Genomic DNA, 56,977 nt, shown 5'->3' on the forward strand with positions numbered 1-56,977 from the left:
TGCTGATAACGCGAATATTGTCGCTGATGCCTTCCAGTTCCGGAATAAGCGAGCACATGCCGCGGATCAGCAGGTTAACCGGCACGCCGGAGCTGGACGCCGCGTACAGCCTGTCCACCAGCCCTTTATCGACCAGGTTGTTAAGCTTCAGCGTGATGCCGGACGACAAGCCTTTCTGGGCATTGGCGATCTCTTTATCGATCATATCGTACAGCAGGCGGCGTGAGTTCTGCGGTGAGACCAGCAGATAGTCGAAGCTCACCGGGCGGTACGGGTTTTCGATGAAGTTAAACACCCGGCGCACTTCGTTGGTAATGCGGGCGTCAGCGGTTAAAAGCGAGTAGTCGGTATAAATCCGCGCAGTTTTTTCGTTAAAGTTCCCGGTGCCGATGTGGGCATAGCGCACCACGTCATCACCCTCTTTACGCGAGATCAGGAACAGTTTGGCGTGAATTTTCAGACCCGGCGCGGAGAAGATCACGTGCACGCCCGCTTCCGTCAGGCGGCGCGCCCAGTGAATGTTCGCCTCTTCGTCGAAGCGCGCCTGCAGCTCAACCACCACGGTGACTTTTTTGCCGTTGTGTGCCGCGTGGATCATCGCGTCGATGATGCGGGAATCTTTTGCCACGCGGTAGATGTTGATTTTGATCGCCAGCACGTTCGGGTCGAACGAGGCCTGACGCAGCAGCTCCAGCACGTGTTCAAAGGTGTGGTACGGGTAGTAGAGCAGCACGTCGCGCTCGCGGATGGCGTCGAATCCGTTGCGGAACTTATCGAACCAGATATGACGCAGGCGCGGCAGCGGTTTGTTCACCAGATTGGCTTTGCCAACGTTCGGGAAGCCAATGAAGTCTTTAAAGTTGTGGTAACGGCCACCCGGCACGATGGAGTCATAGCGCGAAATGGTCAGCTTCTCGCGCAGCATTTCCACCATGGCGTCCGGCATATCGCGCTGATAGACAAAGCGCACCGGCTCGGCCGTCAGGCGCTGTTTCAGGCTGGAGGACATCAGCTCCATCAGGCTGGCCTCCATCTCGTGCACCAGGTCATATTCGGCGTCACGGGTCATCTTCATCGAGTAGGCGTTTAACGCATCGTAATCGAAGAAGCCTTTGAAGATGTCGTCCAGACAGTAGCGCAGGATGTTATCCAGCAGGATCATCGGCTTACGTCTGCGCGGGGTTTCCGGCGGCAGGTTCACAAAGCGCGGCACCTTGTCGGACGGGATCTCCAGCAGGGCATAACGGATGGATTCACCGCGAATAATTTCCACCGCCAGGTAGGTGTAGTCATCCTTCAGGAACTGCACCAGATCGGTTTCGCGGTTGATGAGAATCGGGGTAATGTGCTGGCGCAGGTACTGTTTAAAGTAGTGGCGCAGCCAGTTTTGTTGGTTAACGGAAAGCTGACGTTCGTTAATCAGGAAGATTTGATTGCGCGCCATCTCCAGCAGCAGTTCGTTATACAGGCCGTCAAATTCCTGATCGGCTTTCAGCACGCGGGACTGGATTTTGCCCAGCAGATGCCGCGAGTGCGAGTTTAAGCCCTGTTCTTCGCTGATGATGATGCGTCTTTTCAGCTCGGCAAAGCGAACCTTGTAGAACTCATCCAGGTTGTTGGAATAGATGCCCAAAAAACGCATGCGTTCGATCAGCGGGTTACTTTTGTCAGCCGCTTCCTGGAGTACACGTTCGTTAAATGCTAACCAGCTTAGCTCTTTCTCGATATATAACTTTTCCTGACCCATTACAGCTCACACTCCAGTTCAATCACAGGACGTGGTAAATCCGTCTCGTCCTTATTATGGCGAGCATTTCCACGATATGTCCAACAGTGCCAGAAAAGTATGACAGTTATTTTTTTTGTTGGGGAATTTAGCGGGTTGGGGGAGGGAATATCGGGTAAGCGAAGCGCCACCCGACATAGCAAACTACTCTTCGGCCGCATAACCCTGCGGGGGCAACTTCACGCCGTCCAGCCAGGCTGCGCCGTCGCGCATTTCGAGACGCCCGTCGACAAACCAGCTTACCACCAGCGGGTAAATGGCGTGCTCCTGCGTCTGCACGCGTTCGGTCACGTCGTCTTCGTTGTCGCCGTCAAAGACCGGGACTTTCGCCTGCAGGATCACCGGGCCACCGTCCAGCTCGTCGGTCACGAAATGGACGGAGGTACCGTGCTCCTCGTCACCGTTTTCCAGCACCTGACGATGGGTATGCAGGCCGGGATATTTTGGCAGCAGGGAAGGGTGAATATTCAGCAGTCGACCGGCGTAGTGTTCGACGAAGGCCGGGCTCAGAATACGCATATAGCCCGCCAGCACCACGAGGTCGGGCGCGTAGGCGTCAATCTCCTGCACCAGCTCGCGGTCAAAGGCTTCACGTCCGGCGAACTGGCTGGCTTCCAGCGCGTGAGCGGGAATGTTCGCTTCCCGCGCGCGCTCAAGGCCGAACGCGTCGGCCTTGTTGCTGAAAACTGCCCGAATGGTGCCGTTGATTTTCTTCTGTTTGCAGGCGTCTATGATGGCCTGCAAATTGCTTCCGTTGCCGGAAATGAGCACCACGATGTTTTTCATTCAATGACCACACGCTGTTCGGAATCGGAGGCTTTAATCGTACCGATTTTCCACGCGTTTTCACCTTTCTCGGTCAGCAGCTTAACCGCTTTATCCGCTTCGCTTGCCGGCAGGGCGATAACCATGCCCACGCCGCAGTTAAAGGTGCGGTACATTTCGTGAGAGCTCACGTTGCCTGCAGTTTGCAGCCAGTTAAAGACCGCCGGCCACTGCCATGAGGATTCGTCGATCACCGCCTGGGTGTTGTCCGGCAGCACGCGCGGGATGTTTTCCCAGAAGCCGCCGCCGGTCAGGTGAGCAATAGCGTGAACGTCAACGTTCTCGATAAGCTCCAGCACGTTTTTCACGTAGATGCGGGTTGGGGCCAGCAGGTGGTCGGCCAGCGGTTTGCCGTCCAGCTCGGTGGTCAGCGGATCGCAGCCGCTTACTTCGAGGATTTTACGCACCAGAGAGTAGCCGTTAGAGTGCGGGCCGCTGGAGGCCAGCGCGATCAGCACATCGCCATCGGCCACTTTGCTGCCGTCGATAATTTCTGATTTTTCTACTACGCCGACGCAGAAGCCCGCGACGTCATAATCTTCGCCGTGGTACATGCCCGGCATTTCAGCGGTTTCACCGCCCACCAGCGCACAGCCGGACTGCAGACAGCCTTCGGCGATACCGTTAATGACGCTGGCTGCGGTATCCACATCCAGTTTGCCGGTCGCGTAGTAATCGAGGAAGAACAGCGGCTCTGCGCCCTGAACCACCAGGTCGTTCACACACATCGCAACCAGATCGATACCGATCGTGTCGTGACGTTTTAAATCCATCGCCAGGCGCAGCTTGGTGCCTACGCCGTCAGTACCCGAGACCAGAACAGGTTCACGATATTTTTGCGGCAGCGCGCACAGTGCGCCGAATCCACCCAGACCACCCATCACTTCCGGGCGGCGGGTTTTCTTCACCACACCTTTGATTCGGTCAACCAGCGCATTACCTGCGTCAATATCAACACCGGCATCTTTGTAGCTGAGAGAAGTTTTGTTGGTCACGGCTTAAATCCCCACGCGATTGCATAGCTAGTAAGAAAAATCGGCGCAATTCTAACAGTCCAGGCAAACGTTTGCGAGCCTATTCTGGACGTGGGGATCTTTTTTTCTGTATAGCCCGTAAATGCAGCCAAACTTGACTCCGTTCACGAAAATGAAACCGGTTTCGGCGATCTGCTTGCAACGAATATCCCCTTTGCACATCATCGAACTGAAACCGGTTTCTGTAATTGTTTTTGCAGAAAATAACGCAGAATGAGGGAAAGAGAATGTCAGGATTCAAAGCAGATTTTCTGTGGGGTGGGGCCGTTGCGGCGCACCAGCTTGAGGGCGGCTGGAAAGAGGGCGGTAAGGGCGTAAGCGTTGCCGACGTCATGACCGCGGGCGCCCACGGCGTGCCGCGTGAAATTACCAACGGCGTGCAGGAGGGGAAAAACTACCCTAACCATGAGGCTATCGATTTCTACCACCGTTATAAAGAAGACATCAAACTCTTTGCCGAGATGGGGTTCAAATGCTTTCGTACCTCCATCGCCTGGACGCGTATCTTCCCGAAAGGCGACGAGCTGGAGCCGAACGAGGCAGGCCTGAAATTCTATGACGATCTGTTCGACGAATGCCTGAAGTACGGCATTGAACCGGTTATCACGCTTTCCCACTTTGAGATGCCGTTCCACCTTGTGACGGAATACGGCGGCTGGCGCAACCGTAAGCTGATCGACTTCTTTGTCCGCTTCGCGAAGGTCGTTTTTGAGCGCTACCAGCATAAAGTGAAGTACTGGATGACCTTTAACGAGATCAACAACCAGGCCAACTTCCACGAAGACTTTGCGCCATTTACCAACTCCGGGCTGAAGTACGCGCCGGGTGAAGACCGCGAGCCGGTGATGTTCCAGGCGGCGCACTACGAACTGGTGGCCAGCGCCCTGGCGGTGAAGGCGGGCCGCGAGATTAACCCGTCGCTGCAGATCGGCTGCATGATTGCCATGTGCCCCATCTACCCGCTGACCTGTGCGCCGGACGACATGATGATGGCAATGAACGCCATGCACCGTCGCTACTGGTTTACCGACGTTCACGTGCGCGGCAAATATCCGCAGCATCTGCTCAACTACTTCGAGCGTCGCGGCTTCGCGCTGGATATCACCGAAGAAGATAAAGCCGCGCTGAAGCAGGGCTGCGTGGATTACATTGGGTTCAGCTACTACATGTCTTTCGCCACCAAAGCGACGGCAGATAACCCGGCGCTGGACTACGACGAGAGCAAGAGCCTGGTCTCCAACCCGTACGTGCAGAAATCCGACTGGGGCTGGCAGATTGATCCGGTCGGGCTGCGCTACTCTCTGAACTGGTTCTGGGATCACTATCAGCTGCCGCTGTTTATCGTTGAGAACGGCTTTGGCGCGATCGACGTGCAGGAGAGCGACGGCACGGTGAACGACCAGTACCGCATCGATTACCTTTCCGCACACATCCGCGAGATGAAAAAAGCGGTGGTGGAGGATGGCGTGGATCTGATGGGCTATACCCCGTGGGGCTGTATCGACCTGGTGTCTGCCGGAACGGGCGAAATGAAAAAACGCTACGGCTTTATCTTTGTCGATAAAGATAACGAAGGTAACGGCACCCTGAACCGCAGCAAGAAGAAATCGTTCGACTGGTATAAGCAGGTGATTGCGAGCAACGGCGATAACCTCTAATTGTCGGGTGGCGCTGACGCTACTCGACCTACAATACACGTAGGCCCGCGTAAGCGCCACCGGGCAAGACCCCGCACCCAAGCCGGAGCCCAGCCTCCGGTTTTTTGTTTTTGATTGATGTACGTCAAGCAAGTTGGGTATGGCGCAATCCGAAAAAAGCGGTATAATCCCGCGATTTTTTTGCGGATGCCACCTCAGAGGAGAAAGAGAATGAAGATTGTGGAAGTGAAACACCCACTCGTTAAACACAAGTTGGGCCTGATGCGTGAGCATGACATCAGCACGAAGCGTTTTCGCGAACTGGCTTCTGAAGTGGGCAGCCTGCTGACCTACGAAGCAACCTCCGATCTGGAAACAGAAAAAGTGACCATCGAAGGCTGGAACGGCCCGGTGCAGGTTGAGCAGATCAAAGGTAAGAAAATTACCGTAGTGCCTATCCTGCGTGCCGGTCTTGGCATGATGGAAGGCGTGCTGGAGCACGTACCGAGCGCGCGCATCAGCGTGGTCGGTATCTACCGTAACGAAGAGACGCTGGAGCCGGTACCTTACTTCCAGAAGCTGGTCTCTAACATCGACGAGCGCATGGCGCTGGTGGTTGACCCAATGCTGGCGACCGGCGGTTCAATGATCGCCACCATCGATCTGCTGAAAAAAGCGGGCTGCAGCAGCATTAAGGTGCTGGTTCTGGTTGCTGCTCCGGAAGGGATCGCGGCGCTGGAAAAAGCCCACCCGGACGTTGAGCTGTACACCGCCTCTATCGACCAGGGGCTGAACGAGCACGGGTACATCATCCCGGGGCTCGGCGATGCCGGCGATAAGATCTTTGGTACGAAATAATCGAATAACGATAAATAAGCCGACTTTGATAGTCGGCTTTTTTTTGAATAAAAACCAACAATACTACACAGAGGAAAACGCTATGACGCGCCGTGCTATCGGGGTGAGTGAAAGACCGCCGCTTTTACAGACTATCCCGCTTAGTTTGCAGCACCTGTTCGCCATGTTTGGCGCAACCGTGCTGGTGCCAATCCTGTTTCACATTAACCCGGCTACCGTGCTGCTGTTCAACGGCATCGGGACGCTGCTGTACCTCTTTATCTGTAAAGGCAAAATCCCGGCGTATCTGGGGTCGAGCTTTGCTTTTATCTCGCCGGTGCTGTTGCTGCTGCCCCTGGGTTATGAGGTCGCGCTGGGCGGCTTTATCATGTGTGGCGTGCTGTTCTGCCTGGTTTCCTTCATTGTGAAGAAAGCCGGTACCGGCTGGCTGGACGTGATGTTCCCGCCTGCGGCGATGGGCGCCATCGTTGCCGTCATCGGCCTGGAGCTGGCAGGCGTGGCGGCGAATATGGCCGGCCTGCTGCCTGCGGACGGCCAGTCACCGGACTCTAAAACCATTATCATCTCGCTGGTGACGCTGGGCGTGACGGTATTTGGCTCCGTGCTGTTCCGCGGTTTTATGGCGATTATCCCGATCCTGATTGGCGTGCTGGCGGGCTACGCGCTCTCCTTCGTCATGGGCGTTGTGGATACCACCCCGATTGCCGAGGCGCACTGGTTCGCGCTGCCAACTTTCTACACCCCACGCTTTGAATGGTTCGCCATTTTCACCATTCTGCCTGCCGCGCTGGTGGTAATTGCGGAGCACGTTGGCCACCTGGTGGTGACGGCGAACATCGTGAAGCGCGACCTGATCCGCGACCCGGGTCTGCACCGCTCCATGTTTGCCAACGGTTTCTCCACCATCATCTCCGGTTTCTTCGGCTCCACGCCAAACACCACCTACGGTGAAAACATCGGCGTGATGGCGATTACCCGCGTCTACAGTACCTGGGTTATCGGCGGCGCGGCGATCATCGCCATTCTGCTCTCCTGCGTGGGCAAGCTGGCGGCAGCGATCCAGATTATCCCGGTCCCGGTAATGGGCGGCGTTTCCCTGCTGCTGTACGGCGTGATCGGTGCCTCCGGTATTCGCGTGCTAATTGAATCCAAAGTGGATTACAGTAAGGCGCAAAACCTGATCCTGACCTCGGTGATCCTGATTATCGGCGTGAGCGGCGCGAAGGTGCACATCGGTGCGGCCGAGCTGAAGGGCATGGCGCTGGCGACCATCGTGGGCGTGGGCCTGAGCCTGATTTTCAAGCTGATCTCGGTGATCCGCCCGGAAGAGGTGGTGCTGGACGCTGACGAAAGCGAAAAAGCGCCTCATTGATCGTCATACCGGGCGACGGATCGCCCGGTTCTCTCCTGGCGGGTTCCGTGTTAAACTCATCGCCGATTTTATGTAAGATCTCTGGTTGAGGTATTTCTGAACGGACCGGCACAGCTCTCTCTGCCACTCTATCTCCCTGACGACGAAACTTTTGCGAGTTTCTGGCCGGGTGATAACCCCTCTTTACTGGCTGCACTGCAAAACGTGCTGCGTCAGGATCACAGCGGATACATCTATATCTGGTCACGCGAAGGCGCGGGGCGCAGTCACCTGCTGCATGCCGCCTGCGCCGAGCTTTCGGCGCGCGGCGATGCGGTCGGCTACGTGCCGCTGGATAAACGTACCTGGTTTGTGCCTGAAGTGCTTGAGGGCATGGAACATCTCTCGCTGGTCTGCATCGATAATATCGAATGCGTGGCGGGGGACGAGCCGTGGGAAATGGCGATCTTTAACCTCTACAACCGCATTCTGGAGTCGGGCAAAACCCGGCTGCTGATCACCGGCGATCGTCCGCCGCGCCAGCTTAACCTTGGGCTGCCGGATCTGGCGTCTCGTCTGGACTGGGGGCAAATCTACAAGCTCCAGCCGCTATCAGATGAAGATAAGCTGCAGGCGTTACAGCTGCGAGCAAAGCAGCGCGGCTTTGAGCTGCCGGAAGACGTGGGCCGTTTCCTGCTCAAGCGTCTGGACCGCGAGATGCGCACCCTGTTTGATACGCTCGATCAGCTCGATCGCGCCTCCATTACCGCCCAGCGCAAGCTGACCATTCCGTTTGTGAAAGATATTCTTAAGCTGTAGTTATGCCGGGTGGCGGCTGCGCCTTACCCGGCCTGCATATGGCGCCCGTAGGCCCGGTAAGCGCAGCGCCACCGGGCTAAAGAGCCCCCAGCAAGTGCTCCACCAGCAGCGGAATCGGCCTTCCCGACGCCACGCTCCTGCCGTTCTCGCGCCACAGCGCCGTGCCGCTGATGTCCAGATGCGCCCACGGGATCGTCTGCGGGCAAAAATGGTGCAGCAGCCACGCCGCCGACGCGCTGATTGCCGCGTTGTTTGTCGGGGTGTTGCACAGATCGGCAATCGCGCTGTCGGTCTGCTTTTTCAGCCGCGCATCCAGCGGCAGGGACCACACTTCGTCACCGCTCCGTTTTCCCGCCTGCGTCAGCGCGGCGCGCAGCGGCTCGTCCTGCGTCATCAGCCCGCTCAGCTCATACCCCAGCGCTTTCACCACCGCACCGGTTAAGGTCGCCATATCAATGATATAGCGCGCCTGCGGATGGCGCTGGCTGGCCCAGGCGATGGCATCCGCCAGCACCAGTCGGCCCTCGGCATCGGTGTTGTTGATTTCAACCGTCATGCCGTTGCAGGCCGTTGCTACCGAGCCGGGCTGCATGGCGTCCGGGCCGATGGCGTTTTCCGCCAGCGCCAGCACGCCCATGATGCGTACGGGCAGCGCCAGCTCTGCTACGGTCAGCATCAGCCCCAGCACGTTGGCCGCACCGCACATGTCGTATTTCATGGTGTACATGCCTGCGCCTTCCTTCAGCCACAGGCCGCCGGTATCGAAGGTAATGCCTTTACCTACGTAGCAGCGCACCGGGCCGTCAGAAACGCCGTCATAATGAATAGCCAGCAGACGTGGCGGGCAGATCGCCCCTTTGCCGACGGCGTTCAGCAGCCCAAGACCCTGCTCAACAATAGCCTTTTCGTTCAGCACCTCGCAGCGCAGGGCAGGGTAGGCGGCACACAGTTTGTGCGCCTCTTCGACCATAAACTGCGGCGTACAGCGATCGGACGGTATATCCGCCAGGCGACGCGCCGCGACCATGCCGTGGGCGATGGCCTGCTGCTGGCGGAAAATTGTTTCCAGCTTCGCCTGCTGTTCCGGCAGGCAGAGGGCGGTGATGTGCTTAATACGAGCGCACTCACTGGTTTTTTTCAGCTGTAAATCGCTCAGCCTGTGCGCCTGATTAAAGAGAAAACGCAGCACCTGCGCCAGCACCACCTCGTCGATATCCGTCACGTCCAGCACGATATCTGCGCTGACGGGAGAGGCAATCAGCGGTCGCAGGGCGGCAAGCAGGCCTTCAGTGAGCGCGTCATGCCAGAGCGCATCCGGCAGCAGGGTGATGCGCGCAAAGGGCGCGCAGCCAAAGCGGGTGTCCGCGATGCCGTCAGAGTCACGCATTTCCGCAACAAGCGCGGTTTGCGGCAACTGCGCACAGGAGACGCGGGCGATTAAATGGCTTCGCGGCTTCGCGTCAGAAAGCGCGGTGATAAACTGATACGCGATCATCATGACTCCTCAATCGGTGCGCGGATCCGCGCGGCGTAGGCCTGCATCCACTCTTCGTCCACGGCGTGATAGTGCGTTTTCTCCCGCAGGCGCTCGGTACGAAAAACGGTGAGGGGCTGACGGGCCGTCGCCACCACAAACGAGAAGGTTTTAATGTTAGTGGCGGCGCCAAATTCGCCCCTGTTGTTCATGCACACCACGGAGAGATCGCCCACGCGACCGAAGCGCGACATCAGCTTGTCTTCCAGCTCGAACACCACGGAATCTGCCGCCTGCTGCGGTGTCATACCCTGCGCCATGCGACGAACAATTTCGTAGCTCGTGCAGCCTTTCATCAGATCTTCACCGACGCCCGTAGCGGTGGCCGCGCCGGTTTCGCTGTCGCAGTAAAAGCCGGAGCCGATAATCGGCGAATCCCCAATGCGGCCGCGTTTTTTCATAAACAGGCCGCTGGTGGAGGTGGCAACGCTCATTGAGCCCTGCTTATCGAGGCCGATAACGCCGACGGTGTCGTGTCCGTCGTACGGGCTTAAGCCTTTATCCAGCGTCTCGCGGCAGCGTTTGCGGTAGTGCTGCATAGCCCGTTCGGTGAGCATGCTTTTGTCGGCAAAGCCCTGACTTAGCGCCCATTCACGCGCGCCCTGGCCGACCAGCAGGCTGTTGTAGCGCTGGCGGCTGAGCGCGTGCGCCACGCGCACCGGGTTGGCGATATCCACCAGGTTCCCCACGGCACCGAACGCCAGCGTGTCGCCGTCCATGAATGCCGCGTCCAGCTCGACTTCGCCGTTTTCGGTCGGCAGCCCGCCGTAGCCGACGGATTTATAAAACGGAAAGTCTTCGACGGCGGCGACGGCATCAACCACCGCCGTAGCGACCGGTTTTCCCGCCGCCAGGGCAGACGCAGATTCCGTTACCCCTTCAAGCGCCATTCGCCAGGTTGCGATAATTCCCCACATGCTTTACTCCTGTTTTGCAAGGGTGGTGTCGGTTTGCGTAACGGTGGCAATTTCCGCCGCGCGGTACTGTTTGTCCACGATACGCATGAAAGGCAGGTACAGCATGGCGCCAATCAGCAGGTTGATCAGCTGCATCACGCTGCCGCTCAGGTGTCCGGTGACGATAAAACCGCTGATCACCGGCGGCAGCGTCCAGGGGATAAACACCCCGGTGGTGACGGCGACCGCGCCAACCTTCATCGCCGCATACTGCACGGTGACCAGCACCAGCGGCACCAGGTTGAACGGAATAAGCATGATCGGGTTCATGATCACCGGCAGGCCAAACAGAATCGGCTCGTTGATGTTAAACACCGACGCCCCGGCGCCGAGGCGCGCCACTTCGCGCATGTTTTTACTGCGGGCGAAAATCAGCATCGCAATCACCAGCGACAGCGTAGCACCCGCGCCGCCCATCCAGATCATGTCAAAAAACTGTTCCGTGATAATGTGCGGCGGCGTCGTCCCCGCCTGGATAGCGGCGATGTTGTCGGTCTGGTTTTCCATCCACAGCGGACGAATGATGCCGTTAATCATCGAGCCGGAGTTAATGCCCACTGACCAGAGAATGGTGATGCTGAAGACGGTCATCAGCGCACCGAAATAGGAGGTGCCGTAGTGGCGCACCGGGGTAGCAACCACTTCATAAATAAACTGGTGGATGGTGTTGTAGTGAGTGTTTTCGAAGACGATGCGGATACCCAGTACCAGAATCATCACCAGCAGGGCGGGGATCAGCGCCGCGAACGACTCCTGCACCGCAGGAGGCACGCCGTCCGGCATTTTAATGACCAGATTTTTGCGCTTCAGCCAGCAGAACAGCTCCGTCCAGAGCAGCGAGCCGATCATCGCCACGAACAATCCTTTGCTGCCAATCCACTCCACCGGCATCACGGTAATCCCGCCATTTTCCGCCACCTTAATAAACGGCGTCAGGATCAGAAACGCGACCAGCGCCAGAATGCCGCAGGAGATGCGGTCCTCGCCGTAGTGTTCCGCCAGGCGGAAGGCGACCAGGAAGCTGATGAACAGCGACATGGTGGAGAACACCGCGTTGAATGGAATTTCAATAATCGCGCTCCAGCTCTCACCAAAGGCCTGAGACATAAACTGCTGATAGGCCTGGTTAGGGAAGGAGGAGATAACCAGCAGAATGGAGCCGACGATAATAAACGGCATGAATGACACGTAGGCACCGCGAATGGCCCCGAGATGACGCTGCTGGGCCGTTTTCGCCGCCAGGGGCATCAGTTTTGCTTCAAGAAATCCCAGAACATTGTTCATTGTGAACTCCGTACAAGATTGAGGGGGGTTGTTTATGTTATGTCTGTGGATTATCAGTGAAGCGCGGCGAGCGAAAGGTGAAACCGGTCACAAAGCAATCGCCTGTGTTATATAAATCTCATATGATTAGTTAACGGAATTGTTGCGATGGAAATTAAACTTCACGCCAATGCGACCACCACGCCGCGCATCCGCCGCTATCTGCAACAGTCAGATAAAAGCGACAGAGAGCTTGCCGTTGAGCTGGGGATCTCGGTCACGACCGTCAGGCGCTGGCGCAACCGCGACCAGGTTTCGGATAACCACACCACGCCAAAAGTGATACACAAAGCGTTGAGACAGGAGCAGGTGGCGCTGGTGAATGCGCTGCGCGACATCTCAGGGGCGCCGTTAGATGAACTGCTGCAGATGGTTAACGACGTGCTGGGGATCCGCGTTTCAAGGGCAACGCTGAATCGCTATCTCAAACCGGCCTCCGCGAAGCTAAAAGGGGGGCCATTGCAGGGAATAAAAGCGCTGAAGGCTGGCATGCGGCCGCATACGCTGATGCTCCATCATCTGCCTCTATCCCTGCACATGGACGATGGGGGTGAACAACACCTGCTCTGGGCGCGCGAACCAGTGAGCGGTTGGTGTTATGCCCGGCTCTATGCGGGACTGTCGCCCCAGTTGCTCAATACCTGGACGCGGGCGCTGCTTGATGACTGTCCGGCTGATATACAATCTATTGAGACTTTTGGTTTTGAGCTGACGGAGGCTGCAAAAGATGTGGCTGTAAAAACACATCCCCAAAAACACAACGCGCTTCAGGTAGCGGTGCCATTAGGCGATGTTATTCCTCGCGTGAATGATGAACCGGCGGGAGAAGTGTTGATCGCGCTGTGCGAGTTTTATAACCGGGGCAAAACGCAGAAAAAGCTGGGAGAGAGTACGCCGCAGGCGTTTCTGGAAGCGCTGCGGCGTAGGGACTAGAGAATTTCGAGCACATCTTCCGGCGGACGGCCAATGCGCGCCTTGCCGTTCGCCACCACAATCGGGCGCTCAATCAGCTTTGGATTGTCGACCATCGCCTGTACCAGTTCAGCCTCGGTGAGGCGGCTGTCATCCAGATTAAGCGATTTATACAGATCCTCTTTCTGACGCATCAGTTCGCGCGCGCTGCCCATCCCCAGCATGTGCAGCAGCTCGCGGATCGTCTGCGCGTCCGGCGGCGTCTCCAGATACAGCACCACTTCCGGGTCGATGCCGTTAGATTTCAGCAGGCTGAGGGTGTCGCGGCTCTTGGAGCAGCGAGGGTTATGGTAAATTTTTACCGCGTCTGTCATGACTTCTCCTTTATTACATCTTCTCGTACGGCTTAAAGCGTTGTTGCAGGCCGCGCAGCTGGTCGATGCGCGCGTCGTAGCGGGCCTGCTGCAGGCTGCCGAGCTTCACCTGCGAGCTGGCGCTGCTGAGCAGGGAAATAGCCTGATCGAGACGGCCCGCCAGCGCCAGCCCTTCAGCACGCGCCGCCAGTTCCTGATCGCGGTTACCCAGTTGCCCCTGCGCCTGAGCGAGCAGCTCCCAGCCGTTCTGGTCGTCTTTATTGTTAAACGTGTAGCGGTTCAGAATGGTCACGGCCTGCGCAGGCTGACCGCCCTGCAAGTAAGCGTTCGCCAGGTTAAGCTGCAGCACCGGGTTGGTCCGTATGTCTTTCGCCCCTTTCAGGCGGTTAATCGCATCAGTGGCTTTCTTCTGCCCCAGATCGATATCCGTCGAGAGATCGAGATACCACGGATTGTTCGGGTCAGCTGCCAGCAGCGGCTGCAGCGCTTTACGCGCCTCGTCGTATTTACTGGCTTCCATCGCCTGTAGCGCCTGACCATACTGCGCGGCATTTTTTTCCCGCACGTTGCCTTTCGCCAGGGTATCCAGCAGATCGCTGGTGAGCTGGTTACGTCCGGAGTTGTACATGCCGAGCGTTCTTACTTTCGCCATGTAGAAGTCCTGCGAAGACTGTACGACCACCGGGCGCATCTGGTTGGCACGGTTGCGTGCGTCCGAGAGACGGCTTTCCGGCAGCGGGTGGGTGAGCAAAATTTCCGGCGGACGGGAAGAATACCGTGCCTGGTCGAGCAGTTTTTCCAGGAAGCTCGGCATGGCCTGCGGGTCAAAGCCGGAGCGCTGTAAAACCTGAATGCCGATGCGGTCAGCTTCCTGCTCGTTTTGCTGGGTGAAGCTGATCATCCCCTGACGCGTTCCCGCAAGCGTACCGGTCAGGGCCGCCATCCCGGCCTGCGGGCTGGCCATCGCCAGCAGAATAGAGCCCAGTGCGCCCACCCAGGTGAGCGGGGCGTTACGCTTCTGGTCTTCCATTGCACGCGCGAGGTGGCGCTGGGTAACGTGCGAAATTTCGTGCGCCATTACCGAAGCCAGCTGGCTTTCGTTGTCTGAGTAACGGAATAACGCCGAATGCAGCACCACGTTTCCGCCGAAGAAGGCGAAGGCGTTGATTTCGTCGTTATTAATTAAATAGAAGTGGAAGGGCGTTTTTACCGAGTCGGCGTGCGCCACCAGGCGCATCCCCAGCCCGTTAATGTACTGCACCAGCAAAGGGTCGTTGATCAGCGGGGCGCTGCCGCGCAGCTGGCGCACATAGTAATCACCCATCTGCATTTCTTGCCCGATAGAGAGCGTGCTTCCTGCCGTGGTGCCCATGTCCGGCAATGAATCGGACGAGTCAGCGAAAGCGGGCAACACCTGACCGACCGTCACTGCGGCAATCAGTGTTGCAACCAGTGTTTTTCTCAACTGCCTGAACATAACCACTGTCCTGTATGTTGGAGGTGCTAATTTGACCGATGAACCGGCATATCGTTCATCTCTGCTGCCCTGCGAGTGTAGCCGTGTTACCGCATGAAGAAAATCCCATTCATCAGGCTTTTGCGGATTGTGACAGGGATACAAAAAGCGAAAGTCTTTTTTGTGACAGTTAGATACAATTCACCGTCTCACTCCCGCCAATCGATTCAGGGAAGGGTTGTATGCTCGAAATGTTAATGCAGTGGTATCGGCGTCGGTTCAGTGACCCGGAAGCCATTGCTTTGCTGGTTATTCTGGTTGCCGGGTTCGGTATTCTGTTCTTCTTCAGCGGCCTTCTCGCCCCTCTGCTGGTGGCGATTGTGCTCGCATACCTGCTGGAGTGGCCAACGGCGCGCCTGGAACATATCGGCTGTTCGCGCCGCTGGGCAACGAGTATCGTGCTGGTGCTGTTTGTCGGCATTCTGCTGCTGATGGCATTTGTGGTGATGCCGGTTGCCTGGCAGCAGGGGATCTACCTGATCCGCGATATGCCCGGCATGTTGAACAAGCTGTCTGATTTCGCCGCCACGCTGCCGCGTCGTTACCCCGCGCTGATGGATGCGGGGATCATAGATGCGATGGCCGAAAACATGCGCGCCCGCATCATGACGATGGGCGATTCGGTGGTGAAATACTCTCTGGCCTCGCTGGTGGGTCTGCTGACGCTGGCCGTCTATCTTGTGCTCGTGCCGCTAATGGTGTTCTTCCTGGTCAAGGACAAAGAGCAGATGCTGAACGCGGTACGCCGCGTGCTGCCGCGCAATCGCGGGCTGGCCGGGCAGGTCTGGCAGGAGATGAACCAGCAGATCACCAACTACATTCGCGGCAAGGTGCTGGAGATGATAGTCGTGGGGGTAGCCACCTGGATTGGCTTCCTGATCTTCGGCCTGAACTACTCGCTGCTGCTGGCGGTGCTGGTCGGGTTTTCGGTTCTGATCCCGTATATCGGCGCGTTTGTGGTGACCATTCCGGTGGTGGGCGTTGCGCTGTTCCAGTTTGGGCTGGGTACCGAGTTCTGGAGCTGCTTTGCGGTATACCTGATTATTCAGGGGCTGGACGGTAACCTGCTGGTGCCGGTGCTGTTCTCCGAGGCCGTGAACCTGCATCCGCTGGTGATTATCCTGTCGGTGGTGATTTTCGGCGGGCTGTGGGGGTTCTGGGGCGTGTTCTTTGCCATTCCGCTGGCGACGCTGATTAAAGCGGTGGTGCACGCGTGGCCGGATGTGCCTGCGGTGGAAGAGAAGTAGTTTCGCCGGGTGGCGCTGCGCTAACCCGGCCTACTTATTCTTGTAGGTCGGGTAAGGCGAAGCCGCCACCCGACACTCACTTTCAGGCGCTTTGTTTCAGCCAGTTCAACACCACGTCGTGGTGGTTGCTGGTTTTGAAGTCGTCAAACACATGTTCAACTTTACCGTCAGCGTCAATCAGGAAGCTGATGCGGTGAATGCCGTCGTAGGTTTTACCCATAAAGGTCTTTTCACCCCAGACGCCGAACTGCTCGCAGACCTGGTGGTCTTCGTCGGAAAGCAGCGTGAAGTTCAGCAGCTCTTTTTCCGCAAATCGTGACAGCTTTTCTGGTTTATCCGTGCTGATTCCCAGCACTTCCACGCCGACTTTCTTCAACTCGTCCATATTGTCGCGTAAGCCGCAGGCCTGTACGGTGCAGCCGGGGGTCATGGCTTTCGGGTAGAAATAGACCAGAACACGCTGTCCCTGGAAGTCGGTCAAATTTACTTGCTCACCGTCTTGATCCGGTAAGCTAAATTTCGGTGCGATGTCACCGGCTTTCAGTGGATTCATTACTCAACTCCATCCTGTTCGTGCTGCGAATAATTGACGACGCTTATACTGCCCTGCGCGTTTAATTCTGTACAGAGGGCTTTGAACGCTTGCTCGATATTTGACGCATCCTGCGAGGCAGGGCTGTGTGCGGTAATTTGAATAAAGAGCGTGGGAACGGTGCTTTCGTCGCCCGGCTGCGTGCGGGAGACGAGTTCGGCAATGTTCATCTGATGGCTGTCGAACAGCGCGGTAAAGCGCTCAATCAGATGCGGAGAATCAGGGACTTCAACCTGCACCCAGACGGTCGCGGGCATGGCCGGACGCGGGCGCGCGGTGGTGCGCTTCATGACGATCAGCAAATCCAGCTCCGCGCCTTTCAGCGGCAGGGTGGATTCAATAAGGGTAATGGCATTCCATGTTCCGGACAGCAGCATGATAAACGTGAACTCTTCGCCGAGCATCGCCAGGCGGCTGTCTTCGATGTTACAGCCGCAGCTGCTCACGTGACGGGTGATGGTGTTCACGATACCCGGCCTGTCGGCACCCAGCGCGGTGATAACCAGGTAATGTTGTGATGAGGTTGTCAAACCTGTTCTTCCTTTGCATGGTTAAGTCTTCATAAGGAAAGCATAAAAAAAACGTGCATACAACCGCCAGAGGGCCTCAGGTCGCTTGCTTTTATTACAGTTCCAAACGTACCATTGAGGCTCTTGTTCGCACAGAGGATGGCTCATGTTCACGGGAAGTATTGTCGCGCTTGTTACACCGATGGATGAAAAAGGTAATGTCTGCCGGTCCAGCATGAAAAAGCTGATTGATTACCATGTCGCCAATGGAACCTCGGCGATCGTTTCGGTAGGGACTACCGGTGAATCTGCAACGCTGAGCCACGAAGAGCACGGCGATGTGGTTATGCTGACCCTGGAACTGGCTGACGGACGTATTCCGGTCATTGCGGGGACAGGTGCTAATGCGACCGCAGAAGCGATCAGCCTGACCAAACGTTTTAACGACAGCGGCATCGTGGGCTGTCTGACGGTCACCCCTTACTACAACCGTCCTACTCAGGAAGGTTTGTTCCAGCACTTCAAAGCCATCGCTGAACATACTGATTTGCCACAAATTCTGTATAATGTGCCGTCCCGTACCGGCTGCGATATGCTGCCGGAAACCGTTGGTCGTCTCTCGGAAGTAAAAAATATTATCGGTATTAAAGAGGCGACAGGGAACTTAAGCCGCGTTCATCAGATCAAAGAGCTGGTTTCAGACGACTTTATCCTGTTGAGTGGTGATGATGCGACCTCGCTGGACTTTATGCAGCTTGGTGGTCATGGCGTGATCTCCGTAACGGCGAACGTTGCGGCGCGCGATATGGCTGAAATGTGCAAACTGGCTGCAGCCGGTCACTATAATGAAGCGCGTGTCATTAATCAGCGTCTGATGCCGTTGCACAATAAATTATTTGTCGAACCCAATCCGATCCCAGTGAAATGGGCGTGTAAGGAGTTGGGGCTTGTAGCATCCGATACGCTGCGTTTGCCAATGACACCGATTACCGACCACGGTCGCGACATCGTCAGGGCTGCGCTGAAGCATGCCGGTTTGCTGTAAAGTTTAGGGAGATTTGATGGCTTATTCAGTACAGAAGTCGCGCCTGGCGAAGGTTGCGAGTGTTTCGCTTGTTATGCTGCTCGCTGCCTGTAGTTCAGACTCGCGCTACAAGCGCCAGGTGAGCGGTGATGAATCCTATCTGGATGCGACCCCGCTTGCTGAACTTCATGCACCGGCTGGTATGATCCTGCCGATTCAAAACGGCGATTATAATATTCCCGTGACCAACGGCAGCGGCCTGGTTGGTAAAGCGCTTGATATTCGTCCGCCAGCACAGCCTCTGGCGCTGGTAAGCGGGGCGCGTACCCAGTTCACCGGTGATACGGCGTCTCTGCTGGTTGAAAGCGCGCGCGGAAGCAATCTGTGGCCACAGGTCGTCAGCGTTATTCAGGCGAAGAATTACACCATTGATAAGCGCGATGACGCCAGCCAGACGTTAACCACCGACTGGATCGAGTGGAACCGTCTTGATGAAGATCAGCAGTACCGTGGACGCTATCAGGTCTCCGTGAAACCACAGGGTTACCAGCAGGCGGTTAACGTTAAGCTGTTGAACCTGGAGCAGGCGGGTAAACCGGTTGCGGATGCCGCCTCTATGCAGCGTTACAGCACTGAAATGCTGAACGTGATCGCCGCAGGTCTGGATAAGACCGCTACCGATGCCGCGAACGCCGCGCAGAACCGTAACGGCGTCACTTTCGACGTTCAGAGCGGCGCGGATGACACCGGCCTGCCAATGCTGGTGGTGCGTGCACCGTTTAACCAGACCTGGCAGCGCCTGCCAGCGACGCTGGAAAAAGTGGGCATGAAAGTGACCGACAGCACCCGTTCAACCGGCAGCATGACGGCGACCTATAAGCCGCTGTCCGACAGCGCGTGGCAGGAACTGGGCGCCAAAGATCCTCAGCTTGCCTCCGGTGATTACAAGATTCAGGTAGGTGACCTCGATAACCGCAGCAGCCTGCAGTTTATCGATCCAAAAGGTCACACGCTGACCCAGGCGCAGAACGATGCGCTGGTCGCTGTCTTCCAGGCAGCATTCAGCAAATAAATACGAGGGCGGGTTAATCCCGCCCTTTTTATTTTCGTGCCACGCAAACGTGTGCGTGGCATAATATACCCCGTTTTGAACGCAAATTATCACACCAGGAGTAATGAAGATGCAGAAGCAAGCTGAGTTGTATCGTGGCAAAGCGAAGACCGTATACAGCACGGAGAACCCGGATCTGTTGGTGCTCGAGTTCCGCAATGATACGTCAGCAGGGGATGGCGCACGCATTGAGCAGTTCGATCGTAAAGGCATGGTGAACAACAAGTTCAACCACTTCATTATGACCAAACTGGCCGAAGCGGGTATCCCGACCCAGATGGAAGCGTTGCTGTCCGATACGGAATGTCTGGTGAAAAAACTGGATATGGTTCCGGTTGAGTGCGTGATTCGTAACCGTGCGGCAGGCTCCCTGGTGAAGCGTCTGGGCATTGAAGAAGGTATCGAGCTGAATCCACCTCTGTTCGACCTGTTCCTGAAAAACGATGCCATGCACGACCCGATGGTCAACGAATCCTACTGCGAAACCTTCGGCTGGGTGAGCAAAGAGAACCTGGCGCGCATGCAGGAACTGACCTACAAAGCCAACGACGTGCTGAAAAAGCTGTTTGATGACGCGGGCCTGATCCTCGTCGACTTCAAGCTGGAGTTTGGTCTGTTCAAAGGTGAAGTGGTGCTGGGCGACGAGTTCTCCCCGGACGGCAGCCGCCTGTGGGATAAAGAAACCCTGGATAAAATGGACAAAGACCGTTTCCGTCAGAGCCTGGGTGGCCTGATTGAAGCGTACGAGGCGGTAGCTCACCGTTTAGGCGTTAAGCTCGACTAAGTCCCTCAGTTGCCAAAGGATGTTCGCATCCTTTGGCGTCTTACCTTTGTTTCCTATGGTAATCTTGCCGTTAACCGCCTACGATCATAGCTATTATTAATGGAATAGTTCGAGGTGGTTATGCGCTGGCAAGGGCGTCGTGAAAGTGACAATGTAGAAGACAGACGCAGTGATGGTGGCGGCGGTCCTTCAATGGGCGGGCCCGGCTTCCGCTTACCCAGCGGCAAGGGCGGTATCATCCTGCTGATTGTGGTGCTGGTCGCAGGGTATTACGGGGTCGACCTTACCGGTCTGATGACCGGTCAGCCGCTGCAGCAGCAACAGCATTCTCAGCGCTCCATCAGCCCGAATGAAGATGAAGCGGCCAAATTTACCTCCGTTATTCTCGCCACAACTGAAGACACCTGGAGTCAGCAGTTCGAGAAGATGGGGCGCACCTACCAGCAGCCGAAGCTGGTGATGTACCGGGGCGCAACCCGCACCGGATGCGGTACCGGGCAATCTGTTATGGGGCCGTTCTATTGCCCGGCAGACGGCACCGTCTATATCGATCTCTCTTTTTACGATGACATGAAACGCAAGCTTGGCGCTGACGGTGATTTTGCCCAGGGCTACGTTATCGCGCATGAAGTCGGCCATCACGTGCAAAAGCTGCTGGGGATTGAGCCCAAAGTGCGCCAGCTGCAGCAGAACGCGTCTCAGGCCGAAGTGAACCGCCTTTCCGTCAAAATGGAACTGCAGGCGGACTGCTTCGCGGGCGTCTGGGGCCATAGCATGCAGCAACAGGGCGTGCTGGAATCCGGGGATCTTGAAGAGGCATTAAACGCGGCTGAGGCCATCGGCGACGACCGTTTGCAGCAGCAGAGCCAGGGTCATGTCGTGCCGGACAGCTTCACTCACGGTACGTCACAGCAGCGCTACAGCTGGTTCAAGCGCGGCTTTGACAGCGGCGATCCGGCCCAGTGTAATACCTTCGGCAAAGCCATGTGATGGTGTCGTTTGAACATCTGACGCGCGAGCTTGAGCGTACCGGGCACCGCCGTCTGGTGGTGCTCACTGGCGATGAACAATGGACGTTGAGCCAGGCGGCTGGCCTGCGTGATGCCTTGCCGGGAGACTGGCTGTGGCTGGAGGAGAATCCCTCAAAAGCCGTTAGCGGGATGCTGGGGCGAGAATACCTGCACGCCGTTTTTGACGCGCGTGCCGGGTTTGATGTTTCAGCCTTTGCCGCACTCAGCGGGACGCTGCGCGCCGGAAGCCTGCTGGTGCTGCTGGTGCCGCCTCTCGCTGACTGGGCCGACAGGCCCGACGGCGATTCCGTGCGCTGGAGCGACAGCGCGGAACCCATCTCCACCCCGCGCTTCGTTCACCATTTTTGCCGGACCCTTGCCGCCGATGCGGAGGCGATCGTCTGGCAACAGCATCGTCCTCTCTCTCTTCCCGCTGCGCCGGATTCGCCCGCCTGGCAGCCAGCCAGCGGCGAGCCGCAGCGCGAGCAGGCGGAGATCCTCGACGCGCTTCTGACCATGCCTGCGGGCGTCGCTGCCGCGACGGCACCGCGGGGGCGCGGAAAGTCAGCCCTGGCGGGGATGCTGCTCAACAGCATTCAGGGGAGTGCGGTGGTCACTGCACCGGCCAAAGGGGCAACGGATGTCATTGCGCGCTTCGCTGGCGAGCGTTTTCACTTTATGGCCCCGGATGCGCTGCTGGCCTCCACGACAGAAGCCGACTGGCTGATTGTTGATGAAGCCGCAGCCATCCCCGGCCCGCTGCTGGACAAGCTGGTGTCGCGCTTTCCCCGCGTGTTGCTGACCACCACGGTCCAGGGTTATGAAGGCACGGGCAGGGGGTTTCTGCTTAAGTTCTGCGCCCGGTTCAGCGGGCTGCGGCGTTATACCTTATCCACCCCCATTCGCTGGGCGGCCGGGTGTCCGCTTGAGCGGATAGTGGCGAATACGCTGCTGTTTGACGACGCGCTTATCGACCGTAAACCGGAAGGTGACGTGCGTATAAGGTTGCTGGAGCCGCGGATGTGGGAGAGCGACCCGGCGCGCGTGGCAAGCGTGTATGAACTGCTGTGTGCCGCGCACTACCGGACGTCCCCGCTCGATTTACGCCGGATGATGGACGCCCCCGGCCAGCACTTTGCGGTTGCACACGCGGGTGCGGATATGGCGGGCGCGCTCTGGCTGGTGGAAGAGGGGGGATTGCCCCCCGATCTGAGCCGCGCGGTGTGGGCGGGCTTTCGTCGTCCTCGCGGGAACCTTGTGGCGCAGTCACTGGCGGCGCACGGCGGGTCGCCTCTCGCGGCGACGCTGAAGGGGCGGCGGATTAGCCGCATTGCGGTGCATCCCCACCGTCAACGGGAAGGCATCGGCCAGCGGCTTATTCGCAGCGCCAGCGGTGAAGATTATCTCTCGGTAAGCTTTGGCTATACCGACGAGCTGTGGCGTTTCTGGCGGCAGTGCGGCTTTGTGCTGGTGCGAATGGGCAGCCATCGGGAAGCCAGCAGCGGGTGCTACACGGCGATGGCCTTACTGCCGCATAGCGAGGCCGGGCACCGCCTGTGCGCGCAGGAGCACCAGCGCCTGTGTCGTGATATGCGCGTTCTTTCAGCCTGGAACGGCGAAAAGATCCCGGTGACCGATGCCTGGGAAGCTACCCTTAATAGTGACGACTGGCTGGAGCTGGCGGGGTTTGCCTTTGCGCACCGGGCGTTTTCAACCTCGGTTGCTGCCCTGACGCGGCTGGTGTTAGCTACAGACATGCCGCTTCCGGCGCTGCGCGGGAAAATAGAGGGTAAGACGGAGGAGAAAGGGCGAAAAGCGCTGCTGGCTAAACTGCGGAGTGAAACCGCGCAAGCGCTTGAGAACCTTGATTATTCCCGCTGCCAGCAGCTGAAAGCCGACATTTTGCAATGGCAATTTTTTCAATGACTTCTTCAGTAAAGTGGCATGGTCATTACCCCGCAGAGGCGTAAAATCCTGCTCATCAATTAAGGAGACCGCCATGAAACACGACCATTTTGTTGTTCAAAGCCCTGACAAACCGGCTAAACAGTTACTGCTCCTGTTTCATGGCGTGGGCGATAATGCCGTCAATATGGGACAGATTGGCCGCTGGTTTGCGCCCGTTTTTCCGGAAGCATTGATCGTCAGCATCGGCGGCGTGGAGCCGTGCGGTCCAGACGGACGGCAGTGGTTCCCGGTTCAGGGCGTGACGGAGGAGAACCGTCAGGCGCGCATTGATGCGATCATGCCCACGTTTATCGACATCGTGCGCTACTGGCAGCAGCAGAGCGGCGTAGGCGCTGACGCAACGGCGCTGATTGGCTTCTCTCAGGGGTCAATCATGTCGCTGGAAAGCGTAAAAGCGCAGCCCGGTCTGGCTTCACGCGTCATCGCCTTTAACGGGCGTTATGCGACGCTACCGACAAGCGCGACCACGCAGACCACCATCCATCTCATTCACGGTGGTGAAGATCGGGTGATTGAGCTTTCGCATGCGGTAGCTGCCCAGGAAGCGCTGGTGCGCGAGGGCGGGGATGTGACGCTGGATATTGTTGACGATCTGGGCCACGCGATCGACGACCGCAGCATGCAGTTTGCGCTCGACCATCTGCGCTATACCGTGCCGAAGCACTACTTTGATGAAGCGCTCAGCGGCGGTAAGCCGAATGATGATGATATTGTTGAGTTTATGTGAGGTTATCCCCTCTCCACAGGAGAGGGGATACAGACCGATTACTTCTTCTGGTCTTTCTTCGGCCAGTCGTCGTCATCGTCCCACTTGTCGTTAAAATCACGGTGCGGCGGGAGATCCGGCTTATTCGCGAGAAACTTTTTGTGGTCAACGCGCTTAAGGTCTTTAATCACGTTCAGCAGTACGCCGACCAGAAACACCAGCACCAGAATCCACCAGTACTTTGCAAGCCAATCCATTCGCTATTCCTCTCTGAGCGCTCGTCAGGCGACGAGTTGCTCCATAATACGTTGATACATGCGGGCCAGCAGTTGTAAATCGGCTGCGTTCACACACTCGTTGATTTTGTGAATCGTCGCGTTAACCGGACCCAGTTCGACAACCTGTGCACCCATGCGGGCGATAAAGCGTCCGTCTGAGGTGCCGCCCGTCGTCAGCAGCTGCGGCTTAATTTCATTATAGTGCTCAATGGCGTTCACCACCGCATCCACCAGCTTGCCGCGCTGCGTCAGGAACGGCTGGCCGGAAAGCCACCAGTCAACGGTGTAGCGCAGGTTGTATTTTTCCAGCAGAGCGACAACGCGCGCTTTGATCGTCTCGTCGGTCAATTCGGTGCTGAAGCGGAAGTTGAACTGGACGAAGAAATCTCCCGGGATGACGTTGTTGCTGCCGGTTCCGGCCTTGACGTTGGCGATCTGCATGCTGGTCGGCGGGAAGAACTCGTTGCCTTTATCCCACTCGATGCCTACCAGTTCGTTCAGCATTGGCGCGGCGCGGTGGACCGGGTTATCGGCCAGATGCGGGTAGGCCACATGCCCCTGAACCCCATGTATGGTCAGGTTACAGGTCAGCGAGCCGCGGCGACCATTTTTGACGACATCACCCACCACTTCGGTACTGGACGGCTCGCCGACCAGACAGTAGTCAAGACGTTCATTGCGCGCCATCAGCGCCTCAACGACCTTCACGGTACCGTTATGGGCGCTGGCTTCTTCATCGGAGGTAATCAAGAACGCGAGACGGTTTTTGTGGTTCGGATGCTGAGCCACAAAGCGCTCTGCCGCCACAACCATCGCCGCCAGCGAGCCTTTCATGTCTGCCGCGCCGCGGCCGAAGAGCATGCCATCGCGGATGGTCGGCTCAAACGGCGGATTAATCCAGCGATCGGCGTCACCCGCGGGAACGACGTCAGTGTGCCCGGCAAAGGCCAGCGTTTCGCCCTGGCCACGCCACGCCCAGAAGTTCTGGGTGTCGCCAAAATCCATGCGCTCAACGGTAAAACCGATGGCGCGCAGGCGCTCAATCATTAATGCCTGACAACCTGCGTCGTCCGGGCTAAGGGAGGGACGGCGAATAAGCTGTTGAGTCAGCTCAATGACCGGGCATGACATACACTACACCTCTACGAAAAAGTCAGAATAAAGGGTTTCACTGAAACCCAGCAGCATAGGCTGACCTGGCTTGCAGAGCAATGGGCGTTTGATAATTGCCGGCATGTCGAGCATTAACTTTGCCGCGCTGTCGGCGTCTTTGATGCTGGCGCGCACGGATTCGTCCAGCTTACGCCAGGTGGTGCCGCGGGTGTTCAGCAGCGCTTCCCATCCCAGTTCGTTAATGGCGGTATGCAGAAATTCTGCATCAAGCCCGTCGGCACGATAATCGTGGAAGCGGTACTCGACGTTATTAGTTTCCAGCCAGCGGCGTGCTTTTTTGATAGTGTCGCAATTTTTAATGCCGTACATCACAACCATGTTGAATCCTTTTGCTCTTATGGCGATTAAACGTTCAGTAAATTCGAAGATATATCTTAGGTGGAATATAACACACTCAGGAATGCTCTGGATTTACACTTCTTCTAAATTCAACTCACACTTGTACGCTGAATATACTTTCACCATTTAAGCATAGATGTCCACCGTGTTTAAATTCTGAATAAACTCAGCGCGTAAAATAAAACTCACCCGTTCGTAGGGCTATTTCAAAATATTGCTGGCCGTCACACAAAATTTAAACTCCTCCGTTCATATTTATCATAAATCCTCAACGGTGGCGGGGTACAATCACAGCGATTGGTTAAACAGTCTTCACAATGATGATAGGTTTTCGTAGAATGCGCATAATAATAAGAGAGGTTGTTATGATTGAACGTGAACTGGGGAACTGGAAAGATTTTATCGAAGGCATGCTTCGTAAATGACATTCAGTAAGAATTGCAAGAGCACTAAAATAAGTAAAATAACCATAGTGTGAATTAATCACACAATAAAAAGGCGGCCGATTAAGCCGCCTTTTTTATGACTGCGGGTTATTCCTGTCGCTCCCGGAGCGGGAAGCGACGACGCACCAGCACAAAGAACAGCGGCACAAAATAAATCGCCAGGATGGTGGCCGAAATCATCCCCCCCATGACGCCGGTACCCACCGCATGCTGGCTGCTTGAGCCTGCACCCGTGCTGGTTGCCATCGGCAGTACGCCAAAAATAAACGCCAGTGAGGTCATCAGGATCGGACGTAGACGCTGGCGGCAGGCGTGCAGCGTGGCGGCCATCAGCTCGTGGCCTTTGGCATTCATCTCGTTGGCAAACTCAACGATCAGAATGGCGTTTTTCGCCGACAAGCCGATCACCGTAAGTAGCCCCACCTGGAAGTAAACGTCGTTCTCCAGGCCGCGCAGCCAGGTCGCCAGCAGCGCACCGATAACCCCAAGCGGCACCACCAGCATGACCGAGAACGGAACCGACCAGCTCTCATACAGCGCGGCAAGGCAGAGGAAGACCACCAGCAAAGAAAGCGCATAGAGGGCAGGGGCCTGCGCCCCGGAGAGACGCTCCTGGTAAGACATGGCCGTCCATTCCAGACCAAAACCGGCTGGCAACTGCTGCACCAGTTTTTCCATGGTGTCCATGGCGGTACCGGTGCTGACGCCCGGCGCGGCTTCCCCGACAATTTCAACTGCCGAATAGCCGTTATAGCGCTCCAGGCGCGGCGAACCGCTCTCCCAGCGCGAGGTGGCAAAGGCGGAGAAGGGGACCATCCCGCCAGAATTATTGCGTACAAACCAGCGATAAATATCATCCGGCAACATGCGGAACGGCGCGGCTGCCTGGACATACACTTTTTTCACGCGGCCGCGATCCATAAAGTCATTTACGTAGCTTGAGCCCCATGCGGTTTGCAGGGTGTCGTTGATATCCTCGATCGACACGCCCAGCGCCTGCGCCTTACGCTGGTCGATATCCACCTGAAGCTGCGGGCTGTCGTCAAGACCGTTGTGACGAACGCGGGTCAGGCCGGGATCTTTCCCTGCTAGTTCTAGCAGCTTATCGCGCGCGGCCATCAGGGCCGAGTGGCCCGCGCCGGCGTGATCCTGTAGCTCCATATCAAACCCGGCGGAACTGCCCAGGCCGCTGATCGCGGGCGGGCTGCTGGCAAAGACGCGCGCCTCTTTAATGCGAGCAAACGCTTTGGTTGCGCGTTCAATGATGGCGAACGAGGTTCCCGTTCTGGCGTCGCGTTCGTCCCAGTCTTTCAGGCGGACAAACATGCGGGCGACGTTCTGCCCGTTCCCGCCCGGGCCGGAGCCGACGGTAGAGAAGACCGAAACAACGTTATTTTTCTCTTTGGTGAAGAAGTACTGCTCAACGTTCTGAACCACCTTCAGCGTCTGCTGCTGGGTGGATCCGCTCGGGAGCTGCACCGAGGTGATGAACATCCCCCGGTCTTCCTGCGGCAGGAACGAGGTGGGAAGATGCAGGAACAGCCACACCATGCCGCCCAGCAGCACAACGTAAATCATCATCCAGCGCAGGCTGCGGTGTAGCACTTTACCGACGGCAGATTCATATCGCTCGGCGTTGCGGTTGAACGTGCGGTTAAACCAGCCGAAGAACCCTTTCTGGCCATGATGTTCCCCTTTGTGCAGCGGCTTAAGGAGGGTGGCGCAGAGCGCGGGGGTGAGGATCAGCGCCACCAGCACGGAGAGCACCATCGCCGAGACGATGGTGATTGAGAACTGACGGTAAATCGCCCCGGTTGTACCGCCAAAGAAGGCCATCGGGATAAAGACCGCCGACAGCACCATCGCGATACCGACCAACGCCCCCTGAATTTGTCCCATCGATTTACGCGTCGCCTGACGCGGGGAAAGCCCCTCTTCGCTCATGATGCGCTCGACGTTTTCGACCACCACAATGGCATCGTCCACCAGCAGGCCAATCGCCAGCACCATGGCAAACATCGTCAGGGTGTTGATGCTGTAGCCGAACGCGTAAAGCACCGCAAAGGTGCCCAGCAGCACCACCGGGACGGCAATGGTGGGGATCAGCGTGGCGCGGAAGTTTTGCAGGAACAGGTACATCACCAGGAACACCAGGGCGATCGCTTCCAGCAGGGTTTTGACTACGTCCTCAATCGAGGCTTTAACGAAGGAGGTGGTTTCATAGGCGACTTTGTACTCCAGCCCGTGCGGAAAATACTGCGACAGCTCATCCAGACGGTCCAATACCAGCTTCGCCGTCGCCATTTCGTTTGCGCCGGAGGCCAGCTTAATTCCCAGTCCAGAGGCCGGGTTGCCGTTAAAGCGGCTCAGGTAATCGTATTTCTCCGCACCCATTTCCACCTTAGCAACGTCGCCCAGACGCACTTCTGAGCCATCCTGATTCACGCGCAGGGTGATGTTGCGGAACTGGTCCGGGGTCTGAAGCAGAGATTGCGAATTAATGGTGGCGTTCAGGGCCTGTTTATCGACGGAAGGCGTGCCTCCCAGTTGCCCCACGGCAATTTGGGCGTTCTGGGCTTTGATGGCGTCCGTCACGTCGGTTGCCGTCATCTGATAGCTGTTCAGCTTGTTGGGATCGAGCCAGATACGCATCGAGTACTGTGAGCCGTAGGCGTCGATATCCCCCACGCCGTTAATACGGCTGAGCGGGTCCTGAATATTACTGGCGACGTAGTCCGCAATGTCCTGTTTATCCATTGAGCCATCGGTGGAGACAAACGCGATGGTCAGAATGTTGGTATCACCGGTTTTACGCACGGTGACGCCCTGGTTCTGCACGGCCTGGGGCAGTTTACGCATGGCCGACTGCAGCTGGTTTTGTACCTGCTGCACCGCTTCGTCCGGGTCGGTGCCCGCCTCAAAGCTCAGGGTAACCGTGGCCTGTCCCGTGGCGCTGCTTTGGGAGGACATGTACATCAGATTATCCAGACCCGTCATGTTCTGCTCGATAACCTGCGTCACGGTATTTTCCAGCGTTTGTGCGGACGCGCCGGGGTAGTTTGCTGTGACACGCACGTTAGGCGGTGCCAGATCGGGATATTGCTCAACGGGAAGAGAAGTAATCGCCAGGACACCTGTCAGACACAACAGGATGGCAAGCACCCAGGCAAAAATGGGGCGATCGATGAAAAAATTCGCCATGAAAGTGTGACCTCGTTTTGCTGCACGTCATTATTGTTTATTGCCCGCATCACTTTAGCGGTAAGGCCCAGGCCAAACGTGGAGAAATAAAGGAGATAATGTAAATTATCATGCGCTTTTCCCGGCGCTTCACCCTTTACCGTTATTTACCTGTTAACGGCGCGGGTGCGGGGAACGTCACGCTGACCTGCGTGCCGCCGTTTTGCGGCTGCGAGAAGTGCAGCATTCCGCCGAGCCGTTGCGCGCGTTCTCGCATAATGTTCAGCCCGTAGTGTCCCGGCGGCTCGCTGGCCTCGCCAATCCCGATGCCGTTGTCGCGAATGCTGACGCTGTGCGTGCCGTCCAAGGCGGTCACGCAGCTGACGGTGATCTCGCTGGCCTGCGCGTGCTTAATCGCATTCAGGACGGCCTCCCGCACGATCTGCAGCAAATGCACCTGCTTCTGCGCGTCAAGCGCCAGGGTGGAGAGGCGGCAGTCGAGGTGCAGCTTCGCCTGCGTCTGGCTCTGCAGGGCATCGAGGGACTCCTGCAGCGCCGCGGGTAAATTCGCATGGTTTAGCGTCAGGCGGAAGGTGGTCAGCAGCTCGCGCAGCTGCTGCCAGGCGTTGTTCAACTCGCGGGAGAAGTCGGTGATGATCGTCTGCGCGGAGGCATTTTCCGCCGGCACGGCGTGTTTAAGCAGCGTGAGCTGGATCCGCAGATAGGAGAGTACCTGCGCCAGCGAATCATGCAGCTCGCGGGCGATGGTGGCGCGCTCCTCCATCAGCAGCAACTGCTGGTAATGCTTCTGCGCCTGGTTAAAGTACAGCCCACGTCCGAGCATGGTCGCCACGCTTCTCATCAGCGGAAGAGGAACGCTGCCCGTCTCGCTTTGCCAGCGCAGCTCGCCGTAGAGGGTATCCTGCATCAGCACCGGCAGGGTTTGCAGAGAAATGCCGCTCACCTCTGTTCCTTCACACAGCCGCCAGTCGTCGCTGGTGCGTAGCTCCAGGTAATTCATCTGCGTGTATTCATGCACAATCTGCAAAATATGCCGGAAGCACAGGCTGTCTATCTGCCCGGTATTCAGCGCCTGGGAGCATTTGAACAGCATGTCGAGCTGCTGGTGGGCTTCATGCAAATGCCGCGTCTTTTCCGCGACGGAGGCTTCGAGCGACCGATAGAGAGTATGTAGCTCGCCCGACATATGGTTGAAGGCGCGGGAGAGCTGGCCCAGCTCGTTGGGGAGCGCGGTGTCCGGCGCCGGGGTGGTAAATTCCCCTCGCTCAATGCGTTCGCTGGCGGCCACCAGGTTGTTCAGCGGCAACACCACCTGGCGACGGATGCGCCGCAGGGTAAACAGCGTCAGCAGCAGGATCCCGAGCGCGCCAGCCAGAGAGAGGAGGGTCACCGTCTGAATTTTATTTTCGGTGTAGTGCTGGAGGGCGAGCACAAAGGCATCAATGCGGCCGACAAAATCCTCAATGTGAGCGTTATACCATGCGCTGTCGCCGCGGGCGATGTGCTTGTCCATGTCCAGCCAGGCCACATGCAGCTGCTGATAGCGCGCCTTGACGTTGTCCGGGACGTACCAGCGGTTCAGCTTCTCCAGGGAAGGCGCGCTTAACGTTCGCTGCCAGTTCTCACGATGCGCCATAAGGGAGGGGCTGTTGCGCTGCATCTCGTAGCCGAGGCGGTAGCTCTGCATGCGCAGCGAGCCCGCAATGTTGATAGCTTCGGCGTCACGCTGGCTGCTGGCAAGCGTCAGCAGCGCGACGGTGCTGGTCAGCACGGACAGGGCAATGATCGAAAAGAAAGCCCAGGCAAGGCTTCCGGAAACGGGGCGTTTAACGGTCACGGAACGGATCTCTGCATAAAATGGCTCAGCCACAGGTCATGGGCAGTTGTACATTGCCTGATAACGCGGTGGCGAGCAAATAGCTTATTCATACTAAAGATAAGGTTATTGATCCAAAAGCCGCTTTGGGCATTAACCTGAAATCTGGCGAGAAGTAACGCGCCGCCCGAGCCGACGGACGACAAAGCGGGCTTCACGGGGTAGTATAAACAGACTCATTTAGCCGTGGAGCCCGTATGTCCCTGAACATTACCGTTATCAAAGACAAAATCCTTTCTGAAAATTACTTTGTCCTGCGTAACATCACTTACGATTTAACCCGTAAGAACGGTGACGTGATTCGCCACAAACGCGAAGTCTACGACCGGGGCAATGGCGCAACCATTCTGCTGTATAACCGTGAAAAGCAAAGCGTGGTGCTGATTCGCCAGTTTCGGGTCGCGACCTGGGTCAACGGCAATGCGGACGGGCGCCTGATTGAAACCTGCGCCGGCCTGCTTGATGACGATGAGCCGGAAGTCTGCATCCGCAAGGAGGCCGTTGAGGAGACCGGTTTTGAAGTGGGCGAGGTGCAAAAAGTCTTTGAGCTTTTCATGTCCCCTGGCGGGGTGACCGAGCTGGTCCATTTCTTCATTGCGGAATACACCGATGCCCAGCGCACGCATCGCGGCGGCGGCGTGGAGGATGAAGACATTGAAGTGCTGGAAATGCCTTTCACCCAGGCCGTTGAGATGGTGAAAAGCGGCGAGATCCGCGACGGTAAAGCGGTGATCCTGTTACAGTATCTGCAAACCAGCGGCTTAATGAACCCTAAACCGATGTCGTGATAACGTGTATTTCAGATAAATCTATCCGATAAATCCGATTGAGCCCGCCCGCCCTGGGCACGAAGATACGCCCCAGATTGACCTTTTCGTTTCCGGGGCTGTGCCATTCATGCGCTACTGCGTTTTGCTTTTCTTCTTTTTCTGCTTGCTACCCGCACCTCTGGTGTGGGCTGCGCCCGCGCAGCAGTCTTTTTCAGACTGGCAGGTTACCTGCAATAACCAGAATTTTTGTGTTGCCCGGAATACCGGCGAGCATCGCGGTCTGGTCATGACGCTGAGCCGTAGCGCAGGCGCAAAAACGGACGCCAGCCTGCGCATCGATCTCGGCGGGCTTTCGGCCCCGCCGGTTAAAGAGCCTGACATTGCCCCGCGCCTGCTGCTCGACAACGTTCCGTTAAAGCTCAATTCGCAGCACTGGCAGTTAACCCCCTGGCATCTCAAAACTGAAGATGCGGGTACCATCACCACGTTTCTGAAAACCATTCAGGAAGGGCAGGCGCTGACCCTGCGCGGGGGGAAGCAGACGATCTCGCTGGTCGGTCTGAAGGCGGCGCTGCTGTTTATCGACGCCCAGCAGAAGCGCGTTGGCAGCGAAACGGCATGGATTAAAAAAGGAGATAGCCCGCCGCTGAGCGTGCCTCCTGCACCGGCATTAAAAAAGGTGGCCGTGGTGAACCCGACGCCGACGCCGCTGACGCATAGCGAGCTGAACGATCTGCTGGATTATGGGACGTGGCGGATGAACAATAGCCAGTGCTCGCTGGATCCTAACCGTCGTGAAGTACGCGTCACTGCATTAACGGATGACAAAGCGCTGTTGATCGTCAGCTGTGAAGCGGGGGCCTATAACACGGTCGATCTGGCGTGGCAGGTCTCACGTAAAAAACCGTTCGCCGCCCGTAGCGTCAGGTTACGTCTGCCGTTCACCCCCTCCAGCCAGAGCAGCGACATGGAGCTGATGAACGCCCGCTTCGATGAGAAAACGCGCGAGCTGACGACGCTGGCGCTGGGACGCGGTATTGGAGACTGCGGGATCCAGACGCGCTGGCGTTTTGACGGCCAGCGCTTCCGCCTGGTGCGCTATGCGGAAGAGCCAAGCTGCGATAGCTGGAATGGGCCAGACGCCTGGCCCACGCTGTGGATCACTCGCTAGTTTTGCCGGATAGCGCTGTCGCACTACAACACGCTCAGCGCTTTCTCCACCACGTTCTCAACGGTAAAGCCGAAATACGGGAACAGCTTGTCGGCAGGAGCGGATTCACCGTAACCCCGCATGCCCACAATTGCCCCTTTCAGCCCCACGTACTTATACCAGTAGTCGGCAATACCCGCTTCCACCGCCACGCGCGCCGCAACGCTGGAAGGCAGCACCAATTCCCGATACGCCTCGTCCTGGGCGTCAAAAATATCCGTTGAAGGCAGAGATACCACGCGCACCGCGTGACCTTCGGCGATCAGCTTCTCCGCCGCTTTCACCGTGATTTCCACCTCGGAACCGGTGGCAATCAGGATCACGTCCGGCTTACCGCCGCTGTCCTTGAGAATATAGCCGCCGCGGGCGATGTTTTTTACCTGCTCCGGCGTGCGCTCGATCTGCGCCAGGTTCTGGCGCGACAGGATCAGCGCCGTAGGTCCGTTATGACGCTCAACGGCCAGCTTCCAGCCCACCGCGGCTTCGACCTGATCGCACGGACGCCAGGTGCTGAAGTTTGGCGTCAGGCGCAGGCTTGCCAGCTGCTCTACCGCCTGGTGCGTTGGGCCATCTTCCCCCAGCCCGATGGAGTCGTGGGTGTAGACCATGATCTGCCGGGCCTTCATCAGCGCCGCCATACGCGCCGCGTTTCGGGCGTACTCGACGAACATCAGGAAGGTGGCAGTGTAGGGCACGAAGCCGCCGTGATGGGCGATGCCGTTAGCAATCGCGGTCATCCCAAACTCGCGCACGCCGTAGTGGATGTAGTTCCCGGCAATGTCTTCCTTCAGGGATTTAGAGCCTGACCAGATGGTCAGGTTGCTTGGCGCCAGATCCGCCGAGCCGCCGAGCAGCTCAGGCAGGAGTGGGCCAATCGCGTTCAGGGTGTTTTGCGACGCTTTACGGGTAGCGATTTTCGCCGGGTTGGACTGCAGATTTTCTATCAGCGCCTGGGTTTTATCGTCCCAGTCTTCCGGCAGGCCGCCGCTCATGCGGCGGGAAAACTCGGCGGCCAGCTCCGGGTGCGCTTTTTTGTAGGCGGCAAATTTTTCGTTCCAGGCCTGCTGCGCTTTTTCACCCGCTTCGCGCGCGTCCCATGCTCTGTAGATCTCTTTCGGGATCTCAAACGGCGGATATTTCCAGCCCAGTTTCTGGCGGGTTAACGCCACTTCCTCTTCTCCCAGCGCCGCGCCGTGCGCCTCTTCTTTGCCCGCTTTGTTCGGCGAGCCGAAGCCAATGGTGGTACGGCAGATAATCAGGGACGGTTTGTCCTTCACGCTCTGCGCTTCCTGAATCGCTTTTTTCACCGCTTCCGGATCGTGGCCGTCAATCTCGTGCACCACGTGCCAGTGATAGGCCTCAAAGCGTTTTGCCGTGTCGTCGGTAAACCAGCCCTCGGTTTCCCCGTCGATGGAGATGCCGTTGTGGTCATAGAAGCCAATCAGCTTGCCGAGCCCCAGCGTGCCCGCCAGCGAGCAAACCTCGTGGGAGATCCCCTCCATCAGGCAGCCGTCACCCATAAAGACGTAGGTGTAGTGATCGACAATCTCGTGGTCGGGCTGGTTGAACTGCGCGGCCAGCGTACGCTCGGCAATTGCCAGGCCGACGGCATTCGCCAGCCCCTGGCCCAGCGGGCCGGTGGTCGTTTCCACGCCCGGCGTATAGCCGATCTCCGGGTGGCCCGGCGTTTTGGAGTGCAGCTGGCGGAAGTTTTTTAACTCCTCAAGCGGCAGGTCGTAGCCGGAAAGGTGCAGCAGGCTGTAGAGCAGCATCGAGGCGTGACCGTTGGAGAGAATAAAACGGTCGCGGTCGTACCAGGTCGGGTCAGTGGGGTTGTGCTTCAGGAAGTCGTTCCACAGCACTTCGGCAATATCGGCCATCCCCATCGGGGCGCCAGGGTGGCCGGAATTGGCTTTTTGTACGGCATCCATGCTGAGGGCGCGAATGGCGTTAGCGAGCTCTTTACGGGACATAGTTCACTCCGTGGCAAGGTTAAAGTTTGGCGGCGAGAAGATCTTCGAGTTTTCGCTGGTCGACGGCGAACTGGCGGATGCCGTCCGCCAGTTTTTCCACGGCCATAGGGTCCTGATTATGCTCCCAGCGGAACTCCGCTTCGGTCATGGCTTTCGGTTTTGGCAGGACGGTAGAGGTCGGCACCAGCTTGCGGATCACCGTTTCGTCGCTCTCCTGCAGCTTTTTCAGCAGGTCAGGGGAGATGGTCAGACGGTCACACCCTGCGAGCGCCAGGATCTGCTCGGTGCGGCGGAAGCTGGCCCCCATCACAATGGTCTCGTAGCGGTGTTGCTTGTAATAATCGTAGATATTACGCACCGACTTCACGCCCGGATCCTCTTCCACCACGTACGGGTCCATCGGCTGTTTCGCCTGATACCAGTCGTAGATGCGCCCGACAAACGGCGAGATCAGGAACACGCCCGCTTCGGCACAGGCGCGCGCCTGGGCAAAGGAGAACAGCAGCGTCAGGTTGCAGTGGATCCCCTCTTTTTCCAGAACCTCTGCCGCGCGGATGCCTTCCCATGTGGACGCGAGCTTGATCAGAATGCGTGACTTATCGATCCCCTGTTCCTGGTAGAGCTCCACCAGGCGGCGCGCTTTGTTAATACTCTTTTCCTGATCGAATGAGAGGCGGGCATCCACTTCGGTCGACACGCGCCCCGGAATGCTTTTCAGAATTTCCGCACCAAAATTAACCGCCAGCTTGTCGCTGGCTTCAGCAACCTGCTGCTCCTGCGTTTTCCCGCGCTGTTTACCGTAGGCAATCGCGTCGTCAATCAGATGGCTAAAATGGGCAAGCCCCGCCGCTTTCAGAAGCAGCGAAGGGTTGGTGGTCGCGTCCTCTGGCTGATAGTGGCGAATCGACTCGATATCGCCGCTGTCCGCAACCACGGTGGTGAATTGTTTGATGCCGTCTAGCTGGTTCATAAATAATTACTCCTTGGAAATAAAAGAGTTAGATGAGTGCGTTAGTTCACACTTCTGAGAAAATCATGATGGACTTAACAAAAAAGCATAGCAGACGGGGCAGGCATTGCTTTTGAGACGGGTAACATGGCTGTTATAAATTGATAACAATTTTTAATGTGTGATGGTGAGAGTTTGGCAGCCTTCAAAGTTTATGCGCTGCTCAGCGGCGATACTATCTGACCGATACGTAAAAGGAATAACAAGATGGACGATCAGTTAAAACAGAGTGCCCTCGATTTTCACGAGTTCCCTGTCCCCGGTAAAATTCAGGTCTCCCCAACCAAGCCGCTGGCGACCCAGCGCGATCTGGCGCTGGCCTACTCGCCGGGCGTGGCTGCGCCGTGTCTGGAGATCGAAAAAGATCCGCTGGCGGCCTACAAATACACCGCGCGCGGTAACCTTGTCGCCGTTATCTCTAACGGTACGGCGGTGCTGGGCCTGGGCAACATTGGTGCCCTGGCCGGTAAACCGGTGATGGAAGGGAAGGGCGTACTGTTTAAGAAATTCGCCGGTATCGACGTGTTCGATATCGAAGTGGACGAACTCGATCCCGATAAGTTCATCAACGTGGTGGCCGCGCTGGAGCCGACCTTCGGCGGGATCAACCTGGAAGACATCAAAGCGCCGGAATGTTTCTATATCGAGCAGAAGTTGCGCGAGCGTATGAATATTCCCGTGTTCCATGACGACCAGCACGGCACGGCGATTATCAGCACCGCTGCCATTCTCAACGGCCTGCGCGTGGTGGAGAAAAATCTCTCCGACGTGCGCATGGTGGTCTCCGGCGCGGGCGCGGCGGCCATCGCCTGTATGAACCTGCTGGTGGCGTTGGGCATGCAGAAACACAATATCGTGGTCTGCGACTCTAAGGGCGTGATCTACAAAGACCGCGAGCCGAACATGGCGGAAACCAAAGCGGCCTACGCGGTTGAAGACGACGGCAAGCGCACGCTTGAGGACGTGATTGACGGCGCGGATATCTTCCTCGGCTGTTCAGGCCCGAAAGTGCTGACCCAGGAGATGGTGCAGAAGATGGCGCGCGCGCCGATGATCCTGGCGCTGGCGAACCCGGAACCGGAAATCCTGCCGCCGCTGGCGAAGGCGGTGCGCGAAGACGCCATTATCTGTACCGGCCGTTCGGACTACCCGAACCAGGTGAACAACGTGCTCTGCTTCCCGTTCATCTTCCGCGGGGCGCTGGACGTTGGCGCGACGGCGATCAACGAAGAGATGAAGCTTGCCGCCGTTCACGCCATCGCTGAGCTGGCGCACGCTGAGCAGAGCGAAGTGGTCGCCTCCGCGTATGGGGATCAGGATCTGAGCTTTGGCCCGGACTACATCATTCCAAAACCGTTCGATCCGCGCCTGATTGTCAAAATTGCGCCAGCCGTTGCCAAAGCGGCGATGGACTCCGGCGTGGCGACGCGTCCGATTCAGGATTTCGACGCGTACGTCGATAAACTCACCGAGTTTGTCTACAAAACCAACCTGTTTATGAAGCCGATCTTCTCTCAGGCTCGCGCAGACGCGAAGCGCGTGGTGCTGGCGGAAGGGGAAGAGGCGCGCGTGCTGCACGCTACGCAGGAGCTGATCACCTTAGGGCTGGCGAAGCCGATCCTGATTGGTCGTCCGAGCGTGATCGAGATGCGCATTCAGAAGCTGGGCCTGCAGATTAAGCCGGGCGTCGACTTCGAGATCGTTAACAACGAATCCGATCCGCGCTTCAAGGAGTACTGGAACGAATATTACGCGATCATGAAGCGTCGCGGGATCACCCAGGAGCAGGCGCAGCGGGCGGTGATCAGCAATACTACGGTCATCGGCGCGATCATGGTCCATCGCGGCGAGGCGGATGCGCTGATCTGCGGCACCATCGGCGATTACCACGAGCATTTCAGCGTGGTGCAGGAGATCTTCGGCTATCGCGACGGCGTGCACACCGCCGGGGCGATGAACGCGCTGCTGCTGCCGAGCGGCAACACCTTTATTGCCGATACCTACGTGAACGACGATCCAACCCCGGACGAGCTGGCGGAGATCACCGTGATGGCCGCCGAGACCGTGCGTCGCTTTGGTATCGAGCCTAAGGTGGCGCTGCTGTCGCACTCAAACTTTGGTTCGTCCAAATCCGCGGCGGCGTGCAAAATGCGCCAGACTCTGGAACTGGTGCGCGAGCGTGCGCCGGAGCTGATGATTGACGGGGAAATGCATGGTGATGCCGCGCTGGTGGAGAGCATCCGCAACGAACGTATGCCGGACAGCCCGCTGAAGGGATCGGCGAACATCCTGATTATGCCGAACGTGGAAGCGGCGCGTATCAGCTACAACCTGCTGCGCGTCTCCAGCTCTGAAGGGGTGACCGTAGGACCGGTGCTGATGGGCGTGGCAAAACCGGTGCACGTGTTAACGCCGATTGCCTCCGTGCGCCGTATCGTGAATATGGTGGCGCTGGCGGTGGTTGAGGCGCAGACGCAGCCGCTGTAAGGGCGCGATTGCTTACCCGACCTGGGGATTGAGTAGGCCGGATAAGCGCAGCGCCATCCGGCAGTTAAATCCAGTCGCGTACTTTAAGGAACTCACTCAAGGCAGCCTCCGGGCTGCCTTCTTTTGGCTCGTAGCTGTACTCCCAGCGCACCAGCGGCGGCATAGACATCAGAATCGACTCCGTGCGTCCGCCGGTCTGCAGGCCGAACAGCGTCCCGCGATCCCACACCAGGTTGAACTCCACGTACCGCCCGCGACGATAAAGCTGGAACTCACGCTCGCGCACGCCGTAGTCGGTGTTTTTACGGCGTTCGACAATCGGCAGGTACGCGTCGGTGAACCCTTCGCCCACCGCGCGCATAAAGCTAAATGCCGTATCAAAATCCGGCGTGTTGAGATCGTCAAAGAACAACCCGCCGATGCCGCGCTGCTCGTCGCGGTGCTTCAGGTAAAAATAATCGTCGCACCACTTTTTAAATTTCGGGTAGACGTCCTCGCCAAACGGCAGGCAAAGGTCCCGCGCGGTGGTATGCCAGTGCACGGCATCCTCTTCGAAGCCGTAGTAGGGCGTCATGTCGAAACCGCCGCCAAACCACCAGACCGGATCGGCTCCTGGCTTCTCCGCGATGAAAAAGCGCACGTTGGCGTGGCTGGTCGGAACAAACGGGTTATGCGGGTGGATCACCAGCGAGACGCCCATCGCTTCGAAGCTGCGGCCCGCCAGCTCAGGGCGGTGGGCGGTAGCGGACGCGGGCATGGCGTCGCCGTGAACGTGGGAGAAATTCACGCCCGCCTGTTCGAAGATGCCGCCGTTACGCAGCACGCGGCTGCGCCCGCCGCCGCCCGCTTCGCGCTGCCAGCTATCTTCCTGGAATTCACCGCCGTCTGCGGCGGCCAGTTTCTGGCAAATCTCATCCTGCAGCTGCAGCAGGAACGTTTTGACCAGCTGTGCATTGGGTTTCATCAGCGTTTCCTGGAGTGCGCTTTCTGGTTATCGAACCAGTTGAAGTAACTGATAATGCCGGAGGCGATGGCGTTGGCGATCTTCTGGCGAAACGCCGTGGTGCCGAGCAGGCGCTCTTCTTCCGGATTGGTAATAAAGGACGTTTCCACCAGCACGGACGGGATAGACGGTGACTTCAGCACCACAAACGCCGCCTGTTCGGTGCTTTTACTGTGCAGACGGTGCACCGGCTTAATCCGCTTGAGGATATGCGAGCCGAGCGTCAGGCTGTTTTTGATGGTGTCCGTTTGCACGAGATCGAACAGCACCTGCTGCAACAGATGATCTTTATCCGTGGCCTTCTTCCCGGCTACTTCATCCGCCCGGTTTTCGCGATCGGAAAGGTATTTCGCCATAGCGCTACTGGCGCCGCGGTTGGAGAGGGCAAACACCGACGCGCCCGCGGCGGAAGGGTTTGTGAAGCCATCCGCGTGAATGGACATAAACAGGTCGGCGCCGTGCTTGTGGGCAATTTCCACGCGGTCATACAGCGGAATGAACGTGTCGCCCGTACGCGTCAGGCGGGCGTCAATGCCGTTGCTGCGTAAAATCGATCGCACATTTTTTGCAATTGCCAGCACGACGTGTTTTTCTTTCGAACCGTTTCTGCCAATGGCGCCGGTATCAATACCGCCGTGGCCCGGATCGAGCATCACCAGACGCTTTGCGCCCGGCTTTTTGGTTTTCGGTTTGCTGTGTCCGTTACTGGTTTTGAGCGTGCTCTCGTCTTTTGCCTGAGCCTGCTTAGCGATGCCCGTTAACGTTAAGGCCGCCAGCCCCGCTTTGAGAACCTGACGACGCGATGTGAGTGCTTTTAATGGTTTGAATGTGCTCATGCGGCCTGAATACTGAAAAATGGGGTCCTGGTGTTATATCGTATCGTGTTTCCCGTTACGACAGTCCTTATTGAGAATTGTTTTACTTTTCATTTCAATACGTGACAAAGTGACATTATGCCAAATTTTGGCGAGATTTTCCCCGGTTATTGGCTAAACGCCCCGTTCACGCCATAATCACTGTTTTTAAACCCGAAAAGGCGGTTAATACCATGGAGATACGCGTTTTTCGCCAGGAAGATTTCGAAGAGGTGATCACCCTTTGGGAGCGCTGCGATCTGCTGCGTCCGTGGAACGATCCGGAAATGGATATCGAACGTAAGGTGAATCACGACGTTAGCCTGTTTCTGGTCGCGGAAGTGAACGGCGAGGTGGTCGGGACGGTAATGGGTGGGTATGACGGCCACCGCGGCTCGGCCTATTATCTGGGCGTCCACCCGGAATACCGGGCGCGCGGCATCGCCAACGCGCTGCTCAATCGTCTGGAAAAGAAACTCATCGCCCGCGGCTGCCCGAAAATCCAGATCATGGTGCGGGAAGATAACGACGTGGTGCTGGGCATGTATGAGCGTCTGGGCTACGAGCACGCCGACGTGCTGACGCTGGGTAAGCGCCTGATCGAAGATGAAGAGTACTGAGATCCACCCGGCTGACTATGACGCGCAGGGCCGCGTCAGGCTGCCGTTTTTGTTCTGGTGCGTTTTGCTCCTCCAGGCCCGTACCTGGGTACTGTTTGTGATGGCCGGTGCGTCGCGCGGGCAGGGCGATACGCTGCTGAATCTCTTTTATCCCGACCACGATGCCTTCTGGCTCGGCTTACTGCCGGGCGTACCGGCGGTGGTGGCTTTTTTGTGCAGCGGTCGACGGCATGTAATCCCGCGTCTGTGGCGTGCGCTTCGCTGGCTGCTGATCCTCGCCCAGATTGCGCTGCTGTTCTGGCAACCCGTGCTCTGGTGGCTGGGTGAACCGCTTTCCGGTATCGGCATTGCGCTGGTGGTGGCGGATATTGTGGCGCTGATGTGGCTGCTGACGAATCCCCGCTTACGCGCCTGTTTTACGCAAGAGTCAGATTAGCGCGGCACTTTTTGCCGATGCCGCACTCCAACAAGCGTTGATTTAATTAGAAAGGACGTTTCAATGAAATCGCTGCGTTTACTTTTATGCGCTCTCCCGCTGGTGTTAACCGGCTGTTCGACGCTCTCCTCTATTAACTGGTCCGCCGCGTATCCGTGGAACTGGTTTGGCTCTTCCACTGAAGTGACCGAGCAGGGCGTGGGAAAAATTACCGCGTCAACCGCGCTCGATCAGGACGCTATTCAGGATGCCCTGAGCGGTGACTATCGCCTGCGTAGCGGGATGAAAACCGAGAATGGCAACATTGTGCGTTACTTTGAAGCGTTGAAGGGCGACAAGCTGGCGCTGGTGATTAACGGTGATAAAGGGACGGTGAACCGCATTGCCGTGATGGACGAAGATATTCCGACCGCCAGCGGCGTAAAGGTGGGCACTCCGTTTAGCGATCTTTATAAACAGGCCTTTGGTAACTGCAGCAGCGCCCCTTCAGACGATGGCGTGGCGGTGGAATGTAAGGCGGAAGGCAGCCAGCACATCAGCTATGTCTTCACCGGAACCTGGAGCGGTCCGGAAGGATTGATGCCCTCTGACGACACGCTGAAGAGCTGGAAAGTGAGCAAAATACTCTGGAAGCAGTAATTTGCGCCTGAACAAACCGCCTCGCTGAAATCCGGGTATAATAGCCGCCATCAATGCCACGCTGACGTGGCATCTTTATTTCAGGAGGAGCGATGTCTCAGGTTCAGAGTGGCATTTTGCCAGAACATTGCCGCGCGGCGATTTGGATTGAAGCCAATGTTAAAGGGGACGTGGATGCCCTGCGCGCGGCCAGCAAAGTTTTCGTTGATAAACTGGCCACCTTCCAGGCCAAATTCCCGGACGCCCATCTGGGTGCCGTTGTCGCTTTCGGCAATAACGTCTGGCGTCAGCTGAGCGGCGGCGAAGGCGCGGAAGAGCTGAAGGACTTTATCCCTTATGGCAAAGGCCTGGCGCCAGCAACCCAATACGACGTGCTGATCCACATCCTCTCTCTGCGCCACGACGTGAACTTCTCCGTTGCTCAGGCGGCGGTTGAAGCGTTTGGCGACAGCATCGACGTGCAGGAAGAGGTTCACGGCTTCCGCTGGGTGGAAGAGCGCGATCTGAGCGGCTTCGTTGATGGCACCGAAAACCCGGCGGGTGAAGAGGTTCGTCGCGATGTGGCGGTCATCAAAGACGGCGTGGACGCGGGCGGCAGCTACGTGTTCGTCCAGCGCTGGGAGCACAACCTCAAGCAGCTTAACCGCATGAGCGTGCACGACCAGGAGATGATGATTGGCCGCACCAAAGAAGCCAACGAAGAGATCGACGGCGATGCGCGCCCGGTGACCTCGCACCTGTCCCGCGTTGACCTTAAGGAAGACGGCAAGGGGCTCAAAATTGTTCGTCAGAGCCTGCCGTACGGCACGGCAAGCGGCACGCACGGCCTCTACTTCTGCGCCTACTGCGCGCGGCTGCACAATATTGAGCAGCAGCTGCTGAGCATGTTCGGTGACACTGACGGCAAGCGTGACGCCATGCTGCGCTTCACCCGCCCGGTCACCGGCGGCTACTATTTTGCGCCGTCCGTTGAGCGCCTGCTGGCGCTGTAAAACGCTCCCCATACGTAGGCCGGGTAAGCGTTAGCGCCACCCGGCAATTTTCCCCGCACCCTTATTCCCTTTTCTGCTTGTAAATCACCAAACGGTATATAAAACCGTTACTCCTTTCATCCCCGTTATAAATATTATGACTATAAGATAGTCATCACATTTATAAGGGTGCGCAATGGCCGTTACTGTACTGAAAAAAGGAACTCTGGCGCTGGCAGGTTTACTGCTGGTGGCCCAGGCGCAGGCGACCGAGCTGCTGAACAGCTCGTATGATGTCTCCCGCGAGCTGTTTGCCGCCCTTAACCCACCGTTCGAGCAGCAGTGGGCGAAAGAAAACAATGGCGATAAGCTGACCATCAAGCAGTCCCACGCCGGTTCATCCAAGCAGGCGCTGGCGATCTTGCAGGGGCTGAAAGCAGATGTCGTGACCTACAACCAGGTGACTGACGTGCAGATCCTGCACGACAAGGGCAAGCTGCTCCCGGCTGACTGGCAGAGCCGCTTGCCAAACAATAGCTCGCCGTTCTACTCCACCATGGGCTTCCTGGTGCGTAAGGGCAACCCGAAGAACATCCACGACTGGAGCGACCTGGTGCGTTCCGACGTGAAGCTGATTTTCCCGAACCCAAAAACTTCAGGTAACGCGCGCTACACCTATTTAGCCGCGTGGGGCGCGGCAGACAAGGCTGACGGTAAGGATAAAGCGAAGACCGAGCAGTTCATGACCCAGTTCCTGAAAAACGTCGAAGTGTTTGATACCGGCGGCCGCGGCGCGACCACGACCTTCGCCGAGCGTGGTCTGGGCGACGTGCTGATCAGCTTCGAATCCGAAGTGAACAACATTCGCAAGCAGTACGAAGCGCAGGGCTTCGAGGTGGTTATTCCGAAAACCAACATCCTGGCCGAGTTCCCGGTGGCGTGGGTGGATAAAAACGTGCAGGCGAACGGCACCGAGAAAGCGGCAAAAGCCTATCTCAACTACCTGTACAGCCCGCAGGCGCAGGCCATCATCACCGACTACTACTACCGCGTGAACAATCCGGACGTGATGAACAAGCTGAAAGATAAATTCCCGCAGACCGCGCTGTTCCGCGTGGAAGATCATTTCGGCTCCTGGCCTGAGGTGATGAAAACGCACTTTGCCAGCGGCGGTGAGTTAGACAAACTGCTGGCGGCGGGGCGTAAGTAATGTTTGCAGTCTCGACTAAACGCGTGCTGCCGGGCTTTACCTTAAGCCTCGGGACCAGCCTGCTGTTCGTCTGCCTGATCCTGCTGTTGCCGCTCAGCGCGCTGGTGATGCAGCTTGCTCAGATGAGCTGGGCGCAGTACTGGGACGTAGTCACCAACCCGCAGGTGGTGGCGGCCTATAAGGTGACGCTGCTGTCGGCGTTTGTTGCCTCCATTTTTAACGGCGTGTTTGGCCTGCTGATGGCGTGGATCTTAACCCGCTATCGCTTCCCGGGCCGTACGCTGCTTGATGCCCTGATGGATCTGCCGTTTGCGCTGCCGACGGCGGTTGCGGGCTTAACCCTCGCGTCGCTCTTCTCCGTGAACGGGCTGTACGGCGAGTGGCTGGCGAAATTTGACATCAAGGTGACCTATACCTGGCTCGGGATCGCGGTGGCGATGGCCTTTACCAGTATCCCGTTTGTGGTGCGTACCGTGCAGCCGGTACTGGAAGAGCTGGGTCCGGAATACGAAGAAGCGGCGGAAACGCTGGGCGCCACGCGCTGGCAGAGCTTCCGCAAAGTGGTTCTGCCGGAGCTCTCTCCGGCGCTGATGGCGGGCGTCGCGCTGTCCTTTACCCGCAGCCTGGGTGAGTTTGGCGCGGTGATTTTTATCGCCGGGAACATCGCCTGGAAAACGGAAGTCACCTCGCTGATGATTTTCATCCGCCTGCAGGAGTTTGATTATCCGGCGGCGAGCGCGATTGCCTCGGTGATCCTGGCGGCCTCGCTGCTGCTGCTGTATTCGATAAACACTCTGCAAAGTCGCTTTGGTCGACGTGTGGTAGGTCACTGATGGCGGAAGTTACGCAATTGAAGCGATACGATGCGCCCCGCATCAACTGGGGTAAATGGTTTCTGATTGGCGTGGGCGTGCTGGTGTCCGCCCTCATTCTCGTCGTGCCGACGATTTATATCTTCGTCCAGGCGTTCAGCAAGGGGCTGATGCCCGCGCTGGAGAACCTGGCGAACCCGGACATGCTGCACGCCATCTGGCTGACGGTGCTGATTGCGCTGATCACCGTGCCGGTGAACCTGGTCTTCGGTACGCTGCTGGCCTGGCTGGTGACGCGCTTTAACTTCCCGGGACGTCAGCTGCTGCTGACCCTGCTGGATATTCCGTTTGCCGTGTCGCCTGTTGTTGCCGGTCTGGTTTACCTGCTCTTTTACGGCTCCAACGGCCCGCTGGGCGGCTGGCTGGATGAACATAACCTGCAGATCATGTTCGCCTGGCCGGGCATGGTGCTGGTGACCATCTTCGTGACCTGCCCATTTGTGGTACGTGAGCTGGTGCCGGTGATGTTAAGCCAGGGGAGCAACGAAGACGAAGCGGCGGTGCTGCTGGGGGCTTCGGGCTGGCAGATGTTCCGCCGCGTGACGCTGCCGAACATCCGCTGGGCGCTGCTTTACGGCGTGGTGCTGACCAACGCCCGCGCGATTGGTGAGTTTGGTGCGGTGTCGGTTGTATCCGGCTCGATTCGCGGTGAAACGCTGTCGCTGCCGTTACAGATTGAGTTACTGGAACAGGACTACAACACCGTCGGTTCCTTTACTGCCGCAGCGTTGCTGACGCTGATGGCGATTTTGACCCTGTTTTTGAAGAGTGTGGTGCAGTGGCGTTTAGAGAATCAGGAAAAACGTCAGCATCAGGAGGGAAATCATGAGCATTGAGATTGCCAATATTAAGAAGTCTTTTGGTCGCACCCAGGTGCTGAATGATATCTCACTGGATATCCCTTCCGGACAAATGGTGGCGCTGCTGGGGCCGTCTGGCTCGGGCAAAACGACGCTGCTGCGGATCATCGCCGGGCTTGAGCATCAGACCAGCGGGCACATCCGCTTCCACGGCACCGACGTGAGCCGCCTGCACGCCCGCGATCGTAAAGTCGGCTTTGTCTTCCAGCATTACGCGCTGTTCCGCCACATGACCGTTTTCGACAATATCGCCTTTGGCCTGACGGTGCTGCCGCGTCGTGAACGCCCGGATGCAGCAACCATTAAGGCGAAAGTAACCAAACTGCTGGAGATGGTGCAGCTGGCGCATCTGGCGGACCGTTTCCCGGCGCAGCTTTCCGGCGGGCAGAAGCAGCGCGTGGCGCTGGCGCGCGCGCTGGCCGTTGAGCCGCAAATACTGCTGCTGGATGAACCCTTCGGCGCGCTGGATGCGCAGGTGCGCAAAGAGCTGCGTCGCTGGCTGCGCCAGCTGCATGAAGAGCTGAAATTCACCAGCGTCTTCGTGACCCACGATCAGGAAGAGGCGATGGAAGTCGCGGACCGCGTGGTGGTCATGAGCCAGGGCAACATCGAGCAGGTTGACGAGCCGGAACAGCTCTGGCGCGAGCCGGCGACCCGCTTCGTGCTGGAGTTTATGGGCGAGGTGAACCGCCTGCAGGGCACCATTCGCGGTGGACAGTTCCACGTCGGCGCGCACCGCTGGCCGCTGGGCTACACCTCCGCGCATCAGGGGCCGGTTGATCTGTTCCTGCGCCCGTGGGAAGTGGACGTTAGCCGCCGCACCAGCCTGGATTCCCCGCTGCCGGTGCAGGTGCTGGAAGCTAGCCCTAAAGGACACTACACCCAATTGGTGGTACAGCCGCTGGGCTGGTATACCGAGCCGCTGACCGTGGTCATGCGCGACGACGTCCCGCCGCACCGGGGTGAGCGCCTGTTTGTCGGGCTGCAGCATGCGCGCATCTATCACGGTAAGGAGCGGATTGAGACGCGCGAGGATATTGCTCTGGCGGAGTCAGCCTGATAGGTTATTGAGTATGTTTTTCGCCCGGTGGCGTGATGCTTACCGGGCTTTTTATTGAGTAAAAATCGTGAATACACTCGAACACACCATCGGCAACACCCCTCTGGTCAAGCTTCAGCGCATGGGATGTGCCAACGGCAGCGAAATCTGGGTCAAACTCGAAGGCAATAACCCGGCAGGGTCGGTGAAAGACCGCGCGGCGCTGTCGATGATTGTCCAGGCCGAGAAACGCGGTGAAATTAAGCCAGGCGATGTGCTGATTGAAGCCACCAGCGGTAACACCGGTATCGCGCTGGCAATGATTGCGGCGCTGAAAGGCTACCGCATGAAGCTGCTGATGCCGGACAACATGAGCCAGGAGCGCCGCGCCGCGATGCGCGCCTACGGGGCCGAGCTGATTCTGGTAACCAAAGAGCAGGGGATGGAAGGGGCGCGAGACTTAGCGTTAGCGATGGCCGAGCGCGGCGAAGGTAAACTGCTCGATCAGTTCAACAACCCGGACAACCCGTACGCGCACTACACCACCACCGGCCCGGAAATCTGGCAGCAAACCGCCGGGCGCATCACCCATTTTGTCTCCAGCATGGGCACTACCGGCACCATTACCGGCGTGTCCCGTTTTTTGCGCGAGCAGGAGAAACCGGTCACCATTGTTGGTCTGCAGCCGGAAGAGGGGAGCAGTATTCCGGGCATTCGCCGCTGGCCCGCGGAGTATATGCCGGGCATTTTTAATGCGCAGCTGGTGGATCGGGTGCTGGATATTCATCAGCGCGAGGCGGAGAATACCATGCGTGAACTGGCCGTGCGTGAAGGCATCTTCTGCGGGGTCAGCTCGGGGGGCGCGGTAGCGGGGGCGTTGCGCGTGGCGCAGGCAAACCCCGGTGCGGTCGTGGTGGCGATTATCTGCGATCGCGGCGATCGCTATTTGTCTACCGGCGTCTTTGGTGAAGAGAGTTATTCGCAGGGGGCGGGGATTTAAGCGTCATGGAGATGATTCTATTCCGGGATAACACCCGGGCGCAGCAAACCGACATTGTCGCGGTGCAGTCGCAGGTGGTTTACGGCAGCGTGGGGAACAGCATTGCGGTGCCAAATATTCGTACCCACCGGCTGAACGTGACCGCCGTGCCGACGGTGCTGTTTAGCAACACGCCGCACTACGACACCTTCTACGGCGGGGTGATCCCCGACGAGTGGTTCAGCGGCTACCTGAAGGCGCTGGAAGAGCGCGAGATCCTGCGCGAGCTTAAAGCGGTCACCACCGGCTATATGGGCAGCGCCAGCCAGATCGCGCTGCTGGCGCAGTGGCTGAGGGCGGTCAAAGCGCAGCATCCTGACCTGCTGGTGCTGGTCGACCCGGTTATCGGCGATATCGACAGCGGAATGTACGTGAAGCCGGATATCCCGGAAGCCTACCGGGAACACCTGCTGCCGCTGGCGCAGGGGATTACGCCAAACGTTTATGAGCTGGAAGTATTGAGCGGTAAGTCGTGCCGGGCGCCGGAAAGCGCTATTGCGGCGGCACAGGGGTTGCTCTCTGACACCCTGAAATGGGTGGCGATCACCAGCGCACCGGTGGCCGAAGACCCGCAAAACATCCACGTGGTGCTGGTGACGCGTGAGGGCGTGACCGTCAGCGCGCATCCGCGCGTAGAAACCGATCTGAAAGGGACGGGGGATCTGTTCTGTTCAGAACTGGTGAGCGGCATTGTTGAGGGGAAAACCGTTGCCGATGCCATTCGCATGGCCGGCGATCGGGTGACGGACGTGATGCTCTATACCCAGTCGAAAGGCTACGACGAGCTTATCCTCCCTGCATAAACAAAAATGGCGCCCGAAGGCGCCATTTTTCTGTGCGGCAAGAATTACTTCTTGATGCGGATAACCGGGGTTTCGCCCACGGTGACGCTGCCAGACAGTTTGATCAGTTCTTTGATTTCGTCCATGTTGGAGATAACAACCGGCGTCAGGGTAGACTTGGCTTTTTCTTCCAGCAGTGGCAGATCGAATTCAATCACCGGGTCGCCAACTTTAACACGCTGGCCTTCTTCCGCGATACGCTTGAAGCCTTCGCCTTTCAGTTCAACGGTGTCGATACCGAAGTGAACGAACAGTTCGATACCGCTATCAGATTCGATAGAGAACGCATGGTTGGTTTCAAAAATTTTACCGATGGTGCCGTCAACTGGAGCAACCATTTTGTTGCCAGTTGGTTTGATAGCAATGCCATCACCAACGATTTTCTCAGCAAACACTACATCCGGCACGTCTTCGATGTTGACGATCTCGCCGGAGAGCGGAGCAACAATCTCAATAGTTCCGGAGTCTTTCTTATCATCAGAAACCAGAGATTTCAGTTTATCGAACAAACCCATGATCTTCTCCTAAGCAGTAAATTGGGCCGCATCTCGTGGATTAGCAGATTGTTTTTTCTTCAATGAACTTGTTAACCAGCGTCATTAACTCGTCCGTTGTCGGTTGAGCAAGAGCCTGCTCTGCTAACACCTTCGCATCTTCGAAGTTCGTATTACGGATAATCTTCTTAATGCGCGGGATGGAAATGGCGCTCATAGAGAATTCGTCCAGACCCATACCCAGCAACAGAAGTGTAGCACGTTCGTCGCCTGCAAGCTCACCACACATGCCAGTCCATTTACCTTCTGCATGAGAAGCATCAATAACTTGCTTGATCAAGTTCAGTACGGACGGTGACATTGGCTGGTAGAGATGTGAAATCATATCATTACCACGGTCAACTGCCAGGGTGTACTGCGTTAAATCATTGGTGCCGATACTAAAGAAATCAACTTCTTTGGCTAAATGACGCGCAATGGTCGCCGCCGCTGGTGTTTCCACCATCACGCCGATCTCAATTGACTCGTCAAATGCTTTACCTTCGTCGCGCAGTTCCTGTTTGTAGATTTCGATCTCTTTCTTCAGTGCACGCACTTCTTCAACAGAGATGATCATCGGGAACATGATGCGCAGCTTACCGAAAGCGGAGGCACGCAGGATAGCGCGAACCTGGTCACGCAGGATCTCTTTACGATCCATCGCGATACGCACGGCACGCCAGCCCAGGAACGGGTTCTCTTCTTTCGGGAAGTTCATGTACGGCAGCTCTTTGTCGCCACCGATGTCCATGGTACGGACGATAACCGCCTGTGAGCCACACGCTTCTGCGACGGCTTTATACGCAGCAAACTGCTCTTCTTCCGTTGGCAGCGCGTCGCGGTCCATGAACAGGAATTCTGTACGATAGAGACCAACACCTTCCGCACCGTTGCGCTCAGCGCCATCAACGTCGCGTACGGTACCGATGTTTGCGCACACTTCTACCTGATGGCCGTCCAGGGTGATGGCTGGCAGGTCTTTCAGCTTAGCGAGTTCCGCTTTTTCAGTCGCAACCTGCTCCTGAACCGCGCGCAGTTTTTCGATCTCTTCGTTAGTTGGGTTGACGTAAACCAGATTATTTACGGCATCCAGAATCAGATAGTCGCCGTTTTTCACCTGAGAGGTGACGCTACCGGTGCCCACGATGGCAGGCAGTTCCAGAGAACGCGCCATGATTGAGGTGTGGGAGGTACGGCCACCCGCGTCGGTGATGAAACCAAGGACCTTTTTCAGGTTCAGCTGTGCGGTTTCAGACGGGGTGAGGTCAGCGGCAACCAGGATCACTTCATCCTGAATCGCGCTCAGGTCGATAATGGCCAGGCCCAGGATGTTGCGCAGCAGGCGCTTACCGATGTCACGTACGTCAGCCGCACGCTCTTTTAGGTATTCATCATCCAGCTCTTCCAGGGCAGTTGCCTGACCTTCGATAACTTCATGCGCAGCCGCGTCGGCCGTCATGCCTTTATCTTTAATCAGGGCTATGATTTCCTGCTCCAGCTCCTCATCTTCGAGCAGCATGATATGCCCTTCGAAGATGGCTTCTTTTTCTTCACCGAAAGTTTCGCCAGCTTTAGTTTTGATCGCTTCCAGTTGCGCAGATGCCTTGGCACGACCGCTCAGAAAACGTTCAACTTCCTGATCAACCTTGTCGGCAGAAATTTTTTTCCGGTCGATGACGATCTCGTCTTCTTTCAGCAGCAGTGCTTTGCCGAAAGCGATACCCGGGGATGCTAAAATGCCTGAAATCATAACCCTACCTTACTTGTGACTGATATTTAAAAGAACCCGGAAACTTACTCGAGCTCAGCCATCAGTTTAACCAGATGCTCAACTGCTTTCTGCTCGTCTTCACCTTCAGCAGAGATGGTAACAACGGTGCCCTGAGTCAGGCCCAGAGTCTGCAGTTTGAACAGGCTTTTTGCGCTAGCGCTTTTGCCGTTGGAAGTTACAGTGATTTCAGAAGTGAAGCCTTTCGCTTCTTTAACAAACTGAGCAGCAGGGCGGGTGTGCAGACCGTTCGGAGCGGTAATGGTAACTTCTTGCTGGAACATTGTATTTCCCCAACTTATAGGTTTAGTGTTGTGGAACTAAAGTCTAGCCTGGCGGCTTAACTTTAGCCTGTATTGTTAGCGCTGACGTTTCAATCGTCATTAAACATTATGCAGCGAAAGGAAGACTTGAACCAAATCATAAAATCGATTCAGCAAGGGTATTTCGTTCACTGATTAATTTCACGCTTCAAAATAATTGCTGGTTTAAATACCAGACACATCGGGGTGAAGCAATGCCAGGAGGGTCAAAAGTTTGAAGCAGGCCACAAAAAAGCACCCGAAAAGGTGCTTTTTTACGCGTTATTAACATACTGGCACTACTGTTGCAGCTCTTTTTCCGTGAACAGATCGGCAAACAGTGCGGTGCTCAGGTAACGCTCACCCGAAGAAGGAAGGATAACCACAATATTCTTATTGGTAAAGGCTTCATCTTCCTGAAGTTTGAGCGCTGCCGCAACGGCCGCACCGGAAGAGATACCCGCCAGAATGCCTTCTTCATCCATCAGACGACGCGCGGTAGAGATGGCTTCTTCGTTCGTGATGGCAACGACTTTATCGATCAGCTTCAGATCCAGGTTACCCGGAATGAAGCCCGCGCCGATGCCCTGAATTTTATGCGGGCCAGGCTTAAGCTCTTCACCCGCCAGCGCCTGAGCGATAACCGGGGAGTCGGTAGGTTCAACGGCAACGGTAATCAGCTCTTTTTTACCTTTTGTGCCTTTAATATAGCGAGACACGCCGGTCAGCGTGCCGCCGGTGCCGACGCCGGAGATAAATACGTCAACCTGGCCGTCAGTATCTTCCCAGATTTCCGGGCCGGTGGTCTTCTCGTGAATTTCAGGGTTAGCTGGGTTGCTGAACTGCTGCAGCAGAAGATATTTCGCCGGATCGCTGGCCACGATCTCTTCCGCTTTCTGAATGGCACCTTTCATGCCCTTCGCGCCTTCGGTCAGGACCAGGTTCGCCCCCAGCGCTTTGAGCAGTTTGCGACGTTCGATGCTCATGGTTTCCGGCATGGTCAGGGTCAGCTTGTAGCCGCGTGCGGCAGCAACATAGGCCAGAGCGATACCGGTGTTACCGCTGGTCGGTTCCACCAGCTCAACGCCTGGCTTCAGCACGCCGCGTTTTTCAGCATCCCAAATCATGTTTGCACCGATGCGGCATTTTACGCTGAAGCTCGGGTTGCGTGATTCGACCTTCGCCAGAATGCGTCCATTACCGATACGGTTCAGTCGAACCAGGGGCGTATGACCGATAGTCAGCGAGTTGTCTTCATAAATCTTACTCATGGCCTGTCCTTAACTGTATGAAATTGGGATACCGACCCAGCATACCTGCTAAGCAGGTAGGGGGAAGTAAGGAATTCGCATATCTATATACTGCAAGGAAATAATGGGGATCAGTATGGAATAAGGGGCGGCATAAGCCACCCCTGCTTTACACATTTTTGCATTATTTCCATAACGCGTGCTTAGCACGATAGCAGTCCACCCACATCGCCGTCGCGCCGCAAACCGCAACCGGCATGATGAACAAGTTAAGGAAGGGAATCATGGTGAACAGGCTGGTCAGCGCGCCGAACTGCATATTGGCGACCTTCCGGGTGCGCAGAGCGGTGCGCATCGCTTTAAACGGCACCTTGTGGTTATCGAACGGATAGTCGCAGTACTGGATGGCCAGCATCCAGGCGCTGAACAGAAACCACAGCACCGGCGCAACCGTCTGGCCAATGCCGGGGACAAAGTAGAGGGCAAGGAGTACAACCGCGCGGGGGAGGTACCAGGCAAACTTCTGCCACTCGCGCTTCATAATGCGCGGGATATCTTTCACGATCCCCAGCACGCCCGTGTCCGGAGGCGTTGCGCCGGTAAGCCGCGCCTCCAGCTGTTCCGCCAGCAGGCCGTTAAACGGCGCGGCTATCCAGTTCGCGATCGTTGAGAATAAATAGCCGAATACCAGCAGCACGGAGATGACCGCCACCGGCCAGAGCAGGTAGTTAAGCCACTGCAGCCAGTCCGGCACGTAGCTCATCAGCGACGGGATCCAGCTTTCGAGCTTTGTGAACAGCCACCAGAACGCGCCGCCCATCAGAATAATGTTGATCAGCAGCGGCAGAATGACGAAGCGACGGATACCTGGCAGTGAGACCAGCTTCCAGCCCTGAGAAAAATACCAGACGCCGCTGCGCGGGGGAGAAGACGATGTTGAAACCATAACCAGGCTGTACTCCTTTTTTCACAACCAGTGGAATTGCCCGCCTATATTATCCACTTGCGGACCAATGACCAGTTCGGAAATGTTCGAAAAACCAGCAAAAAGCACGATTTACTTCATCTTTATGCTGCGAATGCTCTGCACACACTTGCACTTGACGTAAACGGCAAATACTCTTAGTGAGTAAATGTTTGCCGTGGTGGCAAGGTGTTAGAACAACAGAGAATATAATGATGCAGGATTTGCGTCTGATATTAATCATTGTTGGCGCGATCGCCATAATCGCTTTACTGGTACATGGTTTCTGGACCAGCCGTAAAGAGCGTTCCTCGATGTTTCGCGATCGCCCACTGAAGCGCATGAAGTCCAGTCGTGATGATGATGACACTGAAGATGACATCACCGGTAGCGACGACGACGGCGTGGGTGAAGTTCGTGTTCATCGGGTCAATACTGCGCCCGGCGCGGCTCATGGGGAGCATGAAGCCCCCCGCGCTCCGCAGCACCAGTATCAACCGCCGTATGCCTCTGCCCAGCCGCGCCAGCCAGCGCCGCAGCCAGTGGAAGAACCTGTACGTCAGCCGCCGCAACCGCCTGTACAACAGCAGCCCGCTGCGCCACAGCCGGTTCAACAGCAACCTGTGCAGCAGCCCGTGCAACAGCAACCTGTGCAGCAGCCTGTTCATGTACAGCCTGCGCCGCAGCCCGCTCCGGCTCCGCACGTTGAACCAGAGCCGGTCGTCGAGCCTGAACCGGTTGTTGAAAAGCCGCAGCGTAAAGAAGCGGTGATCATCATGAACGTGGCCGCGCATCACGGCAGCCATCTCAACGGTGACGTGTTGCTCAACAGTATTCAACAGGCAGGCTTCAAGTTTGGCGATATGAACATTTTCCATCGCCACCTGAGTCCTGACGGTAGTGGTCCGGCGCTGTTTAGTCTGGCCAATATGGTCAACCCAGGCACCTTTGACCCGGAAATGACCGGTGATTTCGTGACGCCGGGTGTCACTATCTTTATGCAGGTGCCGTCCTACGGCGACGAGCTGCAAAACTTCAAGCTGATGCTGCAGTCCGCTCAGCACATCGCTGATGAAGTGGGTGGTGTGGTGCTCGACGATCAGCGTCGAATGATGACCCCGCAGAAGCTGCGCGAGTATCAGGACCGCATCCGTGAAGTTAAGGAAGCCAACGCGTAATTGTCGCGTTTACTTCAACTCCTCCTCAACCCCCGCCTGTCGGGGGTTTTTTCTCATTGATGGTGCGATATGGACTCAATCGAACAACAACTCACTGAACTGCGAACCACGCTTCGCCATCATGAATATCTCTATCATGTTATGGACGCACCGGAAGTGCCTGATGCGGAGTATGACCGGCTGATGCGCGAGCTGCGCGAGCTGGAGGCGCAGCACCCGGAACTGATTACGCCAGATTCTCCGACCCAGCGCGTCGGCGCCGAGCCGCTGGGGGCTTTCAGCCAGGTGCGTCACGAAGTGCCGATGCTGTCGCTGGACAACGTCTTTGATGAAGAGAGCTTCCTCGCGTTTAACAAGCGCGTGCAGGACCGTCTGAAAAGCAGCGATTCCCTCACCTGGTGCTGCGAGCTGAAGCTCGACGGCCTGGCGGTCAGCCTTCTCTATGAAAACGGCGTGCTGGTGCGCGCCGCCACGCGTGGCGACGGTACGACGGGGGAAGACATCACCACTAACGTGCGAACCATCCGCGCGATCCCGCTGAAGCTGCAGGGCGACAACATCCCTGCGCGTCTGGAAGTGCGCGGCGAGGTGTTCCTGCCGCAGGCGGGCTTCGAGAAAATTAACGAAGAGGCGCGTCGCACCGGCGGGAAAGTGTTTGCTAACCCGCGTAACGCGGCGGCAGGCTCTCTGCGCCAGCTTGACCCGCGCATCACCGCGAAGCGACCGCTTACTTTCTTCTGCTACGGCGTCGGTATTCTGGAAGGTGGTGAGTTACCGGACACGCACCTCGGGCGTCTGCTGCAGTTTAAAGCCTGGGGCCTGCCGGTGAGCAATCGCGTTCAGCTCTGCGACTCGCCGGAAGCGGTGCTGGCGTTCTACCACAAAGTGGAAGAGGACCGTCCGACGCTCGGCTTTGATATCGATGGCGTTGTCATCAAGGTCAATTCGCTGGCGCTGCAGGAGCAGTTGGGCTTTGTGGCGCGTGCGCCGCGCTGGGCGGTGGCGTTTAAATTCCCTGCCCAGGAGCAGATGACCTTCGTTCGCGACGTGGAGTTTCAGGTGGGCCGTACGGGCGCTATTACCCCGGTCGCTCGACTGGAGCCGGTGCAGGTCGCAGGCGTGCTGGTGAGTAACGCTACGCTGCACAACGCCGATGAAATCGAACGCCTCGGCCTGCGCATTGGTGACAAAGTGGTCATTCGCCGCGCGGGCGATGTTATCCCGCAGGTAGTGAACGTTGTTGAGTCAGAACGTCCTGATGATACGCGCGAGGTCATTTTCCCGACCCACTGCCCGGTATGCGGCTCTGACGTAGAGCGTGTGGAAGGCGAAGCGGTGGCCCGCTGTACGGGCGGCCTGATCTGCGGCGCGCAGCGTAAAGAGTCGCTTAAGCACTTTGTTTCCCGTCGCGCAATGGACGTTGACGGCATGGGCGACAAGATTATCGATCAGCTGGTTGAGAAAGAGTATGTCCATACGCCAGCGGATCTGTTCAGGCTCACGGCAGGCAAACTGACCGGTCTGGATCGCATGGGGCCGAAGTCAGCCCAGAACGTGGTTAACGCGCTGGAAGCAGCGAAAGAGACGACCTTCGCCCGCTTCCTGTACGCGCTGGGCATTCGTGAAGTCGGCGAAGCGACGGCGGCAGGTTTAGCCGCATACTTTGGTACGCTGGAGGCGCTGGAAAAGGCAAGCATCGACGAGCTGCAGAAAGTGCCGGACGTCGGCATCGTCGTCGCCACGCACGTCTTTAACTTCTTTGCCGAAGAGAGCAACCGCGAGGTCATCGGCAAGCTGCTGGAAGAGGGCATTAAATGGCCCGCGCCGGTGGTGGTCAACGCCGAAGAAATTGATAGCCCATTTGCCGGTAAAACCGTGGTGCTAACCGGTAGCCTTAGCCAGCTTTCACGCGACGATGCAAAAACGCGTCTGGTGGCGCTGGGGGCCAAAGTGGCGGGC

Annotated in this window: 52 protein-coding genes (2 of these 52 only partly in view); 28 read left to right on the forward strand and 24 right to left on the reverse strand. The window is 57.3% G+C overall.

Features of this window, described 5'->3' with window-relative positions; translation table 11 throughout:
• From ppk1 to purM, 3 genes are all read right to left on the reverse strand, one after another.
• Positions 1-1,747, reverse strand: the 5' portion of a protein-coding gene (gene ppk1, locus INF73_RS11950; protein WP_028014033.1) for a polyphosphate kinase 1. It extends 314 nt beyond the left edge of the window; 1,747 of the gene's 2,061 nt are visible here — the first part of the coding sequence; its start codon is at positions 1,745-1,747; its stop codon lies beyond the left edge, outside the window.
• Positions 1,748-1,930: 183 nt separating this feature from the next.
• On the reverse strand, positions 1,931-2,572 hold the full coding sequence (gene purN / locus INF73_RS11955) for a phosphoribosylglycinamide formyltransferase (protein ID WP_028014032.1): 642 nt from the start codon (positions 2,570-2,572) through the stop codon (positions 1,931-1,933).
• A complete protein-coding gene (gene purM, locus INF73_RS11960) occupies positions 2,569-3,606 on the reverse strand; it encodes a phosphoribosylformylglycinamidine cyclo-ligase (protein WP_008501643.1) in 1,038 nt (345 codons plus the stop codon). Before purM ends, purN begins: the two co-directional genes overlap by 4 nt.
• A gap of 266 nt (positions 3,607-3,872) precedes the next feature.
• On the opposite strand from purM, the gene INF73_RS11965 reads away from it, so the two are divergent.
• The 4 genes from INF73_RS11965 to INF73_RS11980 all read left to right on the forward strand — a co-directional run bounded on the left by INF73_RS11965 (position 3,873) and on the right by INF73_RS11980 (position 8,310).
• Positions 3,873-5,303 carry a 6-phospho-beta-glucosidase gene (locus tag INF73_RS11965; RefSeq protein WP_193540750.1) on the forward strand — a complete coding sequence of 477 codons (1,431 nt, stop codon included), beginning with the start codon at positions 3,873-3,875 and terminating at the stop codon, positions 5,301-5,303.
• Between the two features lie 210 nt (positions 5,304-5,513).
• Positions 5,514-6,140, forward strand: coding sequence for a uracil phosphoribosyltransferase (gene upp, locus INF73_RS11970; RefSeq protein ID WP_008501641.1), 627 nt, complete (start codon positions 5,514-5,516; stop codon positions 6,138-6,140).
• An 82-nt stretch (positions 6,141-6,222) separates the two neighbouring features.
• Positions 6,223-7,512: a uracil permease gene (gene uraA / locus INF73_RS11975; RefSeq protein WP_017692944.1), complete on the forward strand. Its 1,290-nt coding sequence runs from the start codon at positions 6,223-6,225 to the stop codon at positions 7,510-7,512.
• A 96-nt stretch (positions 7,513-7,608) separates the two neighbouring features.
• A complete protein-coding gene (locus INF73_RS11980; RefSeq protein ID WP_211438414.1) occupies positions 7,609-8,310 on the forward strand; it encodes a DnaA inactivator Hda in 702 nt (233 codons plus the stop codon).
• 76 nt (positions 8,311-8,386) lie between these two features.
• Here the strand turns inward: INF73_RS11980 and INF73_RS11985 are convergent, their stop codons facing one another.
• Genes INF73_RS11985 through celB form a run of 3 tightly spaced genes read right to left on the reverse strand, consistent with a single transcriptional unit; the run spans position 8,387 to position 12,084 of the window.
• Positions 8,387-9,805: a M17 family metallopeptidase gene (locus INF73_RS11985; RefSeq protein WP_193540800.1), complete on the reverse strand. Its 1,419-nt coding sequence runs from the start codon at positions 9,803-9,805 to the stop codon at positions 8,387-8,389.
• Positions 9,805-10,761 carry a N(4)-(beta-N-acetylglucosaminyl)-L-asparaginase gene (locus INF73_RS11990; RefSeq protein ID WP_193540748.1) on the reverse strand — a complete coding sequence of 319 codons (957 nt, stop codon included), beginning with the start codon at positions 10,759-10,761 and terminating at the stop codon, positions 9,805-9,807. The genes INF73_RS11985 and INF73_RS11990 overlap by 1 nt, the downstream gene beginning before the upstream one ends.
• Positions 10,762-10,764: 3 nt before the next feature.
• Positions 10,765-12,084 (reverse strand): PTS cellobiose transporter subunit IIC, encoded by a 1,320-nt coding sequence (celB, locus tag INF73_RS11995; protein ID WP_047368073.1) that lies wholly within the window; start codon positions 12,082-12,084, stop codon positions 10,765-10,767.
• A 147-nt stretch (positions 12,085-12,231) separates the two neighbouring features.
• Between celB and INF73_RS12000 the strand changes: the two genes are divergently transcribed.
• The gene (locus INF73_RS12000) at positions 12,232-13,056 is read left to right on the forward strand and encodes an XRE family transcriptional regulator (RefSeq protein ID WP_136343622.1); all 825 of its coding nucleotides are present in this window, start codon (positions 12,232-12,234) and stop codon (positions 13,054-13,056) included.
• Here INF73_RS12000 and arsC read toward each other — a convergent pair.
• Both arsC and bepA read right to left on the reverse strand, forming a co-directional pair.
• Positions 13,053-13,409 (reverse strand): arsenate reductase (glutaredoxin), encoded by a 357-nt coding sequence (gene arsC, locus INF73_RS12005; protein ID WP_048959914.1) that lies wholly within the window; start codon positions 13,407-13,409, stop codon positions 13,053-13,055. The genes INF73_RS12000 and arsC overlap by 4 nt on opposite strands.
• A 13-nt stretch (positions 13,410-13,422) precedes the next feature.
• A complete protein-coding gene (bepA, locus tag INF73_RS12010) occupies positions 13,423-14,886 on the reverse strand; it encodes a beta-barrel assembly-enhancing protease (protein WP_041908772.1) in 1,464 nt (487 codons plus the stop codon).
• Between the two features lie 221 nt (positions 14,887-15,107).
• On the opposite strand from bepA, the gene INF73_RS12015 reads away from it, so the two are divergent.
• The gene (locus INF73_RS12015) at positions 15,108-16,172 is read left to right on the forward strand and encodes an AI-2E family transporter (protein WP_028014023.1); all 1,065 of its coding nucleotides are present in this window, start codon (positions 15,108-15,110) and stop codon (positions 16,170-16,172) included.
• Between the two features lie 82 nt (positions 16,173-16,254).
• Here INF73_RS12015 and bcp read toward each other — a convergent pair whose 3' ends face one another.
• Both bcp and INF73_RS12025 read right to left on the reverse strand, forming a co-directional pair.
• On the reverse strand, positions 16,255-16,725 hold the full coding sequence (gene bcp / locus INF73_RS12020) for a thioredoxin-dependent thiol peroxidase (protein WP_014171119.1): 471 nt from the start codon (positions 16,723-16,725) through the stop codon (positions 16,255-16,257).
• The gene (locus tag INF73_RS12025) at positions 16,725-17,294 is read right to left on the reverse strand and encodes a glycine cleavage system transcriptional repressor (protein ID WP_028014022.1); all 570 of its coding nucleotides are present in this window, start codon (positions 17,292-17,294) and stop codon (positions 16,725-16,727) included. Before INF73_RS12025 ends, bcp begins: the two co-directional genes overlap by 1 nt.
• A 145-nt stretch (positions 17,295-17,439) precedes the next feature.
• Between INF73_RS12025 and dapA the strand changes: the two genes are divergently transcribed.
• From dapA to ypfH, 6 genes are all read left to right on the forward strand, one after another.
• Positions 17,440-18,318 carry a 4-hydroxy-tetrahydrodipicolinate synthase gene (dapA, locus tag INF73_RS12030; protein WP_028014021.1) on the forward strand — a complete coding sequence of 293 codons (879 nt, stop codon included), beginning with the start codon at positions 17,440-17,442 and terminating at the stop codon, positions 18,316-18,318.
• Between the two features lie 16 nt (positions 18,319-18,334).
• A complete protein-coding gene (bamC, locus tag INF73_RS12035; protein ID WP_063943514.1) occupies positions 18,335-19,369 on the forward strand; it encodes an outer membrane protein assembly factor BamC in 1,035 nt (344 codons plus the stop codon).
• A 109-nt stretch (positions 19,370-19,478) separates the two neighbouring features.
• Positions 19,479-20,192: a phosphoribosylaminoimidazolesuccinocarboxamide synthase gene (gene purC / locus INF73_RS12040; RefSeq protein ID WP_023332985.1), complete on the forward strand. Its 714-nt coding sequence runs from the start codon at positions 19,479-19,481 to the stop codon at positions 20,190-20,192.
• A gap of 120 nt (positions 20,193-20,312) precedes the next feature.
• Positions 20,313-21,182 (forward strand): neutral zinc metallopeptidase, encoded by an 870-nt coding sequence (locus INF73_RS12045; RefSeq protein WP_041908778.1) that lies wholly within the window; start codon positions 20,313-20,315, stop codon positions 21,180-21,182.
• The gene (locus tag INF73_RS12050; RefSeq protein WP_193540798.1) at positions 21,182-23,128 is read left to right on the forward strand and encodes a tRNA(Met) cytidine acetyltransferase TmcA; all 1,947 of its coding nucleotides are present in this window, start codon (positions 21,182-21,184) and stop codon (positions 23,126-23,128) included. The genes INF73_RS12045 and INF73_RS12050 overlap by 1 nt, the downstream gene beginning before the upstream one ends.
• Positions 23,129-23,201: 73 nt before the next feature.
• Complete coding sequence (gene ypfH, locus INF73_RS12055) at positions 23,202-23,897, forward strand: esterase (protein ID WP_028014017.1); 696 nt, start codon at positions 23,202-23,204, stop codon at positions 23,895-23,897.
• A gap of 38 nt (positions 23,898-23,935) precedes the next feature.
• Here the strand turns inward: ypfH and INF73_RS12060 are convergent, their stop codons facing one another.
• Genes INF73_RS12060 through INF73_RS12070 form a run of 3 tightly spaced genes read right to left on the reverse strand, consistent with a single transcriptional unit; the run spans position 23,936 to position 25,645 of the window.
• Positions 23,936-24,133 (reverse strand): YpfN family protein, encoded by a 198-nt coding sequence (locus tag INF73_RS12060; RefSeq protein ID WP_013098222.1) that lies wholly within the window; start codon positions 24,131-24,133, stop codon positions 23,936-23,938.
• A gap of 24 nt (positions 24,134-24,157) precedes the next feature.
• Positions 24,158-25,285 carry a succinyl-diaminopimelate desuccinylase gene (gene dapE / locus INF73_RS12065; RefSeq protein WP_028014016.1) on the reverse strand — a complete coding sequence of 376 codons (1,128 nt, stop codon included), beginning with the start codon at positions 25,283-25,285 and terminating at the stop codon, positions 24,158-24,160.
• A 3-nt stretch (positions 25,286-25,288) separates the two neighbouring features.
• A complete protein-coding gene (locus INF73_RS12070) occupies positions 25,289-25,645 on the reverse strand; it encodes an ArsC family reductase (RefSeq protein ID WP_028014015.1) in 357 nt (118 codons plus the stop codon).
• 386 nt (positions 25,646-26,031) lie between these two features.
• On the opposite strand from INF73_RS12070, the gene ypfM reads away from it, so the two are divergent.
• Complete coding sequence (gene ypfM / locus INF73_RS12075) at positions 26,032-26,091, forward strand: protein YpfM (protein WP_015572204.1); 60 nt, start codon at positions 26,032-26,034, stop codon at positions 26,089-26,091.
• Positions 26,092-26,199: 108 nt separating this feature from the next.
• On the opposite strand, the gene acrD is transcribed toward ypfM, so the two are convergent.
• Together acrD and narQ are read right to left on the reverse strand one after the other, a co-directional pair.
• Positions 26,200-29,313, reverse strand: a complete 3,114-nt coding sequence (acrD, locus tag INF73_RS12080; protein ID WP_193540746.1) for a multidrug efflux RND transporter permease AcrD — start codon at positions 29,311-29,313, stop codon at positions 26,200-26,202.
• A gap of 142 nt (positions 29,314-29,455) precedes the next feature.
• Positions 29,456-31,150 (reverse strand): nitrate/nitrite two-component system sensor histidine kinase NarQ, encoded by a 1,695-nt coding sequence (narQ, locus tag INF73_RS12085; RefSeq protein WP_193540743.1) that lies wholly within the window; start codon positions 31,148-31,150, stop codon positions 29,456-29,458.
• Between the two features lie 236 nt (positions 31,151-31,386).
• Between narQ and nudK the strand changes: the two genes are divergently transcribed.
• Entirely contained in the window at positions 31,387-31,977 is a 591-nt protein-coding gene (gene nudK, locus INF73_RS12090; protein WP_041908784.1) for a GDP-mannose pyrophosphatase NudK, read from the forward strand.
• A 109-nt stretch (positions 31,978-32,086) separates the two neighbouring features.
• Positions 32,087-33,130, forward strand: a complete 1,044-nt coding sequence (locus INF73_RS12095) for a DUF1176 domain-containing protein (RefSeq protein WP_193540741.1) — start codon at positions 32,087-32,089, stop codon at positions 33,128-33,130.
• Between the two features lie 23 nt (positions 33,131-33,153).
• Here INF73_RS12095 and tkt read toward each other — a convergent pair whose 3' ends face one another.
• Together tkt and tal are read right to left on the reverse strand one after the other, a co-directional pair.
• The gene (gene tkt / locus INF73_RS12100; RefSeq protein WP_193540739.1) at positions 33,154-35,142 is read right to left on the reverse strand and encodes a transketolase; all 1,989 of its coding nucleotides are present in this window, start codon (positions 35,140-35,142) and stop codon (positions 33,154-33,156) included.
• 19 nt (positions 35,143-35,161) lie between these two features.
• Positions 35,162-36,112, reverse strand: a complete 951-nt coding sequence (tal, locus tag INF73_RS12105) for a transaldolase (protein WP_028014009.1) — start codon at positions 36,110-36,112, stop codon at positions 35,162-35,164.
• A gap of 246 nt (positions 36,113-36,358) precedes the next feature.
• Between tal and maeB the strand changes: the two genes are divergently transcribed.
• The gene (gene maeB / locus INF73_RS12110) at positions 36,359-38,638 is read left to right on the forward strand and encodes an NADP-dependent oxaloacetate-decarboxylating malate dehydrogenase (RefSeq protein ID WP_028014008.1); all 2,280 of its coding nucleotides are present in this window, start codon (positions 36,359-36,361) and stop codon (positions 38,636-38,638) included.
• A 64-nt stretch (positions 38,639-38,702) separates the two neighbouring features.
• Here the strand turns inward: maeB and hemF are convergent, their stop codons facing one another.
• Both hemF and amiA read right to left on the reverse strand, forming a co-directional pair.
• On the reverse strand, positions 38,703-39,602 hold the full coding sequence (gene hemF, locus INF73_RS12115; RefSeq protein ID WP_045261157.1) for an oxygen-dependent coproporphyrinogen oxidase: 900 nt from the start codon (positions 39,600-39,602) through the stop codon (positions 38,703-38,705).
• Entirely contained in the window at positions 39,602-40,477 is an 876-nt protein-coding gene (amiA, locus tag INF73_RS12120) for an N-acetylmuramoyl-L-alanine amidase AmiA (protein ID WP_028014006.1), read from the reverse strand. The genes hemF and amiA overlap by 1 nt, the downstream gene beginning before the upstream one ends.
• A gap of 212 nt (positions 40,478-40,689) precedes the next feature.
• Between amiA and INF73_RS12125 the strand changes: the two genes are divergently transcribed.
• From INF73_RS12125 to pdxK, 10 genes are all read left to right on the forward strand, one after another.
• Positions 40,690-41,115 (forward strand): GNAT family acetyltransferase, encoded by a 426-nt coding sequence (locus INF73_RS12125; RefSeq protein ID WP_003861292.1) that lies wholly within the window; start codon positions 40,690-40,692, stop codon positions 41,113-41,115.
• Positions 41,102-41,551, forward strand: a complete 450-nt coding sequence (locus INF73_RS12130) for a DUF2919 domain-containing protein (protein ID WP_041908792.1) — start codon at positions 41,102-41,104, stop codon at positions 41,549-41,551. The genes INF73_RS12125 and INF73_RS12130 overlap by 14 nt, the downstream gene beginning before the upstream one ends.
• Before the next feature lie 63 nt (positions 41,552-41,614).
• Positions 41,615-42,190 (forward strand): RpoE-regulated lipoprotein, encoded by a 576-nt coding sequence (locus tag INF73_RS12135; RefSeq protein WP_193540737.1) that lies wholly within the window; start codon positions 41,615-41,617, stop codon positions 42,188-42,190.
• Between the two features lie 92 nt (positions 42,191-42,282).
• Positions 42,283-43,182: a Dyp-type peroxidase gene (locus INF73_RS12140; RefSeq protein ID WP_047368060.1), complete on the forward strand. Its 900-nt coding sequence runs from the start codon at positions 42,283-42,285 to the stop codon at positions 43,180-43,182.
• Between the two features lie 175 nt (positions 43,183-43,357).
• Positions 43,358-44,371 (forward strand): sulfate ABC transporter substrate-binding protein, encoded by a 1,014-nt coding sequence (locus INF73_RS12145; RefSeq protein WP_047368059.1) that lies wholly within the window; start codon positions 43,358-43,360, stop codon positions 44,369-44,371.
• Positions 44,371-45,204, forward strand: coding sequence for a sulfate/thiosulfate ABC transporter permease CysT (gene cysT, locus INF73_RS12150; RefSeq protein WP_004123378.1), 834 nt, complete (start codon positions 44,371-44,373; stop codon positions 45,202-45,204). The genes INF73_RS12145 and cysT overlap by 1 nt, the downstream gene beginning before the upstream one ends.
• The gene (gene cysW / locus INF73_RS12155; RefSeq protein ID WP_028014000.1) at positions 45,204-46,079 is read left to right on the forward strand and encodes a sulfate/thiosulfate ABC transporter permease CysW; all 876 of its coding nucleotides are present in this window, start codon (positions 45,204-45,206) and stop codon (positions 46,077-46,079) included. The genes cysT and cysW overlap by 1 nt, the downstream gene beginning before the upstream one ends.
• Entirely contained in the window at positions 46,069-47,163 is a 1,095-nt protein-coding gene (cysA, locus tag INF73_RS12160; RefSeq protein WP_008501607.1) for a sulfate/thiosulfate ABC transporter ATP-binding protein CysA, read from the forward strand. Before cysW ends, cysA begins: the two co-directional genes overlap by 11 nt.
• Positions 47,164-47,230: 67 nt before the next feature.
• Positions 47,231-48,142, forward strand: a complete 912-nt coding sequence (cysM, locus tag INF73_RS12165) for a cysteine synthase CysM (protein WP_059358547.1) — start codon at positions 47,231-47,233, stop codon at positions 48,140-48,142.
• 5 nt (positions 48,143-48,147) lie between these two features.
• Positions 48,148-48,984, forward strand: coding sequence for a pyridoxine/pyridoxal/pyridoxamine kinase (pdxK, locus tag INF73_RS12170; protein WP_193540735.1), 837 nt, complete (start codon positions 48,148-48,150; stop codon positions 48,982-48,984).
• Between the two features lie 44 nt (positions 48,985-49,028).
• On the opposite strand, the gene crr is transcribed toward pdxK, so the two are convergent.
• From crr to cysZ, 5 genes are all read right to left on the reverse strand, one after another.
• The gene (crr, locus tag INF73_RS12175) at positions 49,029-49,538 is read right to left on the reverse strand and encodes a PTS glucose transporter subunit IIA (protein WP_003861316.1); all 510 of its coding nucleotides are present in this window, start codon (positions 49,536-49,538) and stop codon (positions 49,029-49,031) included.
• A gap of 40 nt (positions 49,539-49,578) precedes the next feature.
• Entirely contained in the window at positions 49,579-51,306 is a 1,728-nt protein-coding gene (ptsI, locus tag INF73_RS12180) for a phosphoenolpyruvate-protein phosphotransferase PtsI (protein ID WP_008501604.1), read from the reverse strand.
• 44 nt (positions 51,307-51,350) lie between these two features.
• Complete coding sequence (gene ptsH / locus INF73_RS12185) at positions 51,351-51,608, reverse strand: phosphocarrier protein Hpr (RefSeq protein ID WP_000487600.1); 258 nt, start codon at positions 51,606-51,608, stop codon at positions 51,351-51,353.
• Between the two features lie 317 nt (positions 51,609-51,925).
• On the reverse strand, positions 51,926-52,897 hold the full coding sequence (gene cysK, locus INF73_RS12190; protein ID WP_028013996.1) for a cysteine synthase A: 972 nt from the start codon (positions 52,895-52,897) through the stop codon (positions 51,926-51,928).
• Positions 52,898-53,060: 163 nt separating this feature from the next.
• Positions 53,061-53,822: a sulfate transporter CysZ gene (gene cysZ / locus INF73_RS12195; RefSeq protein WP_028013995.1), complete on the reverse strand. Its 762-nt coding sequence runs from the start codon at positions 53,820-53,822 to the stop codon at positions 53,061-53,063.
• Between the two features lie 230 nt (positions 53,823-54,052).
• On the opposite strand from cysZ, the gene zipA reads away from it, so the two are divergent.
• Together zipA and ligA are read left to right on the forward strand one after the other, a co-directional pair.
• Complete coding sequence (gene zipA, locus INF73_RS12200) at positions 54,053-55,018, forward strand: cell division protein ZipA (RefSeq protein ID WP_193540733.1); 966 nt, start codon at positions 54,053-54,055, stop codon at positions 55,016-55,018.
• Positions 55,019-55,087: 69 nt separating this feature from the next.
• Positions 55,088-56,977, forward strand: the 5' portion of a protein-coding gene (gene ligA, locus INF73_RS12205) for an NAD-dependent DNA ligase LigA (protein WP_193540731.1). The gene runs 126 nt beyond the window's last position; the window shows 1,890 of its 2,016 coding nt (coding positions 1-1,890); it begins with the start codon at positions 55,088-55,090; the stop codon falls past the right edge of the window.

Origin of the sequence: Enterobacter cloacae complex sp. P6RS (assembly GCF_014982245.1) — a bacterium.
Taxonomy (GTDB): Bacteria; Pseudomonadota; Gammaproteobacteria; order Enterobacterales; family Enterobacteriaceae; genus Enterobacter; species Enterobacter bugandensis.

What these genes read in the sequence shown, in the direction of transcription:
- purN (WP_028014032.1), bottom strand. Translation starts at nt 2,572, where the DNA reads ATGAAAAACATCGTGGTGCTCATTTCCGGCAACGGAAGCAATTTGCAG.
- INF73_RS11965 (WP_193540750.1), top strand. Translation starts at nt 3,873, where the DNA reads ATGTCAGGATTCAAAGCAGATTTTCTGTGGGGTGGGGCCGTTGCGGCG.
- upp (WP_008501641.1), top strand. Translation starts at nt 5,514, where the DNA reads ATGAAGATTGTGGAAGTGAAACACCCACTCGTTAAACACAAGTTGGGC.
- uraA (WP_017692944.1), top strand. Translation starts at nt 6,223, where the DNA reads ATGACGCGCCGTGCTATCGGGGTGAGTGAAAGACCGCCGCTTTTACAG.
- INF73_RS11985 (WP_193540800.1), bottom strand. Translation starts at nt 9,805, where the DNA reads ATGATCGCGTATCAGTTTATCACCGCGCTTTCTGACGCGAAGCCGCGA.
- INF73_RS11990 (WP_193540748.1), bottom strand. Translation starts at nt 10,761, where the DNA reads ATGTGGGGAATTATCGCAACCTGGCGAATGGCGCTTGAAGGGGTAACG.
- celB (WP_047368073.1), bottom strand. Translation starts at nt 12,084, where the DNA reads ATGAACAATGTTCTGGGATTTCTTGAAGCAAAACTGATGCCCCTGGCG.
- INF73_RS12000 (WP_136343622.1), top strand. Translation starts at nt 12,232, where the DNA reads ATGGAAATTAAACTTCACGCCAATGCGACCACCACGCCGCGCATCCGC.
- arsC (WP_048959914.1), bottom strand. Translation starts at nt 13,409, where the DNA reads ATGACAGACGCGGTAAAAATTTACCATAACCCTCGCTGCTCCAAGAGC.
- bepA (WP_041908772.1), bottom strand. Translation starts at nt 14,886, where the DNA reads ATGTTCAGGCAGTTGAGAAAAACACTGGTTGCAACACTGATTGCCGCA.
- INF73_RS12015 (WP_028014023.1), top strand. Translation starts at nt 15,108, where the DNA reads ATGCTCGAAATGTTAATGCAGTGGTATCGGCGTCGGTTCAGTGACCCG.
- bcp (WP_014171119.1), bottom strand. Translation starts at nt 16,725, where the DNA reads ATGAATCCACTGAAAGCCGGTGACATCGCACCGAAATTTAGCTTACCG.
- dapA (WP_028014021.1), top strand. Translation starts at nt 17,440, where the DNA reads ATGTTCACGGGAAGTATTGTCGCGCTTGTTACACCGATGGATGAAAAA.
- bamC (WP_063943514.1), top strand. Translation starts at nt 18,335, where the DNA reads ATGGCTTATTCAGTACAGAAGTCGCGCCTGGCGAAGGTTGCGAGTGTT.
- purC (WP_023332985.1), top strand. Translation starts at nt 19,479, where the DNA reads ATGCAGAAGCAAGCTGAGTTGTATCGTGGCAAAGCGAAGACCGTATAC.
- INF73_RS12045 (WP_041908778.1), top strand. Translation starts at nt 20,313, where the DNA reads ATGCGCTGGCAAGGGCGTCGTGAAAGTGACAATGTAGAAGACAGACGC.
- INF73_RS12050 (WP_193540798.1), top strand. Translation starts at nt 21,182, where the DNA reads ATGGTGTCGTTTGAACATCTGACGCGCGAGCTTGAGCGTACCGGGCAC.
- ypfH (WP_028014017.1), top strand. Translation starts at nt 23,202, where the DNA reads ATGAAACACGACCATTTTGTTGTTCAAAGCCCTGACAAACCGGCTAAA.
- INF73_RS12060 (WP_013098222.1), bottom strand. Translation starts at nt 24,133, where the DNA reads ATGGATTGGCTTGCAAAGTACTGGTGGATTCTGGTGCTGGTGTTTCTG.
- dapE (WP_028014016.1), bottom strand. Translation starts at nt 25,285, where the DNA reads ATGTCATGCCCGGTCATTGAGCTGACTCAACAGCTTATTCGCCGTCCC.
- INF73_RS12070 (WP_028014015.1), bottom strand. Translation starts at nt 25,645, where the DNA reads ATGGTTGTGATGTACGGCATTAAAAATTGCGACACTATCAAAAAAGCA.
- acrD (WP_193540746.1), bottom strand. Translation starts at nt 29,313, where the DNA reads ATGGCGAATTTTTTCATCGATCGCCCCATTTTTGCCTGGGTGCTTGCC.
- nudK (WP_041908784.1), top strand. Translation starts at nt 31,387, where the DNA reads ATGTCCCTGAACATTACCGTTATCAAAGACAAAATCCTTTCTGAAAAT.
- INF73_RS12095 (WP_193540741.1), top strand. Translation starts at nt 32,087, where the DNA reads ATGCGCTACTGCGTTTTGCTTTTCTTCTTTTTCTGCTTGCTACCCGCA.
- tkt (WP_193540739.1), bottom strand. Translation starts at nt 35,142, where the DNA reads ATGTCCCGTAAAGAGCTCGCTAACGCCATTCGCGCCCTCAGCATGGAT.
- tal (WP_028014009.1), bottom strand. Translation starts at nt 36,112, where the DNA reads ATGAACCAGCTAGACGGCATCAAACAATTCACCACCGTGGTTGCGGAC.
- maeB (WP_028014008.1), top strand. Translation starts at nt 36,359, where the DNA reads ATGGACGATCAGTTAAAACAGAGTGCCCTCGATTTTCACGAGTTCCCT.
- hemF (WP_045261157.1), bottom strand. Translation starts at nt 39,602, where the DNA reads ATGAAACCCAATGCACAGCTGGTCAAAACGTTCCTGCTGCAGCTGCAG.
- amiA (WP_028014006.1), bottom strand. Translation starts at nt 40,477, where the DNA reads ATGAGCACATTCAAACCATTAAAAGCACTCACATCGCGTCGTCAGGTT.
- INF73_RS12125 (WP_003861292.1), top strand. Translation starts at nt 40,690, where the DNA reads ATGGAGATACGCGTTTTTCGCCAGGAAGATTTCGAAGAGGTGATCACC.
- INF73_RS12130 (WP_041908792.1), top strand. Translation starts at nt 41,102, where the DNA reads ATGAAGAGTACTGAGATCCACCCGGCTGACTATGACGCGCAGGGCCGC.
- INF73_RS12135 (WP_193540737.1), top strand. Translation starts at nt 41,615, where the DNA reads ATGAAATCGCTGCGTTTACTTTTATGCGCTCTCCCGCTGGTGTTAACC.
- INF73_RS12140 (WP_047368060.1), top strand. Translation starts at nt 42,283, where the DNA reads ATGTCTCAGGTTCAGAGTGGCATTTTGCCAGAACATTGCCGCGCGGCG.
- INF73_RS12145 (WP_047368059.1), top strand. Translation starts at nt 43,358, where the DNA reads ATGGCCGTTACTGTACTGAAAAAAGGAACTCTGGCGCTGGCAGGTTTA.
- cysT (WP_004123378.1), top strand. Translation starts at nt 44,371, where the DNA reads ATGTTTGCAGTCTCGACTAAACGCGTGCTGCCGGGCTTTACCTTAAGC.
- cysW (WP_028014000.1), top strand. Translation starts at nt 45,204, where the DNA reads ATGGCGGAAGTTACGCAATTGAAGCGATACGATGCGCCCCGCATCAAC.
- cysA (WP_008501607.1), top strand. Translation starts at nt 46,069, where the DNA reads ATGAGCATTGAGATTGCCAATATTAAGAAGTCTTTTGGTCGCACCCAG.
- pdxK (WP_193540735.1), top strand. Translation starts at nt 48,148, where the DNA reads ATGGAGATGATTCTATTCCGGGATAACACCCGGGCGCAGCAAACCGAC.
- crr (WP_003861316.1), bottom strand. Translation starts at nt 49,538, where the DNA reads ATGGGTTTGTTCGATAAACTGAAATCTCTGGTTTCTGATGATAAGAAA.
- ptsI (WP_008501604.1), bottom strand. Translation starts at nt 51,306, where the DNA reads ATGATTTCAGGCATTTTAGCATCCCCGGGTATCGCTTTCGGCAAAGCA.
- ptsH (WP_000487600.1), bottom strand. Translation starts at nt 51,608, where the DNA reads ATGTTCCAGCAAGAAGTTACCATTACCGCTCCGAACGGTCTGCACACC.
- cysK (WP_028013996.1), bottom strand. Translation starts at nt 52,897, where the DNA reads ATGAGTAAGATTTATGAAGACAACTCGCTGACTATCGGTCATACGCCC.
- cysZ (WP_028013995.1), bottom strand. Translation starts at nt 53,822, where the DNA reads ATGGTTTCAACATCGTCTTCTCCCCCGCGCAGCGGCGTCTGGTATTTT.
- zipA (WP_193540733.1), top strand. Translation starts at nt 54,053, where the DNA reads ATGATGCAGGATTTGCGTCTGATATTAATCATTGTTGGCGCGATCGCC.